This is a genomic window from Microcoleus sp. PH2017_28_MFU_U_A (assembly GCF_020738035.1).
In the GTDB taxonomy this organism is placed as follows: domain Bacteria; phylum Cyanobacteriota; class Cyanobacteriia; order Cyanobacteriales; family Microcoleaceae; genus Microcoleus.
The window spans coordinates 1-57,671 of record NZ_JAEQCX010000103.1; the positions used below are offsets into that span (position 1 = coordinate 1).

A 57,671-nucleotide genomic window follows, 5' to 3' on the forward strand; every position below is an offset into this window, starting at 1 on the left:
CCGAAAGCCTGCGTGTTTTGCCATCAAGGTTGCTTCAGTATTATTTAATTTGAGCGCTCGCTTGACGGCAAACATGGAACTGACTCTCAGCAATCAACTGTAGATAAGTTTAGCAGACTATTTGCCACTTAAGTCTTGCTCCGCTGCGCTACATCCACCTGCCTTTCATCCCCAACCTTCTTCGTTGCGGAAGACGCTACGCTGTTCCTACACTACGAGAGGATGGGGAATTCCCGGCGAACTCGTTAAATGTTAAGTTTTTGCAGGCGACAAATCTCAAGCCAGAAATTTTCGATCGTCAATTGGCCGCATTATGACATTCTATCTAATCGATCGATCCGTTTGAACAAACGCAACAGAGCAAACCCAGCACCCGCAGCCAGCAAAGCCACAGCGACAGCGGGCCATACTTGATTGCTGACAAACAAAATTGTCGCCGACAAAGTAAAAGCACTCATCATCAAAGTATAATTAGTGCCCATTTGAACGTTGCTCATGCGGCGCATCAATCGCTCAGCTTCGGAAGAACGGACTCGAATCCGTAAATCTCCCTGTTCGAGTTTATCAATAGTCTCCTCAATCCGGCGGGGCAAACCCAAAGCAGTCGAACTCACCTGAGCCGCCTGACGGCCTAGTTCGTTAAAAATGCTGCTCGTTGCATCCGGCCCATTTCCATTAGTCATAAGCTGCATGGCAAAAGGTTGTGCCACCTCCATAAAGTTAAACTCGGGATCTAAACCCCGGCCCACGCCTTCAATCGTCGAAAAAGCTCGCATTACAAAAGTAAAGGTAGCTGGGAAGCGAAAAGGTTGGTCGTAGGCAATATCGTAAAGGTCATCGGTAATCGCACTCACGGACTGCTCTTCAAAAGGCTTATCCATGAAGTTATCGAGCATATACTGGATGCTGCGGCGCACGGGACTCATATCGCCTGTGGGAACCAAAGCGCCCAAGTTGATCAGAGAATCCATAATCCGCTGTCCATCCTTGGAAGCAATGCCGTAGAGAGTCTCCATCAGTCCTTCGCGGACGTTGGACTGGATTTGACCCATCATGCCGAAATCGTAGAAAATCAGAGATCCGTCAGCACTCACAGCGATATTGCCGGGGTGGGGATCTGCGTGGAAAAAGCCATCGTTGAGCAACTGCCGCAAATAAGCTTTAGCGCCTAACTGAGCGATTAATTTGCGATCGATCCCGGCTGCTTCGAGAGCTTCGTAGTGGCTGATTTTAATCCCTGGTAGGTATTCCAAAGTCAGCACTCGCGGAGCCGCGTAGCGCCAATAAACTCGTGGCACCTGCACCCAGTCGCAGTTGCTAAAATTGCGGCGAAAAGTATCAGCATTGCGGCCTTCATGGAGATAGTCTATTTCCAGCCACAGAATGCGACAACATTCCTCATAAATCCCCATCCAATCTCGGCCGCGGCCCCACTTAGGATGGTTTTGAAAATAGCGAGCAATCCCCTTGAGAATTTGCAAATCTATTTCAAACAGCTTTCGCAGTCCAGGGCGTTGCACTTTTACTACAACTTCCGGGCCCGAGTGCAGTTGAGCTTTGTGTACCTGACCCAAACTGGCAGCGGCCAGGGGCACAGGATCGAAGCTGCGGTAGAGTTCCTCAACAGTCTTGCCCAAATCTTGCTCGACAATTACCTCTAACTGTTCGTAGCTGAAAGCAGGCACTTTATCTTGCAGCTTAGAAAGTTCCTCGACAAACTCTGCCGGGAACAAGTCGGCGCGGGTGGAAAATAATTGTCCAACTTTAATGAAAGTCGGGCCTAAATCCAAGAGTGTTTCTCGAACCCAGATAGCTTGAAAGCGGCGTCTGGCAACTTTCTTTTCTTCAGTTACACCTCCCCAGTAGCTCCAGTTTTTGCTGTCGAACCACAGTGAAGCCAGCCAGAGCAGGACAAAGGCCCAAATGTCGAAGAATCGTCGCTGCCGGGAATATTTTTCGCGATTCCAGCGATAAGCTTTACTTTTGTAGGATTTACCAGCAGTTTTTGGCTCATCGGCGTCGCTAGTACGCTTGGGGGAGCGCTGGCGATTAACAGAGTCATCAAGGAGAGCAGACACTTGGGTTCCCAAATTGCTTATTTTATGTTGTTGCTTTGATTGCAGGTAGGAAGGAGCGCAGGAGCGCATTGCTTTGCGCTCGTGTAACAATCAGTAGTTGTTGCGATCGTCACTTCGGAGCTATCGTCCGCTGGAATCGTCCTTTGTTAAGGCAAACTGCTGCGGTAGCGCTGCAATTCCGATCGCACGAGAGCGACTTCGGCGCGCAGCTCGTCGATCGTTACTTGCAAGTCTGCGGGATGGATGTCTTGAATGTCAGTAGTAGTGCTGGTGGTTCCAGTACCAGTTCTGGTCTGCATCGCCTCATCGGCAGCGCGATTGGCCCGTTCTACAACTTTATCTGTGAACTGGCGCAGGCGTTCTCTTTGTTCGGCGTCAAATTTGCCGAGTTCGGAGAAAGCGTTGGTTGCTGCGCTTTCTAATTGCTCGTACAGTGCTTCGGCAACTGCTCTTCCTACAAAAAAGGCATGAACTGGGGGTTTACTCATATAGAAATCTCTGTACGCTTCCGCAACAAATTATAACTTGCTTATCCTCGATGGCGCTTGTTCCCAAAGAAAGGAACTTTGCCCGAATCGATCGACCACCCTGGCTTGCACCGAAAAAAACAACTGTTTGCACCGATCGCGATCGCATATAGGGCGCCACCACGGTAACTCACGGCATTCTCGGCTCTAGTTTTACTCAAACCTTTCTCAAGCTTAGTAGGTTTGGCAGAACTAATGGGCGACCTCGAACAACCTAGCCGTCCGGTCTCAATATTAACATAATTTACCACAAAATATCAAATATTTATAAATTTTGGGGTTTCCATTCTGATTAGTTAGGTGATAGAAAATATTCGATAATTTCCGGCAATGGCTATTGATATTTTCTGAGTCTATCGCAGGTTGTGCGAAATTGTCTGTGGTTTGGAATGGCGTTATTCGCTCCACAATCGATGGATATTTAGTCAATCCTCAAACCAAGGATTAGTTCGCCCTTTTAAGCAAAAAAAAGAATACTAATTTGTCGCAGGTTCAGGATAAGGCACTGTCGGTTCTGGCACGGGGGGCGGCGAGTAAGGTGCGATCGAAGTACCGGAATTGCTGCCGTTTTGGCTTGGTATTGGCGGTTCGATCGATCCTAGGGCCGGTGACGGTACTGTCGGTGCGGATTCTTGCTGTGGGAATGTTTCAGAACTATTGGCAGCAGACGGGGCGGGTGCGGGTACGGGAGGGGAGGATCTGCGGGATTCGGGTGGCAGGGGCGGAACTTCTGGTACAGGTGCGGATGCTGCTTCGGGTGCTGGCTGGGTTTCAGTTTTAGGTTCTGGAATGGGGTACTCAGAGATCTGCGCTTCGGGATCGGGAGTTGGGGATGCTGAAGGTTCAGGATCTGGGGCGGGAGTCTCCGGGCTTGGGGAGGCAGAAGGTTGGGCGCTAGCTGTTGAGTTGTCGATCGGTTCTGGTATGCTGCTGTCTGACGTGGGTTTGGGGCGCTTGTTGAGTTGGAGTGGAACCAGAGGGCTGCTTTCGACAGACGGCTGCCCGAACATCGGCCCTGACAAATCACGGGATTTGAGCAAATCTTCCAAAGATGGGAAGGATTGAGTTGTGGATCTGTTGTTGCTGGCACTGATGCTGTGGTAGCGCCAGGCCAAGTCAAAACCCATCCAGCCAGCAATTGCAGCCGTGACGACAAACGCCAGCAAGGTCAACGGCAGGGGGGGAGGTGCTGGCAATCGCAAACTTTGCTTGTCTGTTCTCTGTGCGGGTAATCGCTCTGTTTCTTGCAGCATAGTAAGCCAATTTTCCACTGTCTGGGGGCGTTTCTGGGGGTCGGTTTCGAGTCCCTGAAGGATTGCTCGCTCAATGCCGGGGCTGAGGTTGGGCTGAAATTGCCGCAAAGAAGCCAGGGGAATGCGATCGCGCAGGGGTGCTGCTACGGGTGGTACGCCGGAGAGCAAGTAGTAAAGGGTGGCTGCGATCGCGTAAACATCTGTGGCAGGCGTACATTTACCGTCATAGAGGTATTGTTCGAGCGGCGCGTATCCTGGGGAAAGCAAGTTAGTGTGAGTTTGTTTCGTGTCGGCGATAAAGTCGCGAGCAACACCGAAGTCTATCAACATTACTAGATGAGAATCGGCTCGCCGGATCATATTTTCTGGATTGATGTCTCCGTGTAGCAATCCGCTGTGGTGAACTGTACTTACCGCTGAGGCTATTTGCCGAATGTAGTGCAGGGCCTGGGCTTCTGGTAGCGGCTGACTGGTTTCGACTATTTGGGCGAGAGTTTGGCCCGGAATGTAGTCCATCGCGATAAAAGACTGTCCGGCTTCTTCAAAAAAGTCAATTACCCTGACGATGTTTGAATGCTGGCATCGAGACAGGCGCTGGGCTTCGGCAATAAACTGCTGCTGAAACTGGGCAGAGGCTGGGTGTTGGCGCAGACTTTCGTTGAGGGTTTTGAGTACGACGGTTTGGTTTAATTGGGTGTGGGTAGCTCGGTAAGTGATGCCGAACCCTCCTCTGCCTAAAGTCGCGTTAATTGTGTATTTGCCCTTTTGCAGGACTGTTGCTGGCGCTAAGTTCATCTTTAGTTGATGCCGGTTCCCAAACTATGCTACCGCCTTTGGGTTATGAAAGCAGAGTTAGGGGTGAGGTTCGATCGACGATCGGCGCCCTAGGGCGTCGGTTTTGCTCTGCCAGGTCATCTTTGCCTCTGGCGGTTATTTTATCTGTAGCCGTCGTCTCAAAACTTAACACAATTTTTTGCCAATAAAAATCCCGCTCTTGTGGAACGGGAAAGCCATCAGGGTGCATCTATATGACTATGACTATAGCCCATGGGGGGTATAACCCCTCTTGCCTTTATCAAATCTTTACCAATCGCAGGCTTATGTAAAGATTTAGGTTTTTATTTGACTTGTGGTCACTGTTATGATATATCTTTTCAAAAAGATGAAGTATTGACCAATCAATCCCTCAATCCCCAATCTCAAATCGAAAAATGGAAAATCTCAACTTGTACCTCCAGAAAGCTGAGAAAGTCTATAGAAGGGAGTCCTACTTATACCATTTATCAAAAGTAGTGCTACAAAACAAGTGTTCGGTTTGTTCGATCGACTCTGTAGGTAAGATTCGTTGCCGCTCGAAAAGTGAATTAATTTTAGGGATTGTTGATGTATCCGCACCTTACGAATAATGTTGCCAGAGTTTTGAAAATTCATATTACAAACATGGTTGTTTGGTGAAAGCGCAATGGCACAGGTGCGTCGCTACTTGAAAATAGAAAAGTCTATTTTTTTGACTAATTTTTAATAGCAGTGTACCTTATACTATTTTTCTAAATATCCGATAGAGATCTATAGCGGATCTAGCTCTCATATTCGCGGACGTTGTTGGGAAGAGAGCCCTCTTGGTTTCAGTGGTTATATAACCTGTCAGTCATACCTCACCTTTTTGAGAAAGGCTATACGACGACAAGAGATTGTAATTTATAGACTTTCCGTATTTTCTAAAGTCTGTTATAAATTTAAAAAAATGGTATTAGGACTCCAGCGTATTGAACTTTAATCTTCCTTACAATAAAAAATTTGTTTAAAGCCTATGGGTTTGGCGTATAAATTAAAATCAGACGATTCATTACCCCAATCCTCGGGCTTCCAGGTAGAAGTTGCTGTCAATTGTCAACTGTCAACTGTCAACTGAATTACCGTGCTTCGGCAAATGGTGCAGCAAATACCAAAACACCGCTATATTTGCGATAAAAACCACCAGCTTAAGTACGGTAAAACCATGAAATAACTCATATATTTCGGGCGGGATACTGATACCTACCAGCGCTAAAACCAAAATAGTCGCCCACCCTTTTTCGTACCACAAACCAACTGCTTCAAGAGCAGTTAAAACGGCATAAAGTCCTGCTGCAAGTCCGCTAAATAGTAATGTTTTAGGCTTTACACTTAGAACTTTATCTAGTAGAAGCTCAATTATTTTTAATTTACTTTCCAAGAAGTACGATTCCGAAAAATCTTCCAAGGCTTGATGATTCTTCAGCGCTAAAAGTAAAGCGACGGAAGTTACTGTCAAGAGGGCTGCTACAAAAGTTTTGTAAACGACAATTGCGATTAAACCAGGAGGACGCTGTTTTTTCACGTAAATTCTCAAAAAATCTAATAATGTGCGACGATCGGCTTGTGAATAAGGAAGAAAAAAGTTCGGCAACGAATTCGCTGGCGCGAGATTTAACGGATATAAGATGGCTGTGCGGCAACGAGTCAGTGTACCCGATTAACGGATACAAGATGACGGTAAAATTCAGCAATTATTAGCCGATATATTTACAAAAAATAACGTGCTGCTGACATATAGCCTTTCTCACAAAGATGAGGTATGACTGACAGCTTATATAACCTCCCAGACAAAGAGGGCTGAAGCCCAACAACGTACCTCATATGAGAGCTAGAGCCGCTATAGCAGACTAAGATTGAGGGTAACGTTGTGCTAAGAAAGAGATCGCGCTAGCCCGATCGCCCAAATCGCCATCCAACGCAGCCGCCAACAAATCATCCAACATTACCTTAAACCCAGGCCCGGGCTTGTAACCCAAAGCCTTCAAGTCATTGCCGTTTAAAGGCGGCTCAACATTCGCCAACCGGGTGATATATTGCCAAATCTGGCGGCGGGCGCTGCGGGGGCTTTGCAGGGCGATCGCAATTAACAGCGGCAACTCATAATTCCTCAACATAAACACCAATTGACTGGGTAAATTACACTTCAGTAAATCCTTTGCTAATTCCTGATTTCCAGCTTCCAAAACTTCCAGCCGCTTAATACTGTCAGCAGGTAACTGAAGATTTGTAGCCACTTTAACCCGATATTCCGGTGCTAAATAAGCAATCAAAACTTCCAGCCGCATCAGCCAATCTGGAATATTGATAATTGGGAATTGGGAATTGGGCATTGGGAATTGGGAATTGGGAATTGGGAATTGGGCATCGGGCATTAGGAATTGGGCATTGGGAATAGTTTGTTCCTTCTTCCTTCTTCCTTCTTCCTTCTTTCCTCTTCCTTCTTCCTTCTTCCGACTTCCCTCTTCCTTCTTCCGACTTCCCTCGGATTTCTTCCTTCCATTCAAACATCGATCGAGCAAACGCAGTCGCCGCCACAACGGACGATCCAAATCTAAAGTAGGATGAATACAGCGCAAAGCTTGCAAATCTCCCAACATCTGCAAAGCAACCTGCCAATAAGGAGCTTGCAAAATGTACTTCAATTCACTTTTGAGGCGAGTTTCCAAAGCCGGAGTTCTGCCGTTTTCCCCCTGAATTCGGTAATAAATTCCGCTTTCCAAAGCGTGGCGGATGTATCCTTCAGTCTGCGATTCAATGGAAAATCCCAGCCGTACCGCAAACCGCACCGCCCGATAAATCCGCGTCGGATCTTCGATAAAACTGTTAGCGTGCAAAACTCGAATTTGCCGCGATTCCAAATCTAGCAAACCGCCAAAAAAATCCAACAATTCGCCGCTGCGGGGAACTCCCAACCGCACAGCCAGCGCATTAATAGTAAAATCCCTGCGGTACAAATCTTGGCGGATCGAACTCGCTTCAACTTCGGGATTTGCAGCCGGATAGGGATAAAATTCAGTACGAGCCGTAGCGATATCCAGCCACAGCGAGCCGAAAGCAGAGTCTTTGTGCCACAATAGGGCGGCGGTTTGAAATTGACCGTGAACGTCCAAACGCGAGTTGGGGTAAAGCTTTTGCAGGGCTGAGGCTAATTCGACACCGGCACCGGAATCGTCGGTACCGCAGTTGCCATCGACTACCAAATCAATATCAGTTAGGGTAACAGGCAAGATGCCTGTTCCACAAGAGTTTAATGTTGTGGGGTGGGCATCTTGCCCGCCCTTGGTGTCATTCAAAGCTAATAATAAATCGCGGACTGCTCCACCGACAATATAAAGTTGCCAGCCGCGCTGTTGGGCAATGTTGGCTGCGATCGACAATAATTGCCATAATTCGCTACTAATGCCCGATCGCAACAACTGCTCAACCGACTCAGATACAGGATAATTAGACAACTCAGCATTACTTCCACTATCGCGCGCTTTTTGCTGGTGCAATTCCCGCAATACGTCAGTGCGAGTCACAATTCCCACCAGTTGGCCGTTTTCCAATACCGGCAAACGCCCGATATCGTATGTCACCATTAAAGCTTCAATTTCTGGCAGCAAGGTATCCGGGGCGATCGTTTTTAGCTGCGGAGTCATGTAACCCTTAACCGGAGCGTGACTGAAACCGTGGTGGAGGGCGATATCAATGTCGCGGCGCGAGATAATGCCTGCCAGTAGATCGCCCGTATCGACCACTGAAAGTCCAGAATGTCCGTAACGTAGGAGGATACGGTGAGCCTCTCCCACGGAGATTTCCGGGCGAATGCTCCTCACTGGGGATGACATTAATTCGCGGGCGGTGGGAGGGTGCGGGATTTGAGCTTTGAGTTCGTCGGCTAATTGATTTAAAGTCAGCAGGGCGTCAACATCTCGGGTGGCGAGGGATGCGGCGCGGGCGTGGCCTCCGCCGCCGAAAGGTTTGAACAATTCGCTGAGGTTTGTGCCTTCGATACGCGATCGACCGATAATAGCTAAGCGGTTGGAAACTGGAGATTGGGCGATGTTGCGGTTGTCGTTTTCGCTAAATTTATAGACATTGCCTAAAAGTAGAGCATCGGTTTCAGTTAAATCCAACAAGCGAGAAGCTAGCGCCGAAAGTCCGGGCACGTAGGCTTCAGTAGAAAGTAATACCCAAGCTACTGTATAACCGTGCAAGGTTTGCGATCGCAAATTCTCCAATGCTTCTCTGAGCAAATCCTGCAATTGCGGAGACAAACCGGGTTCTACATATTCAGAGATTACCCGCAAACTTGCTCCTTGTTCCATCAACCACGCCAAAGCCATTGCATCTCGCGCGGTTGCGCCGTCGAAGGTGAGGGAACCGGTATCGACGTGGATACCGAGGGCCATGACTGTGGCTTCTGAAGGTAAAAGCCGGGATACTGTATCGCCGTTTTCTGCTGAATTTTTGAGTTTTTCGCGGAGTTTTTCGACAATTAATGTGGTGGTTGCGCCGACAGCTTCGATTTGGGTAACAGTCGCGGGGATGTCCAAATCGGCTTGCAGGTGGTGGTCAAAAACCGCTATTTCGTTGAGGTGTGGCAAATCCAGCCATTCGGCGGCTTTTCCTAAACGATCGCGCCCCGAGGCATCTACTATAGTAATCGATCGAATTTGTTGCGGATTGACCGATCGGCGTTCGATCAGCGGGTACTCGTCGCGGTGCAGCGCCAAAAAATCCCGCACTGTCGGGTGACAACCCCCAGTCAGCACAATTCTGCTACCGGGGCGCAGCACGCAAAGTCCCACCGCTGCTCCCAAGCTGTCAAAATCTGCTGTTGTGTGGCACAAAACTAAGTCCATAGCCGAAAATCTCGCATCTCTCACTCCCACACTAGCAATTTCTGGGGCTTTGATACCGGGCGATCGCACTATAGCAAAACTTACGCATGGGGCTAGAAACCGGGTTTAGGTAAAAAAATTGCGACGAGGAACCAGAAATCACCTAATAAACCCGGTTTCCGAGGTTTAATGCGACCTCGACTGCTTAACTCAGCCTTCAGCCTGTCTTGAACCCAGTGTTCTGTCAAGTAGCGAACAATGATAAAATTGATGTAAATCTCAAGAGCCGCTGGCGCCTGTTCGCGCAACGCCCGAATTTGCAAAGTCTCTTTCGTATCAATCAACCGACAATTTCTGGATTAATATCGGGATACAGTCAGTCGATTGTAGATTGTAGATTTTAGATTTACTCCACAGATCGATCTGGGAGATGCAACTTTGGTCTAAGATTTTGAAATCTCCACGACGTAAGTCGGGGAAGTGAACCCGTTTTTAAATGGGTCAAAAACTATAATCTGGAATTTTTATCCAGATTATTACAAACTATTTCTCGTCAACGCACGGCTATATCGAAAGGAGAAAAAATGTTATCAATTCTGTTTCAATTGGTTTTACTGGCTCTCGTACTGCTGTCTTTTGTGATGGTAGTTGGCGTGCCTGTTGCTTATGCCTCTCCCCAAAACTGGAATCAGTCTAAATCCTTGATTTTTGTAGGTTCAGGTCTGTGGTTCTTGCTGGTTATTGCAGTGGCTGTATTGAACTTTTTGGTAGTTTAAGCTCGCCCATCGCTCTCGAATAAAGAAGGTAAAAGATAGAAGGCTGAAGGCATTAACCAGAATTTTGAAGGTATTCGGTATTCGGTACCCACTAAAAAATTTCCAATCCGCGCGATCCTGTATGTTTGTGCACTTGAGATTAAAATCAGATGTTTCTGCTTTCTAAACTTTACCTTCTGGCAAACAAAAATCTAAAATCTAAAACCTAAAATCTAAAATTAGAGCACTATGGCAGTTTTCGAGGGAAATTTTACTCAAACAGAATCTTTGCGATTTGCGATTGTCATCGGTCGTTTTAACGATTTGATTGTCAACAAACTTTTGGAAGGATGTCAAGATTGTTTGAAACGCCACGGCGTTGATATCAATCCTCATGGAAATCAAGTTGATTTTTATTGGGTTCCCGGATGTTTTGAAATTCCTTTGGTGGCCCGCAAAGCTGCTCTTTCTGGCCGCTACGATGCGGTAATCTGTCTGGGTGCGGTAATTCGCGGTCAAACTCCGCATTTCGATTTTGTAGCTGGTGAGGTTTCTAAAGGAATTGCTGCTGCTGCTTTTCAAAGTGGTGTCCCGGTGATTTTTGGCGTGGTGACGACTGACACGATGCAGCAAGCTTTGGAAAGGGCGGGAATTAAGAGCAATTTGGGCTGGAATTATGGGATGAGTGCTCTGGAAATGGGCACTTTGATGCGTCAAGTTAATAGTTTGGGTGGAAGTTCTTACGATCGATTACCGGAGGCTGCTGCTGTTCAAGTGCTCCCGGGCGATCGGGCTTAATATATCTTCTCAGATAACTCGGCGATTGAAATCGCGTCTACAAAAACAAAGTCCGCGCAACGCGAGACTAAGAAATAAAGTAGGTAAGGAAAGCTACGAATAGTGTCACCGCGAAAAGATTCTCGATCGCAGAATATCACCGTTTGGGAAAACTGGGATTTTTCGCTCCCGATGAGCAAGTAGAATTGATTCGCGGAGAAATTATCATCAAAGCTGCTAAAACTACGTTTCATTCTGTTTGTAATTCGCTACTATTAGGAGAGTTGTGCACGCTGGCGATAAAAAAGGCGATCGTGCGCGGTCAAGAGCCGATAATTTTATCTACTACAGATAGCGAACCAGAACCTGATGTGGTTATCGCCCGCAATCGTTCCGATCGTTATTTAGCTTCTCACCCGGAGCCTGCGGATATCTTGTTAGTAATTGAGGTTTCTGATTCTACTTTAAAGTACGATCGCGAAACAAAGCTATCTCTCTATGCCGAATCTGGAATTGCTAATTATTGGATATTTAATTTAGTCGATCGTCAACTCGAAATGCACAGCGAACCTTATCAAAAAAGACAAGGTGATTTCAATTATCGATCGCAAAAAGTCGTTCTGCAAAATGAGGCTGTCGTAATTCCGGGGTTTCCCGATTTGTCTCTGGATTTGTCTTTGGTGTTTCCAGCCTAAGCTGAATTGACTTTAAAACACTCCCTGAATTTTCAGTATAATTTTATACATTTATTGTCAATCGCGATCGCCCTTTTGGCTTACTGAGTATCCTAGAATACATAAACTCCCTCAAATACTGATTTATCTGTAAATTTTTTAACTAAAAATCGCCCATTATCTAATATTCCTCAACAGTTTTATGAGATTTATCTAAATTTGGTTGCACAAATATGAGAAATTCGTTATGTTAAGTTTTGTGTAAGCATTGAGGCCGTCTCAACTCGATCCTAGGATGGCTTTCAGTACAAATGCTGTACAAACAGTATTTAACGTATTCTTAACAAACAGGTTTGAAAGTGAACTTTCAGGTCAATTGTTAACGTAATATTAAATAATTAATTTGTCCAGTTAATACCTAGGAAGCTTACCAACAAAGGGATTGATAATTTTGAGGTTCGCCCGGATACTTACAGTTACTTACCAACATGAAAGTGAAAAAAATTTATGGGTGACATTCAAGCTACGTTTACAGCTACCGATCGCGCTTTTCACATTGAAGGGTACGAAAAAATTGATTTCAGTCTACTCTATGTAGATGGCGCTTTCAAACTCGAAAATCCAGAAATTGCGGATAGCTATCGGCAATTTGGTCGCTGTCTAATGGTTGTAGACCAGACAGTGTATGGTTTGTACGGCAAGCAGATGCACTCTTACTTCCAGTATCACGAGATAGATTTAACCGTCTTTCCAGTGAGTATCAAGGAACCAGATAAAACCTTAACCACCTTTGAAAGCATCATAGATGCCTTTGTTGATTTCGGACTGGTGCGGAAAGAACCTGTATTGGTGGTTGGTGGTGGATTGACTACTGACGTAACAGGTTTTGCCTGCTCCTCCTATCGCCGTCGGACTAACTACATTCGCGTACCAACAACCCTAATTGGGCTGATTGATGCGAGTGTGGCGATCAAGGTAGCTGTGAATCACGGTAAACTAAAAAACCGCCTCGGTGCTTACCATGCTTCGCAGAAAGTAATTTTAGATTTCTCCTTCCTGAAAACTCTGCCGATCGACCAAATACGCAACGGCATGGCAGAGTTAATTAAGATCGCGGTTGTTGGCAACAAAGAAATCTTTGAATTGTTGGAAAACTACGGCGAAGCATTGCTGCACAGCCACTTTGGGTATCTAGATGGCACATCAGAACTGCGAGAAGTGGCGCATCGCTTAACCTACAATGCGATTCAATCAATGCTAGCCTTAGAAGTACCAAACCTGCACGAGCTAGATTTGGATCGAGTGATTGCCTATGGTCACACTTGGAGTCCGACGCTGGAACTAACACCGGAAATTCCGATGTTCCACGGCCATAGTGTCGCCATCGATATGGCTTTTTCGGCGACTATTGCTCAACAACGGGGCTACATTTCGATCGCCTCGCGCGATCGCATCCTAGGATTAATGAGTCGCCTCGGACTAGCAATTGATAGCCCTCATCTTACATCAGAATTGCTCTGGAAAGCAACAACATCCATCGCCCGTACCCGTGACGGTCTCCAACGTGCGGCGGCTCCATGCCCCATTGGTGACTGCTTTTTCATGAATGATTTGACTCGGACTGAGTTAGATGAAGCCCTAGCGGTGCATCAAAAAATCTGTCATGGCTACCCACGCAATGGCGATGGCGAGAATATGTATGTGGTACTGAACAAAGTTGGAACTCGTTCCACAGCAGGGGTATAAAGATGAGACCTGTTACCCCAGTTGGGATTCTAGCGGCTAAACTCGAAAGTCTAGTCCAGCAGGTAGAGTCTCAAGATGCGATCGATCGAGCTTTCAAGGCAGAATTACAACAAGCCTACGAATTGGCAAACGGTCTCGATCCCTACCTGAACCTTTGTACCACAGCAGAATCTCCCGCCTTAGCCACCTTAGTCAAGCGCACCCAATCAGAAGATTGGAGTAAGCGATTCTCCGACGGCGAGACAGTGCGCCACTTGGAACAAGAGATGCTCTCCGGCCATGTGGAAGGGCAAATGCTCAAATTTCTCGTCCATCTGACGAAGGCACAGCGCGTGCTGGAAATCGGGATGTTTACTGGCTACTCAGCACTAGCGATGGCTGAAGCCCTTCCTGTTGATGGAGAAGTGGTAGCCTGCGAAGTAGATACTTACGTCGCTGAATTTGCCCAGAAGTGTTTCGACGAATCGACTGCTGGCCACAAAATATCAGTGAAGGTGGCACCGGCTTTAGAAACCATGAAACAATTGGCTGCTGCTGGAGAAGTGTTCGATTTAGTGTTTATCGATGCTGACAAAGGTGGATACACTGACTATCTCGACTTACTTCTGACGACTGGTTTGTTGGCGCCCAATGGCTTGATTTGTGCCGATAATACTCTGATGCAGGGACAGCCCTATTTGTCGGATACTGCTACTGCTAACGGAATTGCGATCGCTAAATTCAACCAGGCTCTGGTTGACGATCCGCGCGTAGAGCAGGTGTTAGTGCCATTGAGAGATGGGATTACCTTGATTCGGCGCGTTTAGAGCGTGTTTTCTTGTCCCGGATCTCCCCCTAGCCTCCCTTAATCAGGGCAGGGTGGGGGATTTAGGGATTTGATATAATTCATCTGCGTTTATCTGCGTTTATTTACCTGTATCTGCGGTCAAAAAAAAGATAATTTTGCAACCGCAGATGACAATGGATTCACGCGGATTCACGCCGATGAAGAGAAGAGGGATATGAATAATTCCGATCGCGAGTGCAGAGTCTGTCACCAAAATCGATATCACTCATCTGCGTTTATCTGCGTTTATCTACCCGTATCTGCGGTCAAAAAAAAGATAATTTTGCAACCGCAGATGACAATGGATTCACGCGGATTTACGCCGATGAAGAGAAGAGGGATATGAATAATTCCGATGAAGGGCGGATTTGATATTACGTTTAATTAGAGTGCCTACTTACTATAAAATTATGCTCGAAACAATTTCAGTTGCAGCGATGCCATCTGAACAGAAAATAAATGCGGGGAATCGGCGCTTCCAAACAGCACTTAAAACAATAGCAACTCTGACTTTGTTGCTATTAGTAATGCCCCTAAATCTAACTTTGACGATAATAGCCTTACTCAGAGCCATACTTACTAAACCGTTCCAGTCTCGATCGCCCGCAACCAATCCGCAAACGATTTTGATCAGTGGCGGCAAGATGACTAAGGCATTACAGCTAGCGCGATCGTTCCACAAGGCCGGTCATCGGGTAATTTTGGTTGAAACTGAGAAATACTGGCTGACAGGTCATCGTTACTCTTGGGCAGTCGATCGCTTTTATACAGTACCAAATCCCCAGACAGAGGAATACCCGCAAGCACTCTTAAAAATCGTCCAACAAGAGGGAGTTAATGTTTACGTGCCCGTTTGTAGTCCAGTCGCCAGTTACTACGATGCCGAAGTCCAAAGCGTACTTTCTCCCCACTGTACGGTAATGCACGTAGATGTCGAAATGCTGCAAAGATTGGATGATAAATATACATTTGCCGCCGCTGCGGAAGCCTTGGGGCTGCGAGTTCCGAAGTCTTACCTAATTACAAATCCCCAGCAAGTAATTGATTTTGACTTCACTGGTGCACAGCGCAAATACATTATCAAAAGTATTCCCTACGATTCTATTCGCAGATTAGATCTCACTAAATTACCCTGCGAAACCCCAGCCGAAACTGCCACTTTTGTCAACTCTTTACCAATTTCCGAGAGTAAACCTTGGATTATGCAAGAGTATATTCCGGGACAAGAGTTCTGCACTCACAGTACCATCCGTGATGGTCATGTTCAGTTGCATTGTTGTTGTGAATCATCAGCATTTCAGGTTAACTACGAAAATGTCGATCGCCCGGATATCGAAAATTGGATTCGTCTGTTTGCCAAAAGTCTCAATTTGACTGGACAAGTTTCCTTTGATTTCATTCAGGCGGCGGATGATGGAGAGATTTATGCGATCGAATGTAATCCCCGCACCCATTCAGCCATCACGATGTTTTACAACCATCCCGATGTCGCTAAAGCTTATTTAGATCGCGAATCTTTACCACAAACTGTGCAGCCCTTGGCATCTAGCCGCCCGACTTACTGGATTTACCACGAAATTTGGCGATTGGTGACTAATTTGTCGTCGCCAAAGCTAGTTTCTGAGCGGTTACAAATTATCGCCCAAGGTAAAGATGCCATCTTCGATTGGAACGATCCATTACCATTTTTGATGGTGCATCATTGGCAAATCCCATTATTGTTATGGGGAAATTTGCAGAAGCCGAAAGAGTGGATTCGGATTGATTTTAATATTGGCAAACTTGTGGAAATAGGAGGAGATTGAGTATGTCAGTATTACGGGTTTTGCATTTAGTCGGATCGGCAGTCAGTGATTTTTACTGTGATTTGTCGCGCCTTTACGCCCAAGATTGTTTGGAGAATACGGCTAATTCAGCACTGTATGAATTTCATATTGCCTATGTTTCTCCCGATCGCACCTGGCGTTTTCCGACATCTCTCGATAAAAGTGCGATCGAGGCCGCTCATCCCATGTCTTTAGCGGGCGCTGTGCAGGTGCTGACCGACCTCCAAATTGATGTAATGATCCCCCAGATGTTTTGCATCCCAGGCATGACTCAATACCGCAGCTTGTTCGATCTGCTGAATATTCCTTATGTGGGTAATCCCGCAGAGTTAATGGCGCTGGTGGCTGACAAAGCGAGGACTAAAGCAGTGGTAGCAGCCGCTGGGGTAAGTGTACCGTTGGGAGAAGTTGTCCGTGCGGGCGATCGAACTTTGATTGATTTCCCGATCGTACTTAAGCCAGTGAATAGTGATAATTCCATTGGAGTGGCTTTCGTGAAAAATGCTGCTGACTATGATGCAGCTTTGCAGAAAGCATTGACTCATTCAGATGAAGTGCTAGTAGAAAAATTCATTGAATTGGGTAGAGAAGTTCGCTGTGGAATCATCGTCAAAGCAGGCGAGTTAGTCTGTTTGCCACTAGAAGAATATGCTCTAGATGCCGATACAATGCCGATTCGGAGTTATGCCGATAAGCTGAAACAAAATGACGATGGCAGCTTGGGTTATGCCGCTAAAGATAGTACCAAATCGTGGATAGTTGACATCAGCGATTCGGCAACTGAGAGAGTTTGGGATATGGCCAGAAAATCTCATATAGCTTTGGGTTGTCGCCACTATAGTTTATTTGATTTTCGCATCGATCCGCAGGGAAAACCTTGGTTTTTGGAAGCGGGGCTTTACTGTTCTTTTGCTCAGAAAAGTGTACTTTCTGCGATGACGAAAGCATCGGGAACTTCTCTGGATACTTTTTTTGAAAGTATGTTGCAAAATGCTTTATGTAAAATCCCAAATAACTAAGGAATGATATAGAGGAGACGGCAATGCCGTGTCCCTACAGTATTATTGTGGGTAGGGACACGGCATTGCCGTCTCCTAATTTCTTGAGGTCGATCGACGCGATCGGTATTTTGATATTATGGACGCGAGACTATACCAAACTTCACTTCCTATGTCAAGGATTACGAACAACGTTGTCGTAAATCCTTGTGTAATATTTGAGCTTTCCGCATACTAATCGCTAGACAGAGGAAACCACAACATGATCCAAACCATATCGAAAACAATCACGTTTGATGAGTTCGTTGCCTGGTATCCAGAGAACTCTGTCCATAAGTACGAACTACACAATGGAGTAATTGTTGAAATGCCTTTAGGAACTGGCCGCCATTGCCGCGTTATAGCTTTAACCAGGGACGAAATCATCGCAGAAATCAGGCGACTGAAATTGCCTTGCTTTATCCCCGCCCACTACCTGCTCAAACCCGTCCGCAACGAGGCGGGCTACCTGCCAGACGCAGTTGTCCTAGACGAAGCAGCTCTCACAAAAGAACCGCGCTGGGATAGGGAATCCATCATCACGATGGGGTCTTCGGTGCGACTGGCTGTAGAGGTCGTCAGTACCAACTGGCGGGACGATTACCATCTCAAATTCGCCGACTACGAAGAAATGGGCATCCCCGAATACTGGATTGTGGACTACCTCGGTTTGGGCGGCCGCAAGTTCATCGGTACTCCCAAACAACCCACACTATCGGTTTGCCAGTTGGTTGACGGCGAGTATCAGGTAAAACAGTTTAAGGGCGATGACATAGTTGAATCGCTGGCTTTCCCAGAGTTGAGGTTGACTACCGAGGTGATTTTTCGAGCCGGTCTGCCTCCAACCGAGCCGAGCTAGAACGACTGGGGGGCGATCGGATATTAAAAGAATATCAAAAATTGTACTTTGTACATTGTGTAATCTTCTAGCTTTCCGCATACTAATCACCAGACAGAGGAAACCGCAACATGATCCAAACCATATCCAAAACAATCACGTTTGATGAGTTCGTTGCCTGGTATCCAGAGAACTCTGTCCATAAGTACGAACTACACAACGGAGTAATTGTTGAAATGCCTTTAGGAACCGGCGACCATTCGGAAGTTACGGGTTTTCTTTCCAGTGAAATCAATTTTGAAATCAGACGGCTGCAATTGCCTTACTTTATCCCTGGTGATTGCCTAATTAAACCCGTCCGTGACGAAGCAGGTTATCAACCAGACGTAATAGTCCTAGACAGAACCGCACTTGCAAACGAACCACGCTGGAAAAAAGAATCCGTCATCACGATGGGATCTTCGGTGCGATTGGCTGTAGAGGTTGTCAGTACGAACTGGCAAGATGATTACCTGGTTAAAGTAGCTGATTATGAAAGATTGGGTATCCCGGAATATTGGGTTGTGGATTATGCTGCTTTGGGCGGCAGACGCTTTATTGGTAATCCGAAACAACCTACTATCTCGGTTTATCAGTTGGTTGACGGGGAATATCAAATCAGCCAATTTCGGGGAAATGACATAGTTGAATCGCTGGCATTCCCAGAGTTGAAATTAACGGCAGAGAAGATTTTTCTTGCTGGTTTGCCGAACTAACCAAAGCTGTTATTCCTAGACTTTCTGGTGTGATATAATCTGAAAAAGTGCGATCGATATTTATAAAAATTTATACCGTGCCGTAATGACTACGCCGCCGAATCCGCTGACTCCGACTCCGACACCATCCCAATCGAGTCCAACTCCTGTAGTGCCATCTCCTCCAGTAAGTACGAAATTGGGTACATTCACGCAAAAGTTAGTGATGAATGTTTTAGAGGTTGTCGATCAGGTGTTATATGGGTTAATGGGTCAACTTGGGAGAACAGTTTTTGGGTCAATTCAGGATGCGATCGCGATCGGTATTCTTTTAAAACTTCCCGGTTTAATCGGTGAAATTATTATCGGTAAAGATTTTTCAGGTTTCGATATTTGTCTAAAAGAAAGCCCTTGGGGTGTATCTCGTTATGCTTGTTTCATTATTGTAGCTTCTGATTTTTTGTTGTGGATAGTTCTCGCAGGTCGAATTATTGGTAGATTTTGGGCAGATTTAAAAGATTTGAAAAATAATCCCTAGGAGATATTTGATATGACTTTAGTCAACCGGAAACAAATTAGTCTTTATGAAGAAGCTGAAGCTGGATTAAATTCTTTAGTCAAGCAAACGGCTCAAGTTGGTGTTGGTTTGTTGGGGATACTGTTGCTGACAGGAGGAAGTCCGCCAGCTTTGACAGTAGGGTTAAGTGTAGTTGGGGGAATTGCGTTTGTTGCTTGGAGCGAAGAGAAGCGACTGACTAAATTTTATGCGAGGCAGACTCAGCTAATACAGAATTCTGTCATTGCGAGTGAAACGAAGCAATCGCAACTCAAACATCATCCTGTCATTGCGAGTGGAACAAAGCAATCGCAAATTCCTAATACCAGTGAGTCTGAGCCGACTAAATTTGAGGGACGACAATCGCAACTTCCTAACTCTAGTGAGTCTGAATTGCTTGCAAATGACATCAAACAAATCCTTGAAGCAGATACAGATAATTTATCGGAATTGATGAAACAGGCTGGTCTAAATCCAGATAAAGATTTAGCAGGAGCTGATTTAAGTAGTGTTAAAGCAGTTGGCTGCAAATTGAGCCGATTCAATCTCAGTGGCGCTGACTTAGATAATACCGATTTGAGTCGTACCGATCTGAGTTTTGCGAACTTAAGCAATGCTAAACTAACAAACGTAAAACTTTGTCGCGCTGACTTAAGTGGTGCTGACTTGAGAAATGCTTTGCTAATGGATGCCGACTTGAGTTTTGCCGACTTAAGCGATGCGGACTTGAGCGGTGCCGATTTGATTAATGCTGACTTAAGCAATGCCAATTTAAGCAATGCCAATTTGCACAATGCTAATTTGACAGCGACCAACCTGAGTACCGCCAATTTGAGCGATGCTAACTTGAGCAGTGCCAACTTGAGTGATGCCGATTTGAGCAATGCCGATTTGAGCAATGCCGACTTGAGCAATGCCAATCTGAGCACTGCCAAAGTAGAAAGTTCTCGATTTGGTAACAATGCCGGACTATCTGAAGATGCAAAGTATGAACTACAAAACCGAGGTGCAATCTTCCCGCAAGATTTCCCGCAAGACGAACGGATACTTGAATACGAGCTATAATAGTTGGGTAACTTTGGGGTAAGTAAAAAACTAACATGAATCAAACTTCTACAGTTACGATCGCCAATACATCTTATAAAATCCTCGCAGAACTCTCTGCAAACTCTGGAAAATCAATCCAAGCAGTTCTCGAACAAGCGATCGAACAATACCGAAGACAACAATTTTTAGAAGCAGCAAACCAAGCTTATATTACTCTACGCAATAACCCCGAAGCTTGGCAAGAAGAACTTGAAGAACGATCGCTCTGGGATACCACTTTAGTTGACAGTTGACAGCCTTTATTTCTTAGTCCGCGAAGGCGGACTTCGTTTGTGTAGAAGCGGTTTCAACCGCCGAATAATTTTAATTCCCGATCGCACCCATCCACCCATAGCTTGCAAATTGTCAAATTGTGTGATACCATAAAAAGTTCTCAAAACTATCGCAACAGCAAATATTACTGCATGGCAACGAAGCCAACGATCGCATTTACCCACCTCGGCTGCGAAAAAAATCGCATTGATACCGAACACATGATTGGCTTGCTGGCTCAAGCAGGCTATGAAGTCGATTCTAATGAAGAATTAGCCGATTACGTCGTCGTCAATACTTGCAGTTTTATCCAAGCTGCGCGAGAAGAATCAGTCCGCACCCTGGTAGAATTAGCCGAAGCTAATAAAAAAGTAGTCATCACTGGCTGCATGGCACAGCATTTTCAGCAGCAATTGCTGGATGAATTGCCCGAAGCCGTCGCAATTGTCGGCACTGGTGATTATCATAAAATAGTCGATGTGATGCAAAGGGTCGAAAAGGGCGATCGAGTTTCCCTCGTCTCTAGTGAACCAACTTACATCGCTGACGAAACTACTCCTCGCTATCGCACAACATCCGAAGGTGTCGCTTATCTGCGAATAGCCGAAGGCTGCGACTACCGTTGCGCTTTTTGCATTATCCCGCACTTGCGCGGAAATCAGCGATCGCGCACCATAGAATCTATTGTCGCTGAAGCTAAGCAATTAGCCTCCGAAGGGGTAAAGGAAATTATCCTAATTTCTCAAATTACCACCAACTACGGCAAAGATATTTATGGCGAACCCAAACTAGCCGAATTACTCCGCGCTTTGGGCGAAGTAGATGTACCTTGGATTCGGATGCACTACGCCTATCCTACAGGTTTGACTCCGCAAGTTGTGGCGGCAATCTGCGAAACTCACAACGTTTTGCCATACTTGGATTTACCTCTACAACACTCGCACCCGGAAATTCTGCGGGCGATGAATCGGCCTTTCCAAGCTGGGATCAATGATGCCATAGTCGATCGCCTGAAAGCATCAATTCCTGGTGCCGTGATGCGGACAACTTTTATAGTCGGCTTCCCTGGCGAAACAGACGAACACGCAGCACACTTGCTGGAATTTGTCAAGCGCCACGAATTCGATCACGTCGGAGTATTCACATTTTCCGCCGAAGAAGGCACCCCAGCCTACAGCTTGCCAAATCAACTCCCAGCAGAAAAAATGGAAATTTGGCGAAATGCAGTTATGGCGGCACAACAACCTATATCATTAAAAAAGAATCAAGAATCTGTCGGTCAGGTAGTTGATGTCCTGATAGAACAAGAACAACCAGAGACAGGTGAGTTGATTGGTAGATCCGCCCGGTTCTCCCCAGAAGTAGACGGACTCGTCTATGTGACAGGAGAAGCACGGCTGGGATCGATCGTACCTGTGAAAATTACAGACGCAGATTTCTACGACCTTCATGGTCAAGTAGAAATCGCTCGAACTGTCTCGTTAGCTAAAGCAGTATCAGCCCCCCGCTAGGAGCGTAGCCTCGCGTCGGGATGAGTGCCAGTGAGTTGACGATTCCACTCCCGCGAGTCGAATTCCAAGCCGTGCTGTGGAACAGCGACGGGGTGGATGAGGAAACGAGCAATTCTTCTGATAAAATTGGTACATCTTGACCACCAATGCCGTAAGCGAAAACCAAGCTCATAGGTACGTGTTGCCAGAAAAAGTATGGGTCTTGGAAGGACTCCTGCCCGGGCGAGGCAATGTAAGACCAATAGAATTACGGAGTTCTGGCGGCTGTTGCCAATGAATTGGGAAGCCCGTGCTCTACCGCAGGTCAGCGTCGGGTAGTTCACTGTTTTGTTTCTGAATGTAAAGAGTTATGCTAATATAAAGTCAGAAACCAGCGGGGAGAATTTGAGATTGCTTCGCCGTCCGCCCTACACCACAACGGTATCCCGAAAGAGTGTTGAGATGGATAGGCGGTAACGGTAGTCCAAAAACGGATAGAAGCCGCCGACGCCAGGAGTAGAGAGATTAAAATTTTAGACGCTAGTTCAAGCTGCCAGATTCATCTGTGGAGTAAATCTAAAATCTAAAATCTAAAATCTAAAATCGACTGACGGTCGCTACATACCCTGTTGAATCCCGCAGGCGACGGATTGCGGGATAGCGCCTGAACCAACAAAACTGTAACTACTATATATGTAGTAAAGTGGGGCTGGTCATCATCCTCACTATAAAATGCCCTAGAGAGAAAGCTTGCAAGTACCTCAAAGGAAGTCCAATGTACTGTTTAAAGAATGTTGGAAGCCGATAACCCCACCGCTGGCGGTTGGTATCGGTGATGTCAGAAAATCAAAGACGGCTGTCGAATCGGTAAATTAGTCACCATCGACGGAGCTGCCCTATACTCGATTGCTATTTGAAAAGGTGCGCGCAGGCGCAGCACCATACAGAACTCACAATGAGTTCCTGCCCTAGAGCAGAAATCCGCATCCGAGTTGGGCAACTTAGAAGGCTAAGACTCGTTATTAGGAGAATTAATGAATTTATTGTTTGAAGGTTTGGGTCTTTCCGAAGAACTCGTTCTCCATCTGGAAACACTCGGCTTTACAGAACCTACTCCCATCCAAGTACAAGCAATTCCGCACCTGCTAGCAGGCCGCGACGTTGTGGGTCAAGCTCAAACTGGAACGGGCAAAACGGCAGCATTCTCGTTGCCCATCTTGGAGCGGATTGATTTAGATCTAACTGCGGTGCAAGCATTGGTGCTCACACCGACTCGTGAATTGGCCATGCAGGTAACTGAAGCCATCCGCGATTTGAGCGGTATCAGCAGCGACGGCCCGGTAAAAGTCGGTCGCTCTCTGCAAGTTCTGACCGTGTACGGCGGTCAATCGATCGATCGCCAAATGCAGCGTTTGAAGCGCGGCGTTCACATTGTTGTCGGTACACCCGGACGCATATTGGATATGCTCAGCCGCGGCAGCCTGAAACTCGACAAGGTACAGTGGCTGGTTTTGGATGAAGCTGACGAAATGCTGAGCATGGGCTTTATCCAAGATGTGGAAAGAATCTTGGATGCTGCACCAAAAGACCGTCAAACGGCATTTTTCTCGGCGACGATGGAAGCTTCTATTCGGAAATTGGTAGCGCGGCATTTGCGGAACCCAGTCAACGTCACAGTAGAACAACCAAAAGCAACGCCGAAACGCATCAGCCAAGGCGTGTATATGGTTCCCCGCGGCTGGTCTAAGGCAAGAGCTTTGCAGCCAATCCTAGAAATGGAAGACCCGGAATCGGCGCTGATTTTTGTGCGGACTCGGCAGTCGGCGGCGGAACTTACTAGCCAACTGCAAGCAGCAGGCCACAGCGTTGACGAATATCACGGTAATTTGAATCAGGCACAGCGGGAACGTTTGCTGCATCGGTTCCGCCAATGTCAAGTCCGCTGGGTAGTGGCGACTGATATTGCTGCGCGGGGTTTGGATGTGGATCACTTGACTCACGTTATTAACTACGATTTGCCCGATAGCGTAGAAAGCTACGTTCACCGGATCGGACGCACGGGCCGGGCCGGCCGCGAAGGAACTGCGATCACGCTGATTCAACCAGTGGATCGCCGCAAATTGCGCTTGATTGAACGCCACGTGCGATCGAGCTTGACTGTACGAAACATTCCGACACGGGCACAAATTGAAGCTCGTCAGTTGGAAAAGATGCAGGGTAAAGTTCGCGAAGCTTTGGCTGGCGAACGGATGGCATCTTTCTTACCTCTGGTGTCTCAGTTGTCTGAGGAATACGACTCCCATGCGATCGCCGCAGCAGCTTTGCAAATGGCCTTCGATCAAAGCCGTCCGGCTTGGATGGGCGCGGATTACGCTCAACAAGAAGATCCCCCTATTGGTGGAGAAAACAGCGTCAAGCCAATTTTGATCAAGAAGCGGGCTAAGACTGGCGCGCCGACTAATTCAGTCGGTTCGAGCGTTCCTGCTCCCGTTCCCCAGAACAGCTAATTAGTAGGGTGCGCGCTGCGCGCCTTATTTTCTAACTGGTAGGGTGCGAAATTCGCACCTTATTTTTTTATAAAAAACAGTCGGGAAGCGAAAAACTCAGAGTCTTTAGACCTGAGATGAAAGCGACGCGGGCGGTTTTAACCGCCGTGAGTCTTTCTTAATTCTTAACATTTTTGGCAGTGTAAAAAGGGCAAAAGCTCTTACACTAAGCATAGTGGGATGGATACACAGGTGCAAACCTAAGAAGCAAATGCCTACCATACATTAAAGGTACGCGGGGACTCTCGCGTTACCAAGGGCTAAAAACCCTTAAACGCTTGAGGAGCTTGCTGAAAGGCAAGGATAGCAGCCCACCATTCTTTGGCAAAAGGATTGCGCCCAGGAACCCTAATTAATCTATAGGTACGTAGTTGCGCTTCAGCGCTCTTTATATGTATGAAAGAGCGCTGAAGCGCAACTACGTACCTTGACTGCACGTGATGCTCAATACTTGTTTTCAGCAAACCTAAAAATCCTCTGAAGTAACAAGGACTGAAGTCCTCACTACAAACCTCTACAGGGGGATTTTTGGACTGCTGTGTAGTATTTTAGTTGAGCTGCGTGCCGACAATAATCTTTTGCACGCGATCGCCCTTCAGTTCCAAAACCAAATTAGAAGCCTTTTGGTCGTTGCTGTAAGTCAACCGACTCACTCCACCCTGCACGGATTGCGAGCTGTAACCGTAAGTTTTAAGGACTTTTTGACTTTTATCTCCTACCTTAATACTACTCGTTGTTACGTACTTGGGATTCGTAGTAGAAATTAAATAAACTTTGCCATTCCAGGCTGCTACCGTCAATTTCGAGTAGGTTAGCGTGCGAATCTTGCCACCCATAGCCTTGCTACCCGGTTTAGTTTCATCCCGCTGCGGTTTGCCCAACTTGCGTTTAGCCTCTTCTACAGACATCCCCAAACGAACTGGGCCAATCCCCAAGCGCGAATAGTCGATCGCCGCCGGCTTTTGTGTGGCGTTCAACATACTTTCTAGAGCCACAACAGTTTGATTCATACCCACAACAGGGCGAATTAAAGCAGCAAATCCGAAGCTCGAAATTGCGATATTGAGCATGATGCCAGCAACGGCTGTTGTCACAAACAATCTTACCATTTTTTTATACCTTTATTTTGCAGTTTATTCCTGCAATACCCTGTTATATCCGGATAAATACTAATGATTGCGGGCGAATACAATTCGCTCCTAAACAGGCAAAGTCCGCCTGCGAGGACTCAAGCAGTAAGGATATTCATCCCCAAAAATATAACATAGAGAAACCCGGTTTCAGCAGGGGGCGTACCCCCGTGTTCGTCTTGATTCGGGGTTTCTGAATACCAACACCATTTTACGTTTAATTAGCGCGAATACTTCATCACCGGAATGGGTGTGATATCCTAACAAAAGCCCTTTCTCCATAAAATTTGCAATTTAGATGACCGCCATAGATTCCACTAAACACCAGAAATCTAAAGCCCTGAAACCGGGCAGCCGCCGCCCCGCTAAAGAACTTTGCAGCGAGTGCGGTTTGTGCGATACATATTATATCCATTATGTCAAGGAAGCTTGCGCTTTCTTAACTCAGCATATCGCAGAACTGGAAGAGGAGATTCACGGGCGATCGCGCAATCTCGACAATCCCGACGATTGGTACTTCGGCGTCAGTCAAAATATGATGGCGGCTAAGAAAAAAGAACCAATAGAAGGCGCTCAGTGGACGGGAATTGTCAGCTCAATTGCGATCGAAATGCTGGAAAAAGGCATTGTTGAAGGTGTTGTCTGCGTTCAAAATACCAAAGAAGACCGCTTTCAACCGATGCCTATAATTGCGAGAAATCGCGAAGAAATTCTCGCTGCAAAAGTCAACAAGCCAACTCTATCTCCCAACCTTTCAGTGTTGGAACAAATCGAGAAGTCGGGGATGAAACGGCTGTTAGTAATTGGCGTCGGCTGTCAAATTCAAGCATTGCGTACAGTCGAGAAACAACTCGGTTTAGAAAAGCTCTACGTTCTCGGAACTCCCTGTGTAGATAATGTTAGCCGCGCGGGCTTACAGAAATTCCTAGACACGACTAGCCGTTCTCCTGAAACGGTGGTATCTTACGAGTTTATGCAAGACTTTAACGTTCACTTCAAACACGAAGATGGTTCTACGGAAAAAGTGCCATTTTTCGGATTGAATACAAAAGAATTGAAAGATGTGTTTGCTCCTTCTTGTTTGAGCTGTTTTGATTACGTTAATTCCTTAGCAGATTTAGTGGTGGGCTACATGGGCGCACCTTTTGGCTGGCAGTGGATTGTGGTACGAAATGATACCGGACAAGAAATGTTAGACTTGGTAATGGATCAGCTAAACACTCAGCCGGTGATGTCTCAGGGAAACAGAAAAGAGGCTGTTCAACAAAGTATTCCAGCTTACGAGAAAGGTGTGACTTTGCCGATGTGGGCGGCGAAGTTGATGGGAGTGTTTATTGAGAGAATTGGGCCGAAGGGTTTGGAATATGCTCGGTTTTCAATTGATTCTCATTTCACTCGCAATTATCTGTATGTGAAGCGGAATTATCCCGAAAAATTGGAGGCTCACGTGCCGGAATATGCTAAGCGGATTGTCGGGCAGTATAAGTTGCCAGAGGTTTAAGCTGGTAGGGTGCATGATATTATGCCCTGTTAATTACTATTAATAAAAAATGTTTGTAGTGAGGACTTTAGTCCTCGGATGGATGCGGACTAAAGTCCTCACTACAAACCAGTTTTTTTGTGGTAGCTAACTGACGCGCACTACTCCTTGGGCGATTGAAATTATGCAACTCCAAAGCCTGTATATTCGCGCGCGTAAGTTGGCTGAAGTCCTAGCACAATATCCTCTTTGGGTATTCCCATTTCTACCAATTCGTCAGCAATCTGCCTGTCTGTTTGATTTCGCTGAATCCAGATTTTGCCATTTTTAATATCCAAATGAAACACACAGTTATACACGCGGCGGTGTGTGTCCCATCCTAAATCGATGACAAGATAGCGATCTTTTTCTTTGTCAAAAATTGTTTCTACTTCAATTTCTCCGTTAATTGGTGCTATCTTGCTGTCTTCAATTAGCAGCTTTTGAATGCACTGACGGTAATGCTCTAGTCGATCCATTTGACTATTGCCTCCTGAGTTGATTTTAAATAGATATGTAAACTTGTAGGGTGCGTCAGCTAGAAGCTGCTGGATGATTCAACAAATAATCCTACTGACGCACCCTACGAGTCTACGCCTGAGCCGTCAGCTCCTTGCAGTAAACTATCTTGTCATGGCCTGCTTTGTAGAAGTCGCGAATCCGCGCTTCTTCGTCGTAACCGCACTTGCGGTAGAACGATCGCACGCGATCGAACTCCGGGAGTCCCGACGTTTCCACCAGCAACACGCGCCCGCTCCGCGCCATCAAGGTTTGTTCCATGTAGCGCAGCAATGTCGCACCGCGTCCTTGTCCCTGGCGATCGGGTAAGATGGCGATTAATTGCAAGTTCCACGTGCGATCGGTCATTGGTTCGAGCTCGCAGTAGGCGACACCCACGGGCCCGCCGTCGTCATCGGTAATCCAGAAGCGATCGCCATCGTTGTTAGTGGCGAAGTAATCGGCTAGCACATTCCTACAAATCAGCAGCGTGTTCCTTCAACTCGTTCAAAGAAACGTATTCCAAAGTTAAGACATGAGTCGCCGACAAAACCACAAGTGGCGCACATCCAGCATCCATTGCTTCCTTCCAGCGCGAAGCACACAAACACCAACAATCCCCTGGCTTCAATCCCGGAAATTTAAAATCGGGAACCGGGGTACTCAAATCGTTTCCCATTCTTTTGGTGTACTTCAAAAACTCTTCTGTCACTTTTGCACAAACGGTGTGAGCCCCTAAATCTCCGCCACCCGTATTGCATTTTCCGTCCCGATAATAGCCTGTCATGGGCGATGTGCAGCAAGTTTCTAATTTTGTTCCCAGCACATTTGTCGCTTCCGTAACCATCGCAACTCCTCCACACAACTCTGCGATCTAATTTTACACAAAAGGTGGTTTTTTATATATCTTTTTCCATTGCAAAGTTAATAAATTTTTGTCCTCTCCGCTCTACTTCTTGTTTTCTAATCAGAATAAATCCCTGGGTTTCAAAAAAAAGTCGAGCTGTAATGCTGGCTTCGGTAAATAACTTTCTAAGTCCTAACTCTTTGGCTTTTAACTCGATTTGTGTTAAAATTAGCGTCCCAACTCCTTGTCTTTGAAAGTCTTTGTGACAGTAAAAGCGATCGATATGGCCGTTGATTTCTAATTCTCCAAAACCTGCGATTGTATCGCCCTCTGCTGCTACGAAGGTAAATTTACTGCTTAAACTTTGCATCCACTTTTGAATGTCGGTATCTGCTGGCGCCCAAGCATCTACTTGGGCTGTTGTGTAATCGCGGATATTTACTTCGTGCACGGTGTCGTAAAATAGTTTGACAATTTTTTCAGTGTCGCCGATTTCGTAGGTTCGTACTTTCATGAGATTTAAGGTGCAGATTCCCACGATCGATTCGGGGCTTTTATGTGGAGATTGATGGCGGGGTGTTTTGGATTTCTGGCTCAAATCGCCGCGACAAATTGACTCCAAAGATAATTTTACTGCACCCCTTGACAAGCTCTGGTAGTCTGTGCAACATTAATTATAACAACTGTTCGATATACTTATATTTTCCAATATCAGCCGTCAAAAGCTTTTTGTGTATTCGTTTATACTATATCGGATGTTCGATATAGGAATATTTGGTCGATCGCCCTTAAATCTCCGATAACCTAGGATCTAGAATCAAAAATCTGAAGATCGATCCATGCCAAAAATAGTTGACCGCGAATTGTACCGCAAAGAATTACTGAACAAAAGTTTTGAGCTTTTTGCCGAAAAAGGCTATTCCTCCGTCACAATGCGAGAAATTGCCTCAGGAATTGGAGTTTCTACAGGAACCCTTTACCACTATTTCCCGAGTAAAGAAAGTTTGTTCGAGCAGTTAATTGTATATTTGAGCTATGAAGATACAAAAGAAGAAGCACTGGCTGAGTTAGGAAATCCACCAACTCTCGGAGAAAAAGTTGAACAACTGATGAATTATCTCAGCGGAATTGAAGATTATATGCTGAAGAATCTGTTAATTACCTTCGAGTTTTGCCACCAAAAGACTCGCAAAGAGATTGATAGCAATCAAGCACTCCAGCTAGCAGGAAAGCGTTATGAAGAGGCACTCATTTGCTACCTGGGTATCTCCGATCCAGCGCTCGCTAAATTTGTCATTTGTTATATTGACGGTTTGGTGGCAAGAAGATTTTATCAAGGCGAAAGGATATCTTTTACAGAACAAGCGAATGTATTAAAAAATATATTACTCGCTTATTTAGAAAAAAAACAATCGCACATTTAGGAGGAATATGAATTTTCAATTTTTCATCAAGCCTAAAAATCCATTGGTAATGGGATTGGTAGTTGCTGGCGCTGCTATTAGCATCGGTACAACTTTTTACGGTATTTCTCAGTTTGGATCTTTAGCTAAAAATGCTGAACCTTTACCCGTAGAAACACCGCCGCCCAGGAAAATCACGGCTTTGGGAAGACTGGAACCGCTGGGGGAAGTGATTCGCTTGGGGGTGTCGCAGGCGTTGGATGGCGATCGCGTGGCGAAGCTTTTAGTCAAAGAGGGCGATCGCGTGAAAGCAGGGCAGTCGATCGCAATTTTGGATGCGGGCGATCGGCTAAAATCTGCTTTAGAGGAAGCCAAAGAAAAAGTCAAAGTTGCTGAAGCCAGTTTAGCAAAGGTAAAAGCCGGGGCAAAGTCGGGAGAACTTGCAGCACAATCTGCGACAATTGGCAAGCTAGAAGCCCAATTGCAAGGAAACCAGGCGGCACAACAAGCAACAGTCGATCGCATTCAAGCGCAATGGAAAGGAGAAAAAACCGCACAGCAAGCAACCATCAGCAGAATAACCGCACAATGGCAAGGAGAAAGAAAAGTACAAACAGCCACAATTAGTCGCATAACTGCACAATGGCAAGGAGAAAAAACAGCACAAACAGCAGCAATTAACAAATTAAAAGCCGAGTCAAATAATGCCCAAACCGAATACCTGCGGCACAAAGAACTTGTTACCGAAGGCGCAATTTCTAACTCCGTCATGGACAGCAAACGACTGTCATTAGAAACAAGTCGCCAGGAACTTAAAGAAGCCGAAGCAAATCTCAGCCGCATCAACAGTACGGCCAAGCAGCAGCTTAAAGAAGGCGAAGCAAATCTCACCCGAATTAACAGTACAGGAATCCAGCAACTCAACGAAGCAGAAGCAAATCTTGCCAGAATTAACAGTACAGCAATCCAGCAGTTAGCAGAAGCAGAAGCAACACTTAAGCGCATCAAAAATAGTGGCAGCGAAGAACTAAAAGAAGCCCAAGCAACTCTCGACAAAATAGGCGAAGTGCGCCCGGTAGATATCCAAGCAGCCCAAACCGAAATCAACAGCGCCATCGCCCAAGTCAAGCGCGCCGAAACCGAATTAAATCAAGCTTACATCCGCACTCCCAACGCCGGAAAAATCCTCAAGATTCACACCCGCGCCGGGGAAAAAATTAGTGATGACGGCATTGCAGACGTAGGAGAAACTCAGCAAATGGTAGTCGTTGCCGAAGTTTACCAAACCGACATCAGCAAAATCAAGGTTGGGCAAAAAGCAGGTGTTACCAGCCAAGCATTTTCAGGAGAATTGCCGGGAACTGTTAAAGAAATCGGCTTAAAAGTCAGCAAGCAAAACGTGTTTAGCAACCAGCCAGGAGAAAACTTGGACAGCCGAGTTGTGGAGGTGAAAATTCACCTGAATCCTGAAGCTAGCAAAAAAGTTGCGGGATTGACAAATTTGCAGGTACAAGTAGCAATTCAAAATTAGGGAGATTGAGAAACATGGGAGAATTGGGGCCAGATCCAAACCGACCGTATCCGATGGTAGACCAGCGCCGGGTTTGCTTTATCAAAAACTTTATTAAATCGCCCAATATTATTGTCGGCGATTACTCTTACTACGACGATCCGATCGACCCGGAAAATTTCGATAGAAACGTACTTTACAATTACGGGAGTGATAAATTAATTATTGGTAAATTTTGTGCGATCGCCACCAACGTCAAATTCATCATGAACGGTGCAAATCACAAACTCGATGGCATTTCTACCTATCCATTTCCAGTCTTTGGGAACGGCTGGGAAACAGCTATGAATCTATTAATCGAACTACCAACTAAAGGCGATACAATTATTGGTAATGATGTTTGGATAGGTTACGAATCGGTGATTATGCCGGGAGTTAAAATCGGCGACGGTGCAATTATTGCTGCTAAATCTGTTGTAGTAAAAGATGTTCCCGCTTACACCGTTGTCGGCGGAAATCCCGCTGGTTTAATTAAGCAGCGTTTCAGCGATGCTGAGGTGGCGCAATTATTACAAATGCGCTGGTGGGATTGGGAAGTTGACAAGATTTCGCGCCATATTAACTTAATTATGCAATCCGATATTCAAGCGCTGAGTAATGCCGATCAGACTTAGGCAATCGCCGACAAAGAAACCGGATTTTTTACCGATATTAAAGGCTGCGATGCAATATCTTCGCAAAAAACCCGGTTTCTGCCCACCGGATGAGCCCAATTACCGCACTCGCCGACAAAGAAACCGGGTTTTTACCGAAATTAAAGGCTACGATGCAATATCTTCGTAAAAAACCCGGTTTCTGCCCACCGGATTATCCCAATTCCCAATTCCCAATTCCCAATTCCCAATTCCCAATTCCCCAAATATTATGTTTCGCAAAACACCCCTTGCTTGGTTGCAAGTAACCAGAGAAAAAACCCGCCTCGCTGTTGCTATCGCCGGAATTGCCTTTGCAGATATTCTGATTTTTGTGCAACTCGGCTTTCAAGATGCACTCTTCGATTCTGCTGTTAAGCCGCACGAAAGTTTACAGACAGATTTAGTGTTAATCAATCCTCAATTTGAAACTTTTGCTGCGGTAAAACAGTTCAAAAGAGAGCGACTTTATCAAGCACAAGGAGTCGCGGGAGTCAAGTCTGTCACTTCTTTATATATTGGGATGGGACAGTGGCGAAATCCCACAAACCGCACTACGCGAGGAATTTTAATTTTTGGCATAGATCCTGGCAACACAACATTTATTTTGCCAGATGTCAATCAGAATTTGGCTCAACTTCAAAAGTTCAATAATGTGTTATTTGACCAAGCTTCTAGACCTGAGTATGGGGAAATTGCCAATATTTTTAATACACAATCTACCCTCGAAACTGAACTTAACAAACGAAATATTCAAGTAGGAGGAGTATTTACTCTCGGTACTTCTTTCGTGGCTGATGGCAATGTCATTGCTAGCGATTCTACTTTCATGAATTTATTTCCAGAACGCAAACCAGATGAAATTGATGTGGGTTTAATTCAGTTGCAACCGGGGGCTGACATCCTCAAAGTTCAATCAATGTTGAAAGCTATTTTGCCGGATGATGTGAAAGTTCTGACTTTAGCAGAATTTGCGGAAATTGAAAAGGCTTATTGGGGAAATGCTACTCCGATTGGTTTTATTTTTGGATTTGGTACGATTATCGGATTCATTGTTGGTTTGATTATTGTTTACCAAATTTTGTATTCAGATGTTTCCGATCACTTGGCTGAGTACGCGACTTTAAAAGCTATGGGATATAGCGATCGCTATTTAGTCGGAGTTTTAGTTCAGGAAGCTTTGTTATTAGCTATTTTGGGTTTTATGCCGGGAATTGTTTTGGCTAACGGACTGTATTCCCTAGCGCAGTCTGCTACATTGCTGCCAATTGCAATGACAACAAATCGAGCGACTACTGTGTTGGGTTTGACGATTGTGATGTGTACTGGTTCTGGGGCGCTGGCTTTGCGGAAATTGCGATCGGCCGATCCGGCAGATATTTTCTAAGCTGTTGTGGCATTTTAATTTAATTTTTGGGCGGGCTAGAAGCCCACCCCACAAGAGATGGAAGAAACAGGATTGCCAAAATTAAATGTGTACCAGCTTAGAACCAAACAAAATACCTCCATTAATTGTGGCACGGGCGTCTCGCCCGTGACTTATAGAAAAAACACAAAAAATCACCATGCAAACCCTAAACTCTCCCGCCAACTTCGACGAAACCATAACAAATCAAGCTGTAATATCTGTCAAAAATCTCAACCATTACTTCGGTAAAGGTTCCCTGAAAAAACAAGCTTTATTTGATATTAATCTCGATATCAACTCTGGGGAAATCGTAATTATGACGGGGCCTTCTGGTTCGGGTAAAACAACTTTACTGACGATGTTAGGCGGCCTGCGTTCGGCTCAAGAAGGGAGTCTCAATATTCTGGGGGAAGAAATACGCGGCGCTAGTAAGAATCAGTTAACTAAGTTGAGAAAGCAAATTGGTTATATTTTTCAAGCGCATAACTTGATGACGTTTTTGACGGCTAAGCAAAATGTGCGGATGTCTTTGGAATTACATAAGGAAATGCTAAATCAGAATATGGATGCTTTGTCAATATCCATGTTGGAAGCTGTTGGTTTGGGAGAACGGGCTAATTATTACCCAGAAAATCTGTCGGGAGGACAAAAACAAAGGGTGGCGATCGCCCGGGCGTTAGTCAGTCGGCCTAAAATAGTCTTAGCTGATGAACCTACGGCGGCTTTGGACAAACAATCCGGGCGAGATGTGGTGGAGATCATGCAGACACTAGCAAAGGAACAAGGTTGTACGATTTTGCTAGTGACGCACGACAATCGGATTCTCGATATTGCCGATCGCATTATCTACATGGAAGACGGACGTTTAGTCACAAATTTAGCCGATCGACCTTAATCAGATGTCAACAAATCTCTTACAAAAGTTCTTTTTATCAAATTTTGGGACGGGCAAGATGCCCATCCCACAATATTTTCTTTTATTGTGGGATGGGCATCTTGCCCGTCCTAATTATTTTTGTAAGATATTCGCTACTTGGCCGGGCCCACGGCCTCGATCGCAGCCTCAAGGGCGATCGACACATGAGTCCAATGAGTACCCCCTTGACAAAAAGCCACATATGGTTCTCGCAGAGGCCCGTCTGCGGAAAATTCCGAGGTACTGCCATCAATAAAAGTACCACCAGCCATCACCAACTGACTCTCGTATCCCGGCATCGGCGCCGGCACGGGATCTAAATACGAACCCACCGGGGAATTTTGCTGCACCGCCCGACAGAAAGCAATTAACTTATCAGCAGAACCGAATTCGATCGCCTGAATTACATCCCTGCGCCTCGCCAAAGGAATCGGATTCACCCGATAACCCAACTTATAAAAAACATAAGCCGTCAAATGATTACCCTTCATCGCCTCGCCCACAAACCCCGGGGCCATGAACAAACCCTGAAACAGCAAGCGGTTCAAATCAAAAGTCGCGCCCCCGCTGCTGCCGATTCCCGGCGCTGTCAAGCGACAAGTTGCCGCCTCCACCAGATCGGCCCTCCCGGCCACGTAACCGCCCGCAGGGACGATCGTACCCCCCGGATTTTTGATTAAAGAACCCGCCATCAGATCTGCACCCACAGCAGTAGGTTCGCAATCATCAACAAACTCGCCGTAACAATTATCAACAAAGCAAATTGTGTTACGATTCTGATGTTTGACTAGATCGACGATTTTTTTAATCTCAGAAATAGACAGACTCGATCGCCAAGAATAACCGCAAGAGCGCTGGATCAAAACCAGGCGAGTTTTTGTTGAAATAGCAGAGCTCAGTGCCCGCCAATCCACAGTTCCTTCGCGAGTTAGAGGCAACTCACGGTAGCTAATGCCGAACTCAATAAGTGAACCTTGACCTTGCCCCCGCAAGCCGATCACTTCTTCTAAAGTATCGTAGGGAGAACCAGCAACTGCCAACATTTCGTCACCAGGACGTAGGATGCCAAACAGAGCACAGGCGATCGCGTGAGTACCCGAAACAAACTGTACCCGCACCGCTGCCGCCTCGGCCCCTACCACTTCGGCAAATACCCCGTCCAAAGTCTCCCGCCCTAAATCATCGTGGCCGTAACCCGTAACACCTGCAAAATGGTGGACTCCAACCCGGTGGCTGCGAAAAGCTTTTAAGACTCGTTGAAGATTTTGCTTGACTGTCGCGTCAATACCAGAAAAAATCTGAAAGAGTGCCTGTTCTGCTTCCTGTAGCCGTGAAACGCTATTCATCTATACCTCGCTCACCATTTGCGTGCGCGCTGCTGATTATCGCGTAAATGCGGCCCCTAGTTTGTAAACATAATATCTTCATGACGATTGCAACTTCCAAAAAAACTTCTCCTGATTGGCCTGTTGTAGGCTTTATGGCCTTTCTGCACACCGGCGCTCTATTTGCTTTGCTGCCGGGTAATTTTAGCTGGTCTGCTGTCGGCCTAGCAGTATTCCTGCACTGGGTAACAGGTGGTTTAGGAATTACTCTCGGATTTCACCGCCTCGTTACCCACCGTAGTTTTCAAACACCGAAATGGCTAGAGTATTTTCTAGTTATTTGCGGTACTCTGTCCTGTGAAGGCGGCCCGATCGACTGGGTAGGAATGCACCGGTTACACCACATCCATTCCGACACCGAAGAAGATCCCCACGATTCTAATCAAGGCTTCTGGTGGAGCCACATGGGTTGGATGATCTCAGATTTGCCGATGAGAGTTCAAATCCCCCGCTTTACAAAAGACATTGGCGACGACCCAGTATACAAGTTTCTCCAAGCATATTTTATCCCCATCCAAGTTGTCTTCGGTGTGTTGCTTTATTTATTAGGTGGCTGGTCTTTCGTGGTTTGGGGAGTGTTTATGCGGATTGTGGTGGTGTTCCACTGCACTTGGCTGGTTAACAGCGCTACCCACAAATTCGGCTACCGCACCTATGAGTCGGGCGATGGCTCTACTAACTGCTGGTGGGTTGCTGTCCTCACCTACGGCGAAGGTTGGCACAACAACCACCACGCCTTCCAATACTCTGCTCGTCACGGTCTCCAATGGTGGGAAATCGACATCACTTGGATGACAATTCAACTGCTGGAATCGCTGGGTTTAGCTACCAAAGTGAAGTTAGCAGAAAAATAGGGCGATCGGCAATTTAGTCATTGGTTGTCGGTCATCAGTTCTGGACTAATGGCTCGTGACCAATGCCTAATCCTGTTTTTGCGATCGCTAAAGGTTGGGTTGAACTGAGATTGAATCATCTTGTGCGATCGACCCAACCAAAACCATAATCAGTTATAATAGATTTGGGAAGAAAAATTTTTGTTTGGCAGCCAAAAGTTTTATTTTCAAAATTAAACCGTAAATTTTTCAAGTTTCATCCTAAATCTATAATTCATTCATTTTTGATTCGTTTGGGCAAGTGTGCACCAAAAAAGTTTACTGCTCAATCCAAACTATTATGCGTGAATCCCGGTCAGCATCTCATCACTAATCAAAAAAAGAATGACAATAGCAACGCAAGAAAAACTCCAATACAATTGGAAGCACGTTATTAGTTTAGCAGGACTGCATATCGGCGCTTTGTTCGCACTGCTACCCAGTAACTTCAACTGGACAGCAGTTGGTTTAACAGTATTCATGCACTGGATCACCGGCGGTTTGGGAATAACTCTCGGATGGCATCGTATGCTCACCCACCGCAGTTTTCAGGCACCAAAATTCGTAGAATACTTTCTAGCATTTTGCGGATCCCTGGCCTGTCAAGGAGGAATAATTGATTGGGTTGGGCTGCACCGTTTGCACCACACCCACTCTGACCAAAATGCGATCGACCCTCACAATGCCCAAAAGGGTTTTTGGTGGAGTCACCTCGGCTGGATGCTATATAAAGGCCCGGCTCACGCTGAAATTCCCCGCTGTACAAAAGACATTGCCAGCGATCCATTTTACCGATTTTTGCAAAACTACTTTCTCCCGATGCAAATCGTCTTTGGCGTGTTGCTTTACTTCGTAGCAGGCTGGTCATTTGTAGTTTGGGTAATCTTTGCCCGCTTAGTTTTGGTATATCACTGCACTTGGTTTGTGAACAGTGCAACTCACAAATTTGGCTACCGCACTTACGAAACCGAAGATAGTTCTACTAACTGTTGGTGGGTTGCAGTTTTGACTTACGGGGAAGGCTGGCACAACAACCACCACGCTTATCAATACTCTGCCCGTCACGGTATGAAATGGTGGGAAATTGACTTCACCTGGATGACAATTCAAGCCTTGGAAGCAGTAGGTTTGGCTAGTAAGGTGAAATTACCACCTTCCCGAGCGGAAGGTTAGTTATTGTAGGGTGCGTCAGGTGTGAATTTGACTATACGCAGATTAAGAATTTTCCACGCTAAACACCTGACGGTTAGTTAGCACCCCCCTTAGGAATGAGAATTAAATAACTTACAATTTTTATTGTTCTTGTGGGATGGGCGTCCCGCCCATCCCACAAATATGTGTAAATTATTTAATTTTCATTCCTTAGTAACGTCGTTGCTTGCGATCGTCAATCGGCGTGGTGCACTTTGAAAACTTCTAAGGAAACCGATCCTTAACGCGGATTAACGCAAATATTTTGTAAATGCTATAAGGTGCGTCGCTCGCTCGATTGTCGATATTGAGTTAGAAATTTTCTGTGGCGACACACCCTACGACTACGACTGTCAACTGTCAACTGTCAACTGTCAACTGTCAACTGTCAACTGTCAACTGACTAATGAGCCTGTTTTTGGTCGCCCTTGCCGCGCAAATATTCCGCTAAAAACGCCAATCCTCCCGAACCGACTATCAACAGCACGCTCAGAGCATTAATATCAGGTTTCACCCCAGTCCGAATCCGGCTAAAAATTTCCATTGGTAGAGTTGTAGTCCCGCTACCTGCGGTAAAACTCGCAATCAAAAAATCGTCCATGCTGAGTACAAAAGATAGCAGACAACCAGAAACAATTCCAGGTATTAATTGAGGTAGCAAAACCTGAATAAAAGCTTCAACAGGCGTTGCACCCAAATCCAAGGCAGCTTCTTCTAAATAAGGGTTTAAATCTGCCAATCTAGTAGAAACAGCTAGAGCGATGTAAGCCAGACAAAACACAACGTGGGCGGCGACAATTGTCCACAAACTTAGAGGAATAGCTAGCGCCGCTAAAAATACCAGAGTAGCAACAGCGCTCGCAATATCTGGAATAATAATCGGCAAGTAGGAAACTCCCTGATATAAATTTTTGCCGGGAAAGCGGTAGCGGGCTAAACCAACGGCCATTAAAGTGCCGAGTACAGCGGAGATGGCAACTGCACAAACAGCAACTGTTAAACTGTTTCTCAGGGCAATTAAAATCCGCGTATCGCTAAATAATTTAACGTACCAATCTAAAGTAAATCCTTCCCAGCCGGCGCTAAAACGGGATTTGTTAAAGCTGTAAAATGTGAGTACCAAAATGGGCAGGTACATATAAAAAAACATCAAAACTGTAAATATTGCCTGCCAAGAAATCTTAAATTTAGGTTTTAAGTACATATCGGGTTGTATTTCCTCCTGTGGATTGTCGGCGGTATTTTCCATATCTCGTTAATCGGGAATTGGTAATTGGTAATTGGTAATCGGGGAATTGGGCATCGGGCATCGGCCAAACAGGGCATCGATTTGAAGAGAATTTGTAGCGACTAATTAATGACTAATAACTAATGACTGCTGTCAACTGTCAACTGTCAACTGTCAACTGTCAACTGTCAACTGTCAACTGTCAACTGTCAACTGACTAAACTGCATTACGATCGCCATATTTGAGTAAAAGAGCAATTCCGATACTCACTGCAAAAATTAATACCATACTCAGAGCCGAACCTAGCCCCCAATTTTGAGTCGCCCCCAAAAACTGATTGTAAATTAAACGAGCTGCCGTCATGCTCGAAGCTCCACCAAGCAACTCCGGATCGACAAAATCGCCCAAACAGCTAATAAATACTAGCAAAGAACCCGCTGCAATCCCCGGCATTGTCTGGGGTACTGTCACTTTCCAGAAAGTTTCTAGTGGATTCGCGCCCAAATCCTGAGATGCTTCTAGCAATCTGCGATCGAGCTTTTCCAAGGAAGCGTAGAGAATGGTTACGATATAGGGCAAATAGCTGTAAGCCATGCCGATTAGAACTGCGGAACTTTGATTTAACAATTCTAGAGGAGGGATGCCCAAAAGTCCCAGGAGCGAGTTGAGAACGCCCGTAGGACGCAGAATTGTAATCCAAGCATACGATCGCAACAGCGAAGAAGTCCACAGCGGCAACACAAAGCCCAATAACGTTAAATTCCGCCACTTGGGCGAGACATTGAGCGCGATCCAGTAAGCGACGGGAAATCCCAGCAGTAAACACAGAATAGTCGTTCCGGTGGCAAAAAAGAGCGATCGACCCATCACCTGCAAATTCAGCGGCTCAAACACCCGCAGGTAGTTGCCGATTCCCGAAGGATTTACCAAATCTCCCGGCTTAATATTCGGCACCAAGCTAAGTTGAAAAATCACCAGAGTTGGTATTACTAATAATAAAACCAGGAACAAGCCAGAAGGGCCGAGCAATGCCAGCGGGCCTGTCCACTTTGACCATGGGGGGACGCTTTCAGGCTTGACTGGAGCAGTGGGAGGAATCGGAGGGGGAGCTTTGGTAGAAACAGCCATAAATAATAGTTTGGATTTTTGAGCGGTAGGGGCGGGTTCACCAAAATCTTTAATTTCAAAGCCCGAATTCGTATAAACCCGCCCCCACCCAACGGTAAATCTAAATGTACCAGATCGACTTATTGTCGGAAAAATTGATGCGGGCGATCGACTGTGGGGGCGAGAGTCAGAGATTGTTGGTCAAATTTGCTCCTACAGGTTAGGGTTAACCAGCGGTTAATTTAGTCCAATAGCGATCGTACACTTCCATAAATTTCCCTACTGGAGCCACACCTTCGCAATTTTTCAAAACAGCTTCCGAAGGGAAAAGAAGCTCGTTTTCGCGAACTTCCGGCGTCAGCAAACTAAAAGCATCTTCCGAAGGAGTTGAAAAACTGAGCCGTTCGACTAAAGAAGCAGCGACATCCGCTTGCAACATAAAGTTAATCCACTTATAAGCTGCATCGGGATTGGGAGCACCTTTGGGAATTACTAAAGTGTCAGTCCACAAAGAAGAACCACTTTTTGGTACGACATACTTCAATTTGTCGTTATCTGAAATGACTTCATTGGCATCAGAAGAATAGCACATGGCTAGCTTCAAATCCCCTGTCAGCATTTGCGGCCGCCAAGCGTCTGTCGTAAAAGATGCGATCGCAGGTTTGAGCTCCACCAGCTTTGCGTAAGCTTGTTTAACTTGATCTTGGTTCGTAGAATTCAGAGAATAGCCCAGCATTCGCAACGCAGCGCCCATGACTTCTCGAACATCGCTCGCTAGCGTCATTCGCCTTGCTAACTCTTTTTTGTGTTCCCACAAATAGCTCCAATCTTCAGGAGCTTCTTTGAGTTGTTCGCTGTTGTAAATCAAGCCTGTGGTTCCCCAGCTCAAAGGAACGCTGTAGCGGTTTCCTGGGTCGTATACAGGGTTTTGGAACTGTTTTTTTAGTCGATCGAGTCCGCCCAAAATTGAGTGGTCTAATGGAGTCAACAGCCCCAGTTCCGTCATCTGAACCACCATGTAGTCAGACGGGTAAATGATGCTGTAGGCGCGGCCGCCACCGGCTTGAACTCTAGCCAGCATCTCTTCGTTGGAGCTAAACACGTCGGCGACTACGCGAATGCCGGTTTTTTCAGCAAAGCGATCGAGCAAAGCTTTATCGGTATAGCCTGCCCAAGTATAGATGAAAAGTTGGTCGGCAGCACCTTTGACGGGAGGGGCAGATTGTACGTCTGCAAGCCGCCAGCCGCAACTGGAAAGGGCTAACCCGTGGTAGATTTGTCGGAGGCACAGTTCTAATTGGGATTTTAGATTTGGGATTTAGGAATTAGCTGATTTTAGATGTTCGAGCAAACGCAGATAAACGCAGATTAATACTGATGCTATTAGATACTGGTTAGTTTTGTCCAGTAACGATCGTAAACATCTGCAAATTTTCCTAGGGGTGCCACGCCTTCGCAGTTTTCTAAAGTAGCCTCAGCAGGAAAAAGAATTTTGTTTTTGCGAACTTTTGGAGTCAGCAAATAAAAAGCATCTTCTAAAGGAGTTGCAAAACCTAATCGTTGGACTAGGGAAGCCGCAACATCAGCTTGCAGTATGAAATTAATCCATTTGTAAGCTGCGTCTGGATTGGGTGCTCCATTAGGAATTACTAAGGTGTCAGTCCACAGGGCAGATCCGCTTTTCGGCACAATATACCGAAATTTAGGGTTGTTTGCAATTACTTCATTGGCATCAGAAGAGTAGCACATTGCTACTTTCAACTCTCCTGTCAGCATTTGCGATCGCCAAGCATCTGTGGTAAAAGAAGCGATCGCCGATTTGAGTTCTTCTAATTTTTCATAGGCTTTTTTAACTTGTTGTTGGCTTGTAGAATTGAGAGAATAACCCAGCATCCGCAGCGTCGCGCCCATTACTTCTCTAACGTCGTTTAGCAGAGTCATTCGCCTTGCCAATTCCTGTTTGCGTTTCCACAAATAACTCCAATCTTCGGGAGGTTCTTTGAACTGTTCGCTGTTGTAAATCAATCCAGTTGTCCCCCAACTAAAAGGCACGCTGTAGCGGTTTCCGGGGTCGTAAACGGGGTTTTGGAACCGCTTTTTGAGCCGATCTAGTCCGCCAACGATCGATCGGTCTAATTGAGTTAGCATCCCGAGTTTTTTCATCTGCATCACCATGTAGTCTGACGGGTAAATGATGCTGTAGACCTGGGGAACACCGACTTTAAGTCTCGCCAGCATTGTTTCCGTGGAGTCTAACACGTCGGCGACTACGCGAATGCCGGTTTTTTCAGCAAAGCGATCGAGCAAAGCTTTATCGGTATAGCCCGCCCAAGTATAGATGAAAAGTTGGTCGGCAGCACCTTTGACGGGAGGGGCAGATTGTACGTCTGCAAGCCGCCAGCCGCAACTGGAAAGGGCTAACCCGGGAGGCACAGTTTGATTTTAGATTTTAGATTTTAGATTTTAGATTGGGGAATTGAGGATTGGGAATTGGGAATTGGGAATTGGGAATTGGTAATTGGGAATTGGGAATTGGTAATTGGGAATTCTTCCGATACTTTTTTGCTAACGTTTACTAACAAACACATAAGTTAAATCGCTAAACAGCTTTTCAACCAAGGCGTATCAACCAATGCCCGAAGGAAGATCCCACGAGCACCATTTAGATCTCGGTTCATCTGATTTCCATCAGAATCTTTGATCATTCTGCTACCACCAATCTTTTTGACTTCTCCAGTCCATGAAACAGTCTTTGAAGTGTAAGCTTCGTTGATAGAAGTTAAAGCAACTTTGCCTTGCTCCCAAGCTTTCCACTCTAGATGTTTTTTAAACTGGTAATGACTCAGAGTCAGCATTTGACGAACAGTTTTAGAGCGAATCTTGCGACGTGACTTGCTCACCATCTGAGACGACTCAAAGGATGGAATTAATATCACGTCAAAATTATCAACTAAAAACTTAGCAGTCTTGTGATGCAACTCTTTGACAAGATGTTGAATCTTAGACTTTAATCTGTCCGCTGCTTTCTTGAATCTTTTGCGTTGCGGGCTATTCGTTTTACTCATCCTTGAGATCAACTTGTCTAACCTGAAACACAACTTTTGGATCAAAAGATTAGAATCATTCCCAACCCATCCATAAGATGACTCAGAAAAGAAAGTCATGAACGTTCTAACACCGGGGTCTAAGGCAACCACGCGACCTTGGTTATCGGTCTGACGTGGTTGCACTTCTTCAGATACAACAATGTAATACTCGCCATAGGCAAGGGTCAATCGTCCATCACTGAAGCCTTTGGGTAATGCCTCTTTCAGCTTTGACTGACCCAATTTTGTCGGATAAATTCCTTTCGTCCCAATAGCAGACTTCGGAATATAAACAGACTGTTTTGTATCTTTTCGACTGCGAAACTTGCAGCTACAAATCTTGCCAGTTTTCTTGAAATCTGCTTTGGCTTTTTTGACGGCACCACAAGCATCTTTAATGGCAATAGATTTAATTTGAAACGGTACAGGTTTTGCCCAATCAGGCAGCCCATTGAGTATTTCCGTTTTAATTGACATCCAATTGGCTTTAGTGCCTGGTTGCTGCAAGTATTTGATAGTTGCGTTGTAGACAAAACGACTAACTCCAAACCATTGTTTGAGCATTGCCTTTTGTTCAGGGCTTAGGAATAGTCGGATCTTCTTTGATTTTCTGGCTGTAGCTTCTAAGACCGTGCATTCGGCAACTAAACACGTGAAGGATGGCAAGAAGATCGGCTGTAAGTTCGGATTCGCTCGCGTGAACAGGATTTGAGAGAACCACGATTTCTCCACCGTTTTGTTTTGCCATGAACTCGAATAGTTCAAATCCGAATCTACACAATCTGTCTCTACAGGCAACAACAATCGTGAGCTGATCTGGGCGCATAAATCTGACCAGTAAGGCTTGCAGTCCTTTTCTTTTGAAATTGAGTCCAGAGCCGATGTCTTGGATGATTTCCGAGTCGGGGTATCGCTGTCGCATGAATTCGACTTGTCTAGCAAGATCGTCTTTTTGTTTGGTACTACTGACTCGGCAGTAGCAGATGATTGAGCAGATGCTTCCATCTTTTTGGTATGAGTCAACGTCGTAAAGGCGTTGCCCTGCTCCATTTTTGATTGATTTAATCTGCCCTTCATCTGCGTACTTCCTTAACGTGTTTGGATGCAGACCTAGAAATTCGACAGCCTTTCTAAGTGGTATGTATGCCATTCACCAAATATCACCCATCTAGTAGTGTATGTGAATGATTGTTAGAAAAATTGATACTGTGCGTCAACCCCTCTCCCCTCTCCCTTTCTCCCTTTCTCCCTTTCTCCCCCTCTCCATCGTTAGGATCGATCGCCCAAAGCGAGACAATCAGTAGTTCCCCAGTAAGCATAAATCGGCGTCTGCGGGTCTGGGAAAGAACCGCCCGTATTGGGTTGGCGCACCGTAATTTTATCGCCCGACGCCAATTCAACCACGTAATGAACGTGAGTGCCCATGTACATGATATTTTTGAGCCGCCCTTCAAAACAGTTAACCGACAATTCCGGCTGGTAGAGATTCAAATATACTTTTTCAGGCCGGACGCTAACCACCACAGAGTCACCGATGACACCATTCCACATATCCGACTGCTGAACGACTATTTTCAGATTGGCTGATGTGCGAACTGTAATAGTCGATCGGTCGATCGCCTCCACCGTACCAGAAAACAAATTCGTATCCCCAATAAAATCCGCCACAAAAGCCGTCTGCGGGCACTCATAAATTTCTTCAGGCGAACCAATTTGCTCAATCCTGCCCTCGTGCATCACCGCAATCCGGTTAGAAAGACTCATCGCCTCTTCTTGGTCGTGAGTCACCATCACAAAAGTCAAACCCAACTCTTGATGCAAATTCGACAATTCCAACTGCATCTGCTTCCGCAACTTCAAATCCAGAGCTCCCAGCGGTTCGTCCAGCAGCAGAACCGCCGGTCGATTTACCAGAGCTCTCGCCAAAGCCACCCGCTGCTGCTGGCCGCCCGACATTTGACCCGGAAACCTGTTGGCGAAAGATTCCATTTTCACCAATTGCAAAGCTTCCCGTACCCGTTCTTCTACTTCCGATTTCCCCAGCTTTTTAATCCGCAATCCAAAAGCGATATTGTCCCAGACATTCATGTGTCCGAACAGGGCGTAGCTTTGAAACACAGTATTTACCGGACGGCGGTAAGCTGGAGTATTGGTCATCGACTGGCCGCGAATCATCAATTCGCCCGCCGAGGGAGTCTCGAACCCAGCGATTAAGCGCAGCGTGGTAGTCTTACCGCAGCCGGAGGGCCCGAGAATGCTAAAAAATTCTCCTTGACGAATGCTGAGGTCAACTCCGCGGACTGCGGTTTCGCCATTAAATACCTTAAAGACCTTGCGGAGTTCAACGTCAAGCGCTGTATCCTTTGCTGTCGTACCTTGGTTGAGTGCTGTCTGAAACATATTCGCCCGTTCCTGGGGTAATGCACGCTATTTTAATACAGTTTAACTTTAGACTTTTCTGTATTTTAGGCGAGGAATGTTGGAATTGAGAGGTTTTAGAATTTGTTCTTTAGATTCTATCTCAGAGTGTTGCTGGGCAAGACCAAATCTGCTGTGTCCCGCACCAAATTCAATCCACCGATCATCTATTGATTTTCAGGATTTGGCGTGGGAGATGGCGTGGGAGAGGGTGTTTGCGGTTTCTCTGGTTTGGGCGCTTCTGCTTTTTTCCATTCAGACAAAGGTCGTTGGACGGCATTTTTAAAGTCAAACGGTACTAGCAGCACGGGCAAAGTTTCTGCCCCATTTTGAGGTGGGGCTTCCGCCGGGTTGGCTTGGGCGTACAAGAAGCGGCCGCTAAAGTCTGTTTTGCCTAAAACTAGGCGGTGAGTTTCCTGGTTGTCCAGCTTGACTGTGACTGTGGCTTGCGGTTGGTCGAGACCGAATTCTGGCAGTTGAGCGGCAGTAATATCTATTGTGCGATCGCTCTTTCCTGTTCCCAGCCTATCTAGCAAAAAATCCACCGATGCCTGACTCGCGTGTGCTTGCACCGGCAATTTCATTTCCCAGCTAGACTTACCTCCTTTACGAGCATAAACTCGTTCAAAAGTCAATATCTTTTCCGGAGTTTTGACTGTAAAGAATTGTACGCGATCGGACTTGAAAGTAAAAATTTTATGTTTTTCGTCCTTAGCCGCCTCCTGTTTTGGGGACACTTGCGTCTCGTACAAAGAAACCAACCCCGCCATGGTCAACGCAACAGCTATCAATATAAATGTATTTTTCTGCAATTTCATAATAATGAGGAATTCGGCATGGTCAGCAGTCATTAGTCATTAGTCAGCAGTCATTAGTCATTAGATTGTAGGGTGCGTCAGGCTTGAATATTTTGACACCGACTAATAATTTTTCCTCTGACGCACCTACGGGAATTAGTATCAGATTGTAGGGTGCGTCAGGCTTGAATATTTTGACACCGACTAATAATTTTTCCTCTGACGCACCTACGGGAATTAGCAATTGGTGGAAAAACAAGCAAGAAGCAAAGTAGTTATTGTAGGGTGCGTCAGGGTTAAATATTTTGATTTCAGACTAATAATTCCCCCCTGACGCACCCTACGGGAATTATGGATTAGGAATTGGAAATTGGGAATGGGTTGAAAAACAAGAAACAGGCAAATAAATCCGTTACATCCGTTAAATCCCGTACATTGCTCGTTGCCGAACTTGCTTCATAATTATCTTCTTTTCCACCAAATAGCGCCACCAACGCCCAGTCCCAGTAAAGGCCAAATCAGCCAAGCTAAAACCAACAATCCTACTTGGACATCATTCATGTTAATGCGGCGGTTGGTAGCTTTTTTCGGGCTGATAGAAAAGCTTTGCTGGTCTGGTTTGCTCAACCAACTCACTGAATTGAGAAACACGTCGCTATTGAGTTGTTGGTCAAACCAACCGTTAGTCACAAATTGAGATGTACCAATTACTACCATGCGCGATGTTTTTGTAGGAGTAGAAGGCACAGAAGGAGTTGTGCTTGGACTGGGAGATGCTGTGGGAGATGTTGTTGGTGTTGGTGTGGAAGATGTTGTTGGTGTTGGCGTGGGCGAACTTTCAGGAGATGCTGTGGGAGATGTTGTGGGTGTTGGTGTTGAGGAACTCTCCGGCGATGCTGTGGAAGATGCTGCCGGTATTGGCGAAATTGTCGGTACTGCTGGAGGGGTAGCTTCCTGGGAGACAATCACCGAGTAGCTGATTGGGGAAGCTGTCGGCGAGGTTGTTGGAGATGGAGAAGTTGTTGGTGATGGAGAAGTTGTTGGTAATGGGGAAGTTTTCGGCGATGGTGTCGGCGATGACGAAGTTGTCGGCGAAGTTGTCGGCGATGCTTGGGGTGAAGGCGATGTTGTCGGGGAAGTGGTCGGAGATGGCGATGTTTTCGGCGATGGCGATGTTTTCGGCGATGGCGATGTTGTTGGCGATGGCGAAGTTGTAGGAGATGGTGAAGTTGTCGCCGATGGCGAAGTTGTCGCCGATGGTTGGGGTGAAGGCGTGACTGGTGTTGGTGAGGCTGAGGGGTTTAACGGAGTGCTCTCAGAACCCGATCGCACCAAAGCCACACCTAATAATAACGGGCCTTGTCGATCGGTCTTCGGATCGAACTCCAATTTTTTAGTCGTCAAATCGCTTTCCGCCCAACTTTCCTGACTCGTCCAAATCAGCGGTTTTTCCTCTATCCCTACTACAGGCGAAGTTTCCAAAGCGCGTGCAAACGGATAAAATGAAATACCGCTACCGAAACTTTGAGTAATCGGATGTTCCCCGTAACGCCTGACTGTGGGAACCGTCGCGCCCAGGCCGAATCTTTGACCACTACCCGAAGCATCGATGGCCAAACGGGAGTCTAGTTTTACACCCCATTCTTGCAAAAATTTGTCTAATCCCGTATTAATTGCCGGGTCTACCATTAAGAATAAACTGCCACCGCGATCGAGATAAGCTTTTAGTGCTTTAATTTCTACATCCGAAAAAGGTTTATCCTGTCCAGGAACAATTAAAGCATCTGCATCTTCTGGAACTTCTTTGCGTTCGCTCAAATTCAGCGTTTGAGAGTTATAGTATTTATCTTTCAGAGCTTTTTCAGCTTGCTGAATTCCGCCTTGACCTTCTTTCAGCGGGCGAGCTCCTTTGCCTTGCAAAAAGTAAACTGTAGGAGTACGAGTGCTGAGAATTTCTTCTAAGCCATTTGTAAGTTTTATCTCCGAAAGACCTTGATTCGGGTCACTACCAAAAGCAGTACCACCTTTTTGCAGCACTTGTTTTTTTTCACCGGATTGCAAGTAAATTTCTCCGATGCTGGTAATACTAAACTCCCGGATTTTTCCCGGTTGGGCCTGGGGGTCAACAAACTCGTATTGAAACTTTTCGCCTCCCTCGCGTTTGTAACTTTGCAGCAATTCTTTAATTTGCGGATTTTGGATGGGGTCAAATACCCAAACCTTGACTGTTTGTTGCAGGTTTCGCAGGATTTGTTGAGTCTGGGGGGCGAGGGTAAATTGTTGGCTTTCGGTTAAGTCGATGCGGAGGGGATAGCGAAAGGCTATGAAGTTAATTACTCCCAGAATCACAAAGACGGCGAGGGTAGCAATCAGGGCGTTGGTACTCGCTTGAGTGGAACGTCGCCCCCAAAAGCCTTGTTCGTAAGTCAAGGATAGCAGCCAAAGTGCGATCGTCACTATTCCGGCAATAACTAAACCGACTGTCAGGGGTTCCCACGCTGCGGATACAAGTGCTGCTGTTACCCCCGCTGCGGTGAGGAGAGGGCCCAGCCAAAAAACGTATTTCCAATTTGTTTTGGTAATTTTCATAAGCTAAATATTGTTTGTGTGAGCAAATTCCGGTTCAAGAATGTTATTCTATATTGAATTAGTCTGCTCCAACCAGGCTGTTAAATCTGAGAGACTATTGAAATCCAGGACGGCATCTCCTAATTCTTCTAATTCCTGTAATCCTAATTGACGGATAGAGTTTTCTAGTTCCGGTTGGATTGTGCCTAAGCGTCGCACAAGTTGACGCAATATTAATGAGAGTTGAGCAGTTTTTGTCAGTTGTTCTCTTGCTACTTCTATCGCAATCTGCTGGTCTTGGATCCACTGTTCTTGGTTCTGCAACTCTTTTAATTCTTCTTGACTAAAATTGTCCTTCTTGGCAATTTTAAAAGCTTTCTGAATTTCGGGAACAGCACTCAGTGTTTCGGGGACTGTCTCCAGAATACTGGTATTTTGGAGAAAGTAAATCCATTGGTCGGCTCCTGTTTCTAATTGTGCTAATTCTTTACTGAATTTTGGCAGCTCCACAAATACTAATTCTATTTCAGTATCTGGACAATCAAATTTTTGCTCTTTTTCTTTGAAAACAAACCTAGTCATAAATTCAGGCTGATTTTCAAACATTTCAAAGTCGGCAATTTTCAAGGAAGTTACTGTTTTTAGTCTTTCATAGCGTTCTTCTCCTGTTAATTGCCCGCTGTAGGCTTTGGCAGCATTGTACAACACTCTTTTCTCGAAGGAAGGCACGTTGAGCAGTTGGATTTCAATCAGGGCGATTCTGCCACCGTTAATTGTGGCTTTGACATCTAGGTGTGTGTCTGGGACTCCAAAAGTTTTATTTCCCGGTTGGGAGTCGATTATTTCTAAGTCTTTAATGACAGGCTGTGCTTCATAAAGGATGGCGTTTAAAAAATTAATGAGGATGTATTTGCTGTCGCTGGAACCGAAGATCTTTTTGAACGCAAAGTCGATTTTGGGATTGATAAATCTCATTGTTTGATTTATTTGGTAGAATCATTTACCCTGAAAATATAACCGAATGTTGAAGGAAGAAGGAAGAGAGAAGAAGGAAGAGGGAAGAGGGAAGAAGGAAGAAGGAAGAGGGAAGAAGAAGGAATAAGTCAGTAGGCAGATTAATGCCCGATGCCCGATGCCCGATGCCCCATGCCCCATGCCCCATGCCCCATGCCCCATGCCCCATGCCCGTTGTTTTTAAGAACGCTGATATCGCAAAGCGTCGATCGACTGTGCTGTGAGAAATACTCCTAGAATGATGTAACTGGCAAAGATAATTATACTGCTAGTATCAAAAACTCCCTTGACAAGATTAGTGTAATGTGTTAGGAGTGAAAGCTGTCCTAATGCTGCTCCGAAGGGCCCGCCGATACCGACGGCGGCTGCATCGATTACCCACAGAAATAAGACTAGAGCGAAGGTGAGGATGGCGGATAAAATCGTGCTGTCTGTAAGGGATGAAATAAACATTCCGAGGGACAATATTCCGGCTGCTAGTAAGATTAGGCCGCCGTGTCCTAGCAGCACGACGCCGGGGGGTACGGGTGGGGTTGAGGAACTTAGGGCGATCGCCTCGCAGAAGAGCAGTGGCAGCAACATTGTGGTATAAAATGTTAAAACGCCGAGGAGTTTGCCGGTAGCAACGACCCAGTTGGTTAAGGGGGATGTGGCTAAAAGTTCTAAGGTGCCGCGCTTGCGTTCTTCTGCGTAAAGTCCCATGGAGAGTGCTGGTAATACGAACAGTGAAAGGGAACCCATGATTCGCAGAAAAAGTTGCAGGAATTCATAGGCTATGTCGATCGCAGGTTCGGTAATTCCCATTCTATCTCGCTGGGTGATTTGAGGAATTAGGCCGTCGGGGGCGAGGAGAATGGCGATTAAAAAGTAGCCGGTGATCAGCCAAAAGACTGCTGCGATAGCATAGGCAAATGGTGATGCAAAATAGCTTTGCAGTTCCTTGCGGTAAATGGCGATGATATTACTAATCATTACTAACATTTAGGAATTGGGAATGGTTCAACAGTTGACAGTTGACAGTTGACAGTTGACAGTTTGAAAGCTACTTCTACCTAGAAGGATGAGGATTGGAGTAATGAATAGTCTGATTTTAATTCCTCCGTCACTCGTGTTCCGGCTTTCAACCAATTATTTCTGGTAATTGGGTATTGGTAATTGCTTCATTCTGAGTCGCCTCCGGGTCGTGTTTCGCTGTCGTTGCTCTCTTGTTGCTTTCTTTCTATTTTTCGCTTTCTGTTGACAGGTGGTTGTTCTCCTTGAGAATCGCTACTCGGTTGTGCCCTTTTTTTAACTTGCCGATTTTTGACAACAGGTTCGGCTTTAGGTTCGCTCGACTCCAGGATTTCTGCAACAGGTTCTGCAACAGGTTCGGATTTTGGTTGAGGAAGCTCGATCGACTCTGCAATTTGGGTCACAGGTTCGCGAACAGGTTGGCTCGACTCTAGGATTTCTGCAACAGGTTCGGCTTTAGGTTCGATCGACTCTACGATTTCTGCAACAGGTTCTGCAACAGGTTCGCTCAACTCTACGATTTCTGCAACAGGTTCTGCAACAGGTTCGGATTTTGGTTGAGGAAGCTCCCTCGATTCTACGATTTGGGCCACAGGTTCGGATTTTGGTTCGCTCAACTCTACGATTTCTGCAACAGGTTCTGCAACAGGTTCGATCGACTCTACGATTTCTGCAACAGGTTCCAGTTGAGAAAGCTCGATCGACTCTACGATTTGGGCCACAGGTTCGGATTTTGGTTCGATCGACTCTACGATTTCTGCAACAGGTTCTGCAACAGGTTCGCTCAACTCTACGATTTCTGCAACAGGTTCGGATTTTGGTTGAGAAAGCTCGCTCGACTCTTGTCTTTCGACAATTTGCAGAAATTCTGCAACTGGTTGCATTTCTGGTTCTATATCATTGATTGTCTCTGATGTTTCTGCAAGTGTTTCGGATGCTGAGTGAGAATCATAAAGCGACTCTACTGTTTCCGCTTCTGGTTCTGATGCTGGCTCAGCAAGCTCGATCGACTCTGGGATTTGGGCCACTTCCCGATTGTCTACAATCGGTTCTGGTTGAGAATGTGCGATCGACTCCACTGTTTCTACAACTGGTTCTGATCCTGAATCAGAATGCTCGATCGACTCTGGGATTTGGGCCACTTCCAGATTGTCTACAATCGGTTCTGGTTGAGAATGTGCGATCGACTCCACAGTTTCTACAACTGGTTCTGATACTGATTCAGAATGTGCGATCGACTCTACAGTTTCTACAACTGGTTCTGATCCTGAATCAGAATGTGCGATCGACTCCAATGTGCGATCGACTCCACTGTTTCTACAACTGGTTCTGATCCTGAATCAGAATGTGCGATCGACTCCACTGTTTCTACAACTGGTTCTGATCCTGAATCAGAATGTGCGATCGACTCTACAGTTTCTACAACTGGTTCTGATACTGATTCAGCATCATAGAGCGACTCTTGCCTATCTGACTCTAGTGTTTCTAAAACTGGTTCGTCCGATACTGGATGAGCATCATAGAGAGATTCTAGTGTTTCTAAAACTGGTTCGTCGGATACTGGATGAGCATCATAGACAGATTCTTGCCTATCTGAAACTAGATTTTCCACAATCGGTGCTGATTCCGATTGATGAGAGTCGGCGATCGAGTCTTGAATTTCTGTCGCTGCTTGTAGATTGCGATCGACCTCGGGTTCGCTGTGAACCAGACTTTCTTCCGGTTTCTTTTGGGCCGCTGTCAGCCGTAAAAACACATCTTCCAAAGTAGCGCGATTGCGGCGCATTTCGCAGAGTCCGAATCCTGAGGCGATAATAGCTGCGGCGATTTCTCGTCCTGGTTCCACCTCCGATTCGCATTCTGCCCGCAGGCGGTAGCGACTGGCTAAAAATTGCTGGCTGGGAATCAATTCGATCGATCGAACTCCCCGCACATTTTCCAAAGAAGGCAACAGCAGACTGTTGAGCAAATCCGCCTCACCTTCGACTTCGACTTCGTAACCTTCCCCGGTGGCCAACTCTCCCATCAAACGTTCGGGAGTACCAGCGGCGACGATTTGACCGCGATTGATGATGGTGACGCGGCTGCAAGTCATGCTGACTTCCGGCAGAATGTGGGTAGAAAGGATAATAGTGTGTTCGCCTGCAAGACTTTTGATTAAGTTGCGGACTTCGATGATTTGTCGCGGGTCGAGGCCGACGGTTGGTTCGTCCAGGATAATGACGGGGGGATCGTGGACGATCGCCTGTGCAATACCAACTCGTTGCCGAAATCCTTTAGAAAGTTTGCGGATTAAAACTTTGCGTTTATCAACCAGGCCGCAGCGTTCGATCGCGGATGTGACACGTCGGGCGCGATCGCCTGCAGGGACTTGCTTGATCCGCGCCACAAAAAATAGAAACCCTTCCACGCTCATTTCTGGATAAAGCGGCGGGTTTTCCGGAAGATAGCCGATCCGCTGTCTGACAGCCATCGAATTTTCGTGAACGTCGAGGCCAGCGATCCGGGCGGTACCGCTGGATGCCGGCAAATATCCCGACAAAATCCGCATGGTTGTGGTTTTGCCGGCGCCGTTGGGCCCCAAAAACCCGAGTATTTCTCCTGCTTCGACCGAAAAAGACACGTCCGCGATCGCTGCGGTCGAACCGTAAGTTTTGCTTAAGTGTTCTACTTCAATCATTTGTCAAAGTCATGTCGATTTTAGGTTTGAGATTTGAGATTTGAGATTGACTCCGCCAACCACAGGTCGGACGCCTGTTCCACAACCACAGGTGGGTTAGAGCCGATTTCTCACATTAGCCTGCCAGAAACCCAATCTATCACAACTGATGATTGTACTTGGAAGCGGGACACTTGTTTTAGGTCGATCGTCTGGCGCCGGCTAGCGTTGAGCTTGCTGTTGCTGGTTGGAAAATTCTCACATAAAAACAGGCAAGATGCTTGTTCCACAAAGAAAAAAGTGAATTTTGTTGTGGTCATTCTCCCCGCTTTGGATCGTATGGCGGGCGATCGCGTTACAAGAGAACCGAAAAATCTGTCAAAGTACCGTCTTATGAATGATCGAAGCCAAGCATAATTTCACTTTAAAAAACCCATGCTACGAACAGTTAGTAAGCGATGCCTTCTTCTGCCCCGTCTTCTTCCACAGACTTCTTTCCAACCCCCAGCCTGCTAAACCCGACTTTTTCCAACTCAAGGGGGCTACAAAAGTGCCGACTTTTCTATACTGAAAAATTTGGGCTTCCCTGACATCATATGAATAGGTTAAGTTAATCAAGTGAAAAAGGGAGTTAATCAATGCGTTTTGGATTTTTGAGTTTTGGTTTGCTGGTTCTCTCAGGAGCGATAATTGCCGTAGATGTCGCACCTTCTTTAGCAGCAGCAAGCGCCCAAACAAACAGAGAGTTGTCACAATCGCAGGCACAAGAGCGATCGGAGCAGCTAATTGCCTGTGGTTGCACTAGCAGAGGTTGTAGTAGCTGTAGCCGTCCTACTCGCGGTGGTCGTAGATAGGATAATTAGCAGCTATCGAGTGACTGCTGTTTTTAGATAGTTGAGGATTGGGCATAAAAGAATAGTCTTTTTTCAGTCCAATCCTCTGTTTGTAGAACTTAATTGGTAGATCGATTCACCAACAAACTTGCTTGCTGCTACTAAGGAACGAAAATTTAATAACTTACACATATTTGTGGGATGGGCCAGAAGAACCCGTCTTTTCTGGACGGGCTCTTCTGGCCCATCCCACAAGAACAATAAAAATTGTAAGTTATTTAATTCTCATTCCTAAGCTTTATTAACGGGGAATACTCCAAATCCTAACAGAACTATCTGGACTGCCACTGGCAAGAGTCTGCCCATCGGGGCTAAAAGCAACAGAATAAACCGAATTTGAATGTCCGGTGAGAGTTTGCAATAATTCGCCAGTATGCAGGTTCCAAAGTCTAATGGAGCTATCATAACTGCCGCTTGCCAGAGTTTTCCCATCCGGGCTGATAGCCAGACACCAAACCCAACTTAGATGTCCAGTAAGAGTGCGCTGCAATTCCCCTGTTTTCGGATTCCACAGTTTAATACTATTTTCAGCAATACGGCTAACTTCGTTCCAGCCACTACTGCTAACAAGGGTTTGACCGTCAGGACTAAAAGCGACAGACAAAACTTGCGCTGAATGTCCTTTAAGAATGCGAATTAATTTCCTACTATTCAGACTCCACAACTTAATAGTCAGATCGTCACTGCCGCTAGCAAGGGTTTTGCCATCAGGATTAAAAGCGACCGAAGTAACGTTGTTAGTGTGTCCGTAAAAAGTATAAAGCAGCTCTCCTGTGTTAACACGCCACAGTTTGATTGTTTTGTCATGGCTGCTACTAGCGATGGTCAGACCATCCGGGCTAAAAGCAATCGATCTAACATCGCTATAATGACCTTTGAGGGTGCCCAAAAGCATCCCAGTATCTAGATTCCACAACTTAATTGTTGTGTCCTTCTCATTTTTCGCATCCTCCTCCAGTAGCGGCCCCGTAGCTAGCAATTTTCCATCCGGACTGATTGCAACCGACCAAAGCTTTGATGAAGCTCTAGATAGTTTTTTAATGACTTTCCCTGTACGCCAATTGTAAAGTTCGATCGGTTCATCGTAACTACCTCTGACAAGGGTCTGTCCGTCAGGGCTAAAAGCAACTGAGGTGACTGCATCAAATACTTCCGAACCTCCTTTCAAGGTGTTGATTAGAGAAAGATTTTTTAAAGGTGCAGGAGGTTGACCTTGTAAAGGAACAAATTTAGGTAAAATTAATACACTGACGCAGGCAAATGCTGTTATTCCAATTCCGACTAATGCTTTCTTAGTTTTAGCAAATGACTTCAGCCACTTTCTTTCAGTATTCAGCGGGCTAATTCCCTGTAACTCAGTCGGAGGAACTGCCGACAACCCTTCTTCACTAGGGCATTCAATCTTAGCTATAGCCTGTAAAATTGCTTCGGGATTTTTCGGTCTATTCTTCGGATAGAAAGCCATCAGCTCATCAATTAAATCTGCCAGCAATCCCGAAATTTGTGGTGCTTGATCTCGCCAAATCACCTCTTGATATAGCTCGTCTTCAAGGTCAGTTGGATTTTTTCCGGTTAAAAGAAAGACAAAAGTGCGTCCCAAGGCATAGAAATCGGATTGAGGCAGCGCTTTGCCTTTTATTTGCTCGAACGGAGCGTAGCCTTTGGTATATATCTTTGTAACTTCCCCCTCATTCTCGTCCGCAATTTTTGAAAGGTAAGTGTTTGTGATTATCCGCACTGCTCCAAAGTCGATTAACACCAGTTGACCGTCAGGTTTTAATATGATATTTGCTGGCTTAATATCTCGGTGAAAATAATGCTGCTGATGCAAGTAAGCTAGAATATTTACCAGTTGCTTTAACCAATTAATTGCTTGTTGTTGGCTGATGGGTTGATAATCTATCTGCTTTAGCCACTGCTGCAAATTATGACCGTAAATTTTATCCATCACTAGACAGTAAAGCGTGTTTCCTCCTTCTTGATAGAGAAAATATCCGTCGGGTTCTACTTTAGGAATTCCTGGATGATCTAGTCGTATTAAGACATGAGCCTCTCGCTCAAACAGGGATACTGCTATTTGTTTTTCCTGCAAGTTTGAACAATTCTCAAAATGCAGAACTTTGAGAATTTTTGGCATCCCTTGATCCTCAACAATATCAAAGATTTTGCCAAATCCTCCGCGAGTATCCAAATCTAACTCTTGCACAATACGATAGCGATTTTGAAGTATCAATCCAGGCTGAAGCATGGCAAATAAAATATGCTTTATTTCAACTCTTCGGACAGTTTTCGATCGCCAACCGTAGAATCAGGGTTTCAGGGCGATCGAGAACGAGGGGAACGCTAACAAAGCACACTATAGGCTTTCGGGAAAATCAAGGATTTCAGAGTACGACCTAAAAATTGTTATTTGTTACATACAATAATGATTAATAACATATTTCCTAATTACAGGCTGTAGCCTAAACAAGTCTTGACCGATTTCGGTTTCGATCAGCGATCGCCAACTTAATGACTCCAAAGCATTCATTAATGTTGAGCTAGATATATCTGACGAAATCTCCGATCGCAATTGATTAAAGTCAACAGATTTGTTAAGTATAGCTAATTGACACATTACTTTTATTTCTAAATCAGTTACACGTTCAAACATCTGGGATAAAACTACCTCTATTTGACCTCCTATAAAAATCGTACCTGTTCTGAGAAAATCAGAAGTTTTACCAGCAAATAAAGTGATAATTGTTGCTGAAATCATCCATAGTGCTAAAGGATTTCCTTCGTACCTTTCAATAAAATCATTCCATTCTTTTTCTTTTACTAACCCTCGTTC

Annotated in this window: 52 protein-coding genes and 1 pseudogene (1 of these 53 running past the window's edge); 23 read left to right on the forward strand and 30 right to left on the reverse strand. The window is 45.7% G+C overall.

All coding sequences use genetic code 11. The annotated features are described in order from the left end of the window. Positions 1 to 311: 311 nt before the first annotated feature. The 7 genes from JGK14_RS24465 to JGK14_RS24495 form a co-directional block, all read right to left on the reverse strand. Positions 312 to 2,078 (reverse strand): ABC1 kinase family protein, encoded by a 1,767-nt coding sequence (locus JGK14_RS24465; protein WP_293184903.1) that lies wholly within the window; start codon positions 2,076 to 2,078, stop codon positions 312 to 314. Positions 2,079 to 2,224: 146 nt separating this feature from the next. Further along, positions 2,225 to 2,566 (reverse strand): DUF6825 family protein, encoded by a 342-nt coding sequence (locus JGK14_RS24470; protein ID WP_293184904.1) that lies wholly within the window; start codon positions 2,564 to 2,566, stop codon positions 2,225 to 2,227. A 41-nt stretch (positions 2,567 to 2,607) separates the two neighbouring features. Beyond that, positions 2,608 to 2,766, reverse strand: coding sequence for a hypothetical protein (locus JGK14_RS24475; RefSeq protein ID WP_293184905.1), 159 nt, complete (start codon positions 2,764 to 2,766; stop codon positions 2,608 to 2,610). Positions 2,767 to 3,081: 315 nt separating this feature from the next. After that, positions 3,082 to 4,653: a serine/threonine protein kinase gene (locus JGK14_RS24480; protein ID WP_293184906.1), complete on the reverse strand. Its 1,572-nt coding sequence runs from the start codon at positions 4,651 to 4,653 to the stop codon at positions 3,082 to 3,084. Between the two features lie 1,102 nt (positions 4,654 to 5,755). Next, positions 5,756 to 6,286 (reverse strand): DUF2127 domain-containing protein, encoded by a 531-nt coding sequence (locus JGK14_RS24485; RefSeq protein WP_293325701.1) that lies wholly within the window; start codon positions 6,284 to 6,286, stop codon positions 5,756 to 5,758. Between the two features lie 256 nt (positions 6,287 to 6,542). Beyond that, entirely contained in the window at positions 6,543 to 9,542 is a 3,000-nt protein-coding gene (locus JGK14_RS24490) for a CBS domain-containing protein (protein ID WP_325315598.1), read from the reverse strand. A gap of 92 nt (positions 9,543 to 9,634) precedes the next feature. Then, positions 9,635 to 9,865 (reverse strand): hypothetical protein, encoded by a 231-nt coding sequence (locus JGK14_RS24495; protein ID WP_293184908.1) that lies wholly within the window; start codon positions 9,863 to 9,865, stop codon positions 9,635 to 9,637. Between the two features lie 240 nt (positions 9,866 to 10,105). Between JGK14_RS24495 and psbZ the strand changes: the two genes are divergently transcribed. The 13 genes from psbZ (at position 10,106) to rimO (ending at position 22,160) form a co-directional block, all read left to right on the forward strand. Beyond that, positions 10,106 to 10,297, forward strand: coding sequence for a photosystem II reaction center protein PsbZ (psbZ, locus tag JGK14_RS24500; protein WP_293184909.1), 192 nt, complete (start codon positions 10,106 to 10,108; stop codon positions 10,295 to 10,297). Positions 10,298 to 10,525: 228 nt separating this feature from the next. Next, complete coding sequence (gene ribH / locus JGK14_RS24505) at positions 10,526 to 11,074, forward strand: 6,7-dimethyl-8-ribityllumazine synthase (protein ID WP_293184911.1); 549 nt, start codon at positions 10,526 to 10,528, stop codon at positions 11,072 to 11,074. 125 nt (positions 11,075 to 11,199) lie between these two features. Next, the gene (locus JGK14_RS24510) at positions 11,200 to 11,748 is read left to right on the forward strand and encodes a Uma2 family endonuclease (RefSeq protein ID WP_293184977.1); all 549 of its coding nucleotides are present in this window, start codon (positions 11,200 to 11,202) and stop codon (positions 11,746 to 11,748) included. Between the two features lie 486 nt (positions 11,749 to 12,234). Beyond that, positions 12,235 to 13,473 carry a sedoheptulose 7-phosphate cyclase gene (locus JGK14_RS24515; protein WP_293184913.1) on the forward strand — a complete coding sequence of 413 codons (1,239 nt, stop codon included), beginning with the start codon at positions 12,235 to 12,237 and terminating at the stop codon, positions 13,471 to 13,473. Between the two features lie 2 nt (positions 13,474 to 13,475). After that, positions 13,476 to 14,279: an O-methyltransferase gene (locus tag JGK14_RS24520; RefSeq protein ID WP_293325704.1), complete on the forward strand. Its 804-nt coding sequence runs from the start codon at positions 13,476 to 13,478 to the stop codon at positions 14,277 to 14,279. A gap of 430 nt (positions 14,280 to 14,709) precedes the next feature. Next, a complete protein-coding gene (locus JGK14_RS24525) occupies positions 14,710 to 16,104 on the forward strand; it encodes an ATP-grasp domain-containing protein (RefSeq protein ID WP_325315593.1) in 1,395 nt (464 codons plus the stop codon). A 2-nt stretch (positions 16,105 to 16,106) separates the two neighbouring features. Next, entirely contained in the window at positions 16,107 to 17,144 is a 1,038-nt protein-coding gene (locus JGK14_RS24530; protein WP_293207736.1) for a D-alanine--D-alanine ligase family protein, read from the forward strand. A 241-nt stretch (positions 17,145 to 17,385) separates the two neighbouring features. Next, the gene (locus tag JGK14_RS24535; RefSeq protein ID WP_293230197.1) at positions 17,386 to 18,021 is read left to right on the forward strand and encodes a Uma2 family endonuclease; all 636 of its coding nucleotides are present in this window, start codon (positions 17,386 to 17,388) and stop codon (positions 18,019 to 18,021) included. Positions 18,022 to 18,131: 110 nt separating this feature from the next. Next, on the forward strand, positions 18,132 to 18,755 hold the full coding sequence (locus JGK14_RS24540) for a Uma2 family endonuclease (protein WP_293184919.1): 624 nt from the start codon (positions 18,132 to 18,134) through the stop codon (positions 18,753 to 18,755). Positions 18,756 to 18,840: 85 nt separating this feature from the next. Beyond that, positions 18,841 to 19,272: a hypothetical protein gene (locus tag JGK14_RS24545; RefSeq protein WP_293184920.1), complete on the forward strand. Its 432-nt coding sequence runs from the start codon at positions 18,841 to 18,843 to the stop codon at positions 19,270 to 19,272. Between the two features lie 12 nt (positions 19,273 to 19,284). Continuing rightward, positions 19,285 to 20,355 (forward strand): pentapeptide repeat-containing protein, encoded by a 1,071-nt coding sequence (locus tag JGK14_RS24550; RefSeq protein WP_293184921.1) that lies wholly within the window; start codon positions 19,285 to 19,287, stop codon positions 20,353 to 20,355. A gap of 35 nt (positions 20,356 to 20,390) precedes the next feature. Then, positions 20,391 to 20,630 (forward strand): hypothetical protein, encoded by a 240-nt coding sequence (locus tag JGK14_RS24555; RefSeq protein WP_325315594.1) that lies wholly within the window; start codon positions 20,391 to 20,393, stop codon positions 20,628 to 20,630. Positions 20,631 to 20,801: 171 nt separating this feature from the next. Beyond that, positions 20,802 to 22,160: a 30S ribosomal protein S12 methylthiotransferase RimO gene (gene rimO / locus JGK14_RS24560; protein WP_293184926.1), complete on the forward strand. Its 1,359-nt coding sequence runs from the start codon at positions 20,802 to 20,804 to the stop codon at positions 22,158 to 22,160. On the opposite strand, the gene JGK14_RS24565 is transcribed toward rimO, so the two are convergent. Then, complete coding sequence (locus JGK14_RS24565) at positions 22,135 to 22,332, reverse strand: hypothetical protein (protein WP_293184928.1); 198 nt, start codon at positions 22,330 to 22,332, stop codon at positions 22,135 to 22,137. The two genes, rimO and JGK14_RS24565, sit on opposite strands and share 26 nt — an antisense overlap. Positions 22,333 to 23,173: 841 nt before the next feature. Here JGK14_RS24565 and JGK14_RS24570 point away from each other — a divergent pair. Beyond that, complete coding sequence (locus JGK14_RS24570) at positions 23,174 to 24,646, forward strand: DEAD/DEAH box helicase (protein WP_293184930.1); 1,473 nt, start codon at positions 23,174 to 23,176, stop codon at positions 24,644 to 24,646. Between the two features lie 587 nt (positions 24,647 to 25,233). Here JGK14_RS24570 and JGK14_RS24575 read toward each other — a convergent pair. After that, the gene (locus JGK14_RS24575; protein ID WP_293191722.1) at positions 25,234 to 25,794 is read right to left on the reverse strand and encodes a hypothetical protein; all 561 of its coding nucleotides are present in this window, start codon (positions 25,792 to 25,794) and stop codon (positions 25,234 to 25,236) included. 319 nt (positions 25,795 to 26,113) lie between these two features. Here JGK14_RS24575 and JGK14_RS24580 point away from each other — a divergent pair, with 319 nt between their 5' ends. Continuing rightward, complete coding sequence (locus tag JGK14_RS24580; protein WP_293198235.1) at positions 26,114 to 27,316, forward strand: Coenzyme F420 hydrogenase/dehydrogenase, beta subunit C-terminal domain; 1,203 nt, start codon at positions 26,114 to 26,116, stop codon at positions 27,314 to 27,316. Between the two features lie 161 nt (positions 27,317 to 27,477). Here JGK14_RS24580 and JGK14_RS24585 read toward each other — a convergent pair whose 3' ends face one another. The 4 genes from JGK14_RS24585 to JGK14_RS24600 all read right to left on the reverse strand — a co-directional run bounded on the left by JGK14_RS24585 (position 27,478) and on the right by JGK14_RS24600 (position 29,193). After that, entirely contained in the window at positions 27,478 to 27,813 is a 336-nt protein-coding gene (locus JGK14_RS24585) for a XisI protein (protein ID WP_293184934.1), read from the reverse strand. Between the two features lie 112 nt (positions 27,814 to 27,925). Next, the gene (locus JGK14_RS24590) at positions 27,926 to 28,303 is read right to left on the reverse strand and encodes a GNAT family N-acetyltransferase (protein WP_293184936.1); all 378 of its coding nucleotides are present in this window, start codon (positions 28,301 to 28,303) and stop codon (positions 27,926 to 27,928) included. A 4-nt stretch (positions 28,304 to 28,307) separates the two neighbouring features. Then, positions 28,308 to 28,679 (reverse strand): DUF2237 family protein, encoded by a 372-nt coding sequence (locus JGK14_RS24595; protein ID WP_293184938.1) that lies wholly within the window; start codon positions 28,677 to 28,679, stop codon positions 28,308 to 28,310. 52 nt (positions 28,680 to 28,731) lie between these two features. Continuing rightward, positions 28,732 to 29,193, reverse strand: coding sequence for a GNAT family N-acetyltransferase (locus JGK14_RS24600; protein ID WP_293184939.1), 462 nt, complete (start codon positions 29,191 to 29,193; stop codon positions 28,732 to 28,734). A 325-nt stretch (positions 29,194 to 29,518) separates the two neighbouring features. Between JGK14_RS24600 and JGK14_RS24605 the strand changes: the two genes are divergently transcribed. From JGK14_RS24605 to JGK14_RS24625, 5 genes are all read left to right on the forward strand, one after another. Beyond that, positions 29,519 to 30,103: a TetR/AcrR family transcriptional regulator gene (locus tag JGK14_RS24605; protein WP_293191726.1), complete on the forward strand. Its 585-nt coding sequence runs from the start codon at positions 29,519 to 29,521 to the stop codon at positions 30,101 to 30,103. Between the two features lie 7 nt (positions 30,104 to 30,110). Next, complete coding sequence (locus JGK14_RS24610; RefSeq protein ID WP_325315595.1) at positions 30,111 to 31,613, forward strand: efflux RND transporter periplasmic adaptor subunit; 1,503 nt, start codon at positions 30,111 to 30,113, stop codon at positions 31,611 to 31,613. Positions 31,614 to 31,627: 14 nt separating this feature from the next. Beyond that, the gene (locus tag JGK14_RS24615; RefSeq protein ID WP_293184942.1) at positions 31,628 to 32,266 is read left to right on the forward strand and encodes a Vat family streptogramin A O-acetyltransferase; all 639 of its coding nucleotides are present in this window, start codon (positions 31,628 to 31,630) and stop codon (positions 32,264 to 32,266) included. Positions 32,267 to 32,516: 250 nt separating this feature from the next. After that, positions 32,517 to 33,671: an ABC transporter permease DevC gene (gene devC, locus JGK14_RS24620; RefSeq protein WP_293184944.1), complete on the forward strand. Its 1,155-nt coding sequence runs from the start codon at positions 32,517 to 32,519 to the stop codon at positions 33,669 to 33,671. A 178-nt stretch (positions 33,672 to 33,849) separates the two neighbouring features. Then, positions 33,850 to 34,587 carry a DevA family ABC transporter ATP-binding protein gene (locus JGK14_RS24625; RefSeq protein ID WP_293184946.1) on the forward strand — a complete coding sequence of 246 codons (738 nt, stop codon included), beginning with the start codon at positions 33,850 to 33,852 and terminating at the stop codon, positions 34,585 to 34,587. Positions 34,588 to 34,721: 134 nt separating this feature from the next. On the opposite strand, the gene JGK14_RS24630 is transcribed toward JGK14_RS24625, so the two are convergent. Further along, on the reverse strand, positions 34,722 to 35,954 hold the full coding sequence (locus tag JGK14_RS24630; protein ID WP_293184948.1) for a methionine gamma-lyase family protein: 1,233 nt from the start codon (positions 35,952 to 35,954) through the stop codon (positions 34,722 to 34,724). A gap of 80 nt (positions 35,955 to 36,034) precedes the next feature. Between JGK14_RS24630 and JGK14_RS24635 the strand changes: the two genes are divergently transcribed. Beyond that, entirely contained in the window at positions 36,035 to 36,847 is an 813-nt protein-coding gene (locus JGK14_RS24635; protein WP_293184949.1) for an acyl-CoA desaturase, read from the forward strand. Positions 36,848 to 37,210: 363 nt separating this feature from the next. Next, a complete protein-coding gene (locus JGK14_RS24640; protein ID WP_293225768.1) occupies positions 37,211 to 38,038 on the forward strand; it encodes an acyl-CoA desaturase in 828 nt (275 codons plus the stop codon). Positions 38,039 to 38,459: 421 nt separating this feature from the next. Here JGK14_RS24640 and JGK14_RS24645 read toward each other — a convergent pair whose 3' ends face one another. From JGK14_RS24645 to JGK14_RS24710, 14 genes and pseudogenes are all read right to left on the reverse strand, one after another. Continuing rightward, positions 38,460 to 39,305, reverse strand: coding sequence for an ABC transporter permease (locus JGK14_RS24645; protein WP_293184951.1), 846 nt, complete (start codon positions 39,303 to 39,305; stop codon positions 38,460 to 38,462). A 196-nt stretch (positions 39,306 to 39,501) separates the two neighbouring features. Next, on the reverse strand, positions 39,502 to 40,413 hold the full coding sequence (locus JGK14_RS24650; protein ID WP_293184952.1) for an ABC transporter permease: 912 nt from the start codon (positions 40,411 to 40,413) through the stop codon (positions 39,502 to 39,504). A 205-nt stretch (positions 40,414 to 40,618) separates the two neighbouring features. Beyond that, positions 40,619 to 41,683 carry an ABC transporter substrate-binding protein gene (locus tag JGK14_RS24655; RefSeq protein ID WP_442921478.1) on the reverse strand — a complete coding sequence of 355 codons (1,065 nt, stop codon included), beginning with the start codon at positions 41,681 to 41,683 and terminating at the stop codon, positions 40,619 to 40,621. A 92-nt stretch (positions 41,684 to 41,775) separates the two neighbouring features. Next, positions 41,776 to 42,825 (reverse strand): ABC transporter substrate-binding protein, encoded by a 1,050-nt coding sequence (locus tag JGK14_RS24660; RefSeq protein ID WP_325315596.1) that lies wholly within the window; start codon positions 42,823 to 42,825, stop codon positions 41,776 to 41,778. A gap of 23 nt (positions 42,826 to 42,848) precedes the next feature. Next, complete coding sequence (locus JGK14_RS24665; RefSeq protein WP_293212283.1) at positions 42,849 to 42,980, reverse strand: hypothetical protein; 132 nt, start codon at positions 42,978 to 42,980, stop codon at positions 42,849 to 42,851. A gap of 3 nt (positions 42,981 to 42,983) precedes the next feature. Then, positions 42,984 to 44,042 (reverse strand): RNA-guided endonuclease InsQ/TnpB family protein, encoded by a 1,059-nt coding sequence (locus tag JGK14_RS24670; protein WP_293198232.1) that lies wholly within the window; start codon positions 44,040 to 44,042, stop codon positions 42,984 to 42,986. A 10-nt stretch (positions 44,043 to 44,052) separates the two neighbouring features. After that, a complete protein-coding gene (locus JGK14_RS24675) occupies positions 44,053 to 44,628 on the reverse strand; it encodes an IS607 family transposase (protein WP_293184957.1) in 576 nt (191 codons plus the stop codon). Between the two features lie 119 nt (positions 44,629 to 44,747). Continuing rightward, positions 44,748 to 45,878: an ABC transporter ATP-binding protein gene (locus JGK14_RS24680; protein WP_293184958.1), complete on the reverse strand. Its 1,131-nt coding sequence runs from the start codon at positions 45,876 to 45,878 to the stop codon at positions 44,748 to 44,750. A gap of 185 nt (positions 45,879 to 46,063) precedes the next feature. Next, positions 46,064 to 46,747, reverse strand: coding sequence for a DUF4340 domain-containing protein (locus tag JGK14_RS24685; RefSeq protein WP_293184959.1), 684 nt, complete (start codon positions 46,745 to 46,747; stop codon positions 46,064 to 46,066). Positions 46,748 to 47,155: 408 nt separating this feature from the next. Next, on the reverse strand, positions 47,156 to 49,282 hold the full coding sequence (locus JGK14_RS24690; RefSeq protein WP_293184960.1) for a Gldg family protein: 2,127 nt from the start codon (positions 49,280 to 49,282) through the stop codon (positions 47,156 to 47,158). Between the two features lie 48 nt (positions 49,283 to 49,330). After that, a complete protein-coding gene (locus JGK14_RS24695; protein ID WP_293184962.1) occupies positions 49,331 to 50,236 on the reverse strand; it encodes an Rpn family recombination-promoting nuclease/putative transposase in 906 nt (301 codons plus the stop codon). Positions 50,237 to 50,455: 219 nt separating this feature from the next. Continuing rightward, positions 50,456 to 51,256 carry an ABC transporter permease gene (locus JGK14_RS24700; protein ID WP_293184963.1) on the reverse strand — a complete coding sequence of 267 codons (801 nt, stop codon included), beginning with the start codon at positions 51,254 to 51,256 and terminating at the stop codon, positions 50,456 to 50,458. A 179-nt stretch (positions 51,257 to 51,435) separates the two neighbouring features. Beyond that, a complete protein-coding gene (locus JGK14_RS24705; RefSeq protein WP_293220299.1) occupies positions 51,436 to 52,581 on the reverse strand; it encodes a hypothetical protein in 1,146 nt (381 codons plus the stop codon). A gap of 401 nt (positions 52,582 to 52,982) precedes the next feature. Further along, positions 52,983 to 53,966: pseudogene (locus tag JGK14_RS24710) on the reverse strand (ABC transporter ATP-binding protein); the annotation flags it as partial. Positions 53,967 to 54,583: 617 nt separating this feature from the next. On the opposite strand from JGK14_RS24710, the gene JGK14_RS24715 reads away from it, so the two are divergent. Beyond that, positions 54,584 to 54,799 (forward strand): hypothetical protein, encoded by a 216-nt coding sequence (locus JGK14_RS24715; RefSeq protein ID WP_293226807.1) that lies wholly within the window; start codon positions 54,584 to 54,586, stop codon positions 54,797 to 54,799. Between the two features lie 280 nt (positions 54,800 to 55,079). On the opposite strand, the gene JGK14_RS24720 is transcribed toward JGK14_RS24715, so the two are convergent. Both JGK14_RS24720 and JGK14_RS24725 read right to left on the reverse strand, forming a co-directional pair. Next, positions 55,080 to 57,086 (reverse strand): serine/threonine-protein kinase, encoded by a 2,007-nt coding sequence (locus JGK14_RS24720; RefSeq protein WP_325315597.1) that lies wholly within the window; start codon positions 57,084 to 57,086, stop codon positions 55,080 to 55,082. A gap of 165 nt (positions 57,087 to 57,251) precedes the next feature. Then, positions 57,252 to 57,671, reverse strand: partial view of an NB-ARC domain-containing protein gene (locus JGK14_RS24725; protein WP_293191739.1) — the 3' end only. 900 nt of this gene lie beyond the right edge of the window; only the last 420 of its 1,320 coding nucleotides appear in the window; the start codon falls outside the window, past its right edge — the gene reads right to left on this strand; its stop codon occupies positions 57,252 to 57,254.

Excerpts from the sequence above, each read along its gene's own strand:
- JGK14_RS24665 (WP_293212283.1), bottom strand. The coding sequence starts at position 42,980 with ATGTGTTTGTTAGTAAACGTTAGCAAAAAAGTATCGGAAGAATTCCCA.
- JGK14_RS24720 (WP_325315597.1), bottom strand. The coding sequence starts at position 57,086 with ATGCTTCAGCCTGGATTGATACTTCAAAATCGCTATCGTATTGTGCAA.
- JGK14_RS24555 (WP_325315594.1), top strand. The coding sequence starts at position 20,391 with ATGAATCAAACTTCTACAGTTACGATCGCCAATACATCTTATAAAATC.
- JGK14_RS24680 (WP_293184958.1), bottom strand. The coding sequence starts at position 45,878 with ATGTTTCAGACAGCACTCAACCAAGGTACGACAGCAAAGGATACAGCG.
- JGK14_RS24595 (WP_293184938.1), bottom strand. The coding sequence starts at position 28,679 with ATGGTTACGGAAGCGACAAATGTGCTGGGAACAAAATTAGAAACTTGC.
- JGK14_RS24640 (WP_293225768.1), top strand. The coding sequence starts at position 37,211 with ATGACAATAGCAACGCAAGAAAAACTCCAATACAATTGGAAGCACGTT.
- JGK14_RS24585 (WP_293184934.1), bottom strand. The coding sequence starts at position 27,813 with ATGGATCGACTAGAGCATTACCGTCAGTGCATTCAAAAGCTGCTAATT.
- JGK14_RS24580 (WP_293198235.1), top strand. The coding sequence starts at position 26,114 with ATGACCGCCATAGATTCCACTAAACACCAGAAATCTAAAGCCCTGAAA.
- JGK14_RS24635 (WP_293184949.1), top strand. The coding sequence starts at position 36,035 with ATGACGATTGCAACTTCCAAAAAAACTTCTCCTGATTGGCCTGTTGTA.
- JGK14_RS24630 (WP_293184948.1), bottom strand. The coding sequence starts at position 35,954 with ATGAATAGCGTTTCACGGCTACAGGAAGCAGAACAGGCACTCTTTCAG.
- rimO (WP_293184926.1), top strand. The coding sequence starts at position 20,802 with ATGGCAACGAAGCCAACGATCGCATTTACCCACCTCGGCTGCGAAAAA.
- JGK14_RS24695 (WP_293184962.1), bottom strand. The coding sequence starts at position 50,236 with ATGAGATTTATCAATCCCAAAATCGACTTTGCGTTCAAAAAGATCTTC.
- JGK14_RS24480 (WP_293184906.1), bottom strand. The coding sequence starts at position 4,653 with ATGAACTTAGCGCCAGCAACAGTCCTGCAAAAGGGCAAATACACAATT.
- devC (WP_293184944.1), top strand. The coding sequence starts at position 32,517 with ATGTTTCGCAAAACACCCCTTGCTTGGTTGCAAGTAACCAGAGAAAAA.
- JGK14_RS24515 (WP_293184913.1), top strand. The coding sequence starts at position 12,235 with ATGGGTGACATTCAAGCTACGTTTACAGCTACCGATCGCGCTTTTCAC.
- JGK14_RS24700 (WP_293184963.1), bottom strand. The coding sequence starts at position 51,256 with ATGTTAGTAATGATTAGTAATATCATCGCCATTTACCGCAAGGAACTG.
- JGK14_RS24530 (WP_293207736.1), top strand. The coding sequence starts at position 16,107 with ATGTCAGTATTACGGGTTTTGCATTTAGTCGGATCGGCAGTCAGTGAT.
- JGK14_RS24520 (WP_293325704.1), top strand. The coding sequence starts at position 13,476 with ATGAGACCTGTTACCCCAGTTGGGATTCTAGCGGCTAAACTCGAAAGT.
- psbZ (WP_293184909.1), top strand. The coding sequence starts at position 10,106 with ATGTTATCAATTCTGTTTCAATTGGTTTTACTGGCTCTCGTACTGCTG.
- JGK14_RS24490 (WP_325315598.1), bottom strand. The coding sequence starts at position 9,542 with ATGGACTTAGTTTTGTGCCACACAACAGCAGATTTTGACAGCTTGGGA.
- JGK14_RS24565 (WP_293184928.1), bottom strand. The coding sequence starts at position 22,332 with ATGAGCTTGGTTTTCGCTTACGGCATTGGTGGTCAAGATGTACCAATT.
- JGK14_RS24600 (WP_293184939.1), bottom strand. The coding sequence starts at position 29,193 with ATGAAAGTACGAACCTACGAAATCGGCGACACTGAAAAAATTGTCAAA.
- JGK14_RS24570 (WP_293184930.1), top strand. The coding sequence starts at position 23,174 with ATGAATTTATTGTTTGAAGGTTTGGGTCTTTCCGAAGAACTCGTTCTC.
- JGK14_RS24540 (WP_293184919.1), top strand. The coding sequence starts at position 18,132 with ATGATCCAAACCATATCCAAAACAATCACGTTTGATGAGTTCGTTGCC.
- JGK14_RS24575 (WP_293191722.1), bottom strand. The coding sequence starts at position 25,794 with ATGGTAAGATTGTTTGTGACAACAGCCGTTGCTGGCATCATGCTCAAT.
- JGK14_RS24605 (WP_293191726.1), top strand. The coding sequence starts at position 29,519 with ATGCCAAAAATAGTTGACCGCGAATTGTACCGCAAAGAATTACTGAAC.
- ribH (WP_293184911.1), top strand. The coding sequence starts at position 10,526 with ATGGCAGTTTTCGAGGGAAATTTTACTCAAACAGAATCTTTGCGATTT.
- JGK14_RS24675 (WP_293184957.1), bottom strand. The coding sequence starts at position 44,628 with ATGGCATACATACCACTTAGAAAGGCTGTCGAATTTCTAGGTCTGCAT.
- JGK14_RS24470 (WP_293184904.1), bottom strand. The coding sequence starts at position 2,566 with ATGAGTAAACCCCCAGTTCATGCCTTTTTTGTAGGAAGAGCAGTTGCC.
- JGK14_RS24545 (WP_293184920.1), top strand. The coding sequence starts at position 18,841 with ATGACTACGCCGCCGAATCCGCTGACTCCGACTCCGACACCATCCCAA.
- JGK14_RS24645 (WP_293184951.1), bottom strand. The coding sequence starts at position 39,305 with ATGGAAAATACCGCCGACAATCCACAGGAGGAAATACAACCCGATATG.
- JGK14_RS24715 (WP_293226807.1), top strand. The coding sequence starts at position 54,584 with ATGCGTTTTGGATTTTTGAGTTTTGGTTTGCTGGTTCTCTCAGGAGCG.
- JGK14_RS24535 (WP_293230197.1), top strand. The coding sequence starts at position 17,386 with ATGATCCAAACCATATCGAAAACAATCACGTTTGATGAGTTCGTTGCC.
- JGK14_RS24625 (WP_293184946.1), top strand. The coding sequence starts at position 33,850 with ATGCAAACCCTAAACTCTCCCGCCAACTTCGACGAAACCATAACAAAT.
- JGK14_RS24615 (WP_293184942.1), top strand. The coding sequence starts at position 31,628 with ATGGGAGAATTGGGGCCAGATCCAAACCGACCGTATCCGATGGTAGAC.
- JGK14_RS24550 (WP_293184921.1), top strand. The coding sequence starts at position 19,285 with ATGACTTTAGTCAACCGGAAACAAATTAGTCTTTATGAAGAAGCTGAA.
- JGK14_RS24650 (WP_293184952.1), bottom strand. The coding sequence starts at position 40,413 with ATGGCTGTTTCTACCAAAGCTCCCCCTCCGATTCCTCCCACTGCTCCA.
- JGK14_RS24690 (WP_293184960.1), bottom strand. The coding sequence starts at position 49,282 with ATGAAAATTACCAAAACAAATTGGAAATACGTTTTTTGGCTGGGCCCT.
- JGK14_RS24610 (WP_325315595.1), top strand. The coding sequence starts at position 30,111 with ATGAATTTTCAATTTTTCATCAAGCCTAAAAATCCATTGGTAATGGGA.
- JGK14_RS24670 (WP_293198232.1), bottom strand. The coding sequence starts at position 44,042 with ATGCTCAAACAATGGTTTGGAGTTAGTCGTTTTGTCTACAACGCAACT.
- JGK14_RS24685 (WP_293184959.1), bottom strand. The coding sequence starts at position 46,747 with ATGACTGCTGACCATGCCGAATTCCTCATTATTATGAAATTGCAGAAA.
- JGK14_RS24525 (WP_325315593.1), top strand. The coding sequence starts at position 14,710 with ATGCTCGAAACAATTTCAGTTGCAGCGATGCCATCTGAACAGAAAATA.